This window comes from Pseudomonas sp. R19M (assembly GCF_050312585.1).
GTDB classification, from domain to species: domain Bacteria; phylum Pseudomonadota; class Gammaproteobacteria; order Pseudomonadales; family Pseudomonadaceae; genus Aquipseudomonas; species Aquipseudomonas palleroniana.
In genome coordinates this window covers 1-56,112 of record NZ_JBNPJV010000093.1, presented here as the reverse complement: position 1 = coordinate 56,112, position 56,112 = coordinate 1, and the positions used below count along the sequence as shown (strand labels likewise).

The 56,112-nt window shown below is 61.9% G+C and carries 52 protein-coding genes (1 of these 52 only partly in view); 20 read left to right on the top strand and 32 right to left on the bottom strand.

Annotated features, from left to right (window positions below):
• The 6 genes from ACQRBT_RS23830 to ACQRBT_RS23805 form a co-directional block, all read right to left on the bottom strand.
• A protein-coding gene (locus ACQRBT_RS23830; RefSeq protein WP_412046843.1) for a GAF domain-containing protein crosses the window boundary here: on the bottom strand, positions 1–469 show its start. Its footprint begins 1,718 nt before the window's first position; only the first 469 of its 2,187 coding nucleotides appear in the window; its start codon is at positions 467–469; its stop codon lies off the left edge, out of view.
• A gap of 167 nt (positions 470–636) precedes the next feature.
• Entirely contained in the window at positions 637–1,491 is an 855-nt protein-coding gene (locus ACQRBT_RS23825; protein ID WP_060757033.1) for a CAP domain-containing protein, read from the bottom strand.
• A gap of 81 nt (positions 1,492–1,572) precedes the next feature.
• Complete coding sequence (locus ACQRBT_RS23820; RefSeq protein ID WP_060757032.1) at positions 1,573–2,898, bottom strand: MFS transporter; 1,326 nt, start codon at positions 2,896–2,898, stop codon at positions 1,573–1,575.
• A gap of 58 nt (positions 2,899–2,956) precedes the next feature.
• Positions 2,957–4,150, bottom strand: a complete 1,194-nt coding sequence (gene lhgO, locus ACQRBT_RS23815; RefSeq protein ID WP_060757031.1) for an L-2-hydroxyglutarate oxidase — start codon at positions 4,148–4,150, stop codon at positions 2,957–2,959.
• A 103-nt stretch (positions 4,151–4,253) separates the two neighbouring features.
• Entirely contained in the window at positions 4,254–4,964 is a 711-nt protein-coding gene (locus ACQRBT_RS23810; protein WP_060757030.1) for a FadR/GntR family transcriptional regulator, read from the bottom strand.
• Between the two features lie 54 nt (positions 4,965–5,018).
• Entirely contained in the window at positions 5,019–6,200 is a 1,182-nt protein-coding gene (locus ACQRBT_RS23805; RefSeq protein ID WP_412046844.1) for an MFS transporter, read from the bottom strand.
• Positions 6,201–6,313: 113 nt separating this feature from the next.
• Here ACQRBT_RS23805 and ACQRBT_RS23800 point away from each other — a divergent pair, with 113 nt between their 5' ends.
• Together ACQRBT_RS23800 and ACQRBT_RS23795 are read left to right on the top strand one after the other, a co-directional pair.
• A complete protein-coding gene (locus ACQRBT_RS23800) occupies positions 6,314–7,219 on the top strand; it encodes a LysR family transcriptional regulator (protein WP_412046845.1) in 906 nt (301 codons plus the stop codon).
• Positions 7,220–7,240: 21 nt separating this feature from the next.
• Entirely contained in the window at positions 7,241–7,909 is a 669-nt protein-coding gene (locus ACQRBT_RS23795; RefSeq protein WP_198761677.1) for a GNAT family N-acetyltransferase, read from the top strand.
• A 28-nt stretch (positions 7,910–7,937) separates the two neighbouring features.
• Here ACQRBT_RS23795 and ACQRBT_RS23790 read toward each other — a convergent pair whose 3' ends face one another.
• The gene (locus ACQRBT_RS23790; RefSeq protein ID WP_104993515.1) at positions 7,938–8,534 is read right to left on the bottom strand and encodes a TetR/AcrR family transcriptional regulator; all 597 of its coding nucleotides are present in this window, start codon (positions 8,532–8,534) and stop codon (positions 7,938–7,940) included.
• A gap of 83 nt (positions 8,535–8,617) precedes the next feature.
• On the opposite strand from ACQRBT_RS23790, the gene ACQRBT_RS23785 reads away from it, so the two are divergent.
• A complete protein-coding gene (locus ACQRBT_RS23785) occupies positions 8,618–9,217 on the top strand; it encodes an NAD(P)H-dependent oxidoreductase (protein ID WP_161550216.1) in 600 nt (199 codons plus the stop codon).
• A gap of 1 nt (position 9,218) precedes the next feature.
• Here the strand turns inward: ACQRBT_RS23785 and ACQRBT_RS23780 are convergent, their stop codons facing one another.
• Positions 9,219–9,608, bottom strand: a complete 390-nt coding sequence (locus tag ACQRBT_RS23780) for a hypothetical protein (protein ID WP_060757024.1) — start codon at positions 9,606–9,608, stop codon at positions 9,219–9,221.
• Positions 9,609–9,641: 33 nt separating this feature from the next.
• Positions 9,642–10,898: a 3-phosphoshikimate 1-carboxyvinyltransferase gene (aroA, locus tag ACQRBT_RS23775; RefSeq protein ID WP_412046846.1), complete on the bottom strand. Its 1,257-nt coding sequence runs from the start codon at positions 10,896–10,898 to the stop codon at positions 9,642–9,644.
• Positions 10,899–11,256: 358 nt separating this feature from the next.
• Here aroA and ACQRBT_RS23770 point away from each other — a divergent pair, with 358 nt between their 5' ends.
• The gene (locus ACQRBT_RS23770) at positions 11,257–11,886 is read left to right on the top strand and encodes a lytic polysaccharide monooxygenase auxiliary activity family 9 protein (protein WP_060757022.1); all 630 of its coding nucleotides are present in this window, start codon (positions 11,257–11,259) and stop codon (positions 11,884–11,886) included.
• A gap of 6 nt (positions 11,887–11,892) precedes the next feature.
• Here ACQRBT_RS23770 and ACQRBT_RS23765 read toward each other — a convergent pair whose 3' ends face one another.
• Entirely contained in the window at positions 11,893–12,447 is a 555-nt protein-coding gene (locus ACQRBT_RS23765) for a UPF0149 family protein (RefSeq protein WP_104993518.1), read from the bottom strand.
• Between the two features lie 61 nt (positions 12,448–12,508).
• Positions 12,509–13,777, bottom strand: a complete 1,269-nt coding sequence (locus tag ACQRBT_RS23760; RefSeq protein WP_412046847.1) for a chloride channel protein — start codon at positions 13,775–13,777, stop codon at positions 12,509–12,511.
• A gap of 192 nt (positions 13,778–13,969) precedes the next feature.
• Between ACQRBT_RS23760 and ACQRBT_RS23755 the strand changes: the two genes are divergently transcribed.
• Positions 13,970–14,782 carry a crotonase/enoyl-CoA hydratase family protein gene (locus tag ACQRBT_RS23755; protein WP_060757019.1) on the top strand — a complete coding sequence of 271 codons (813 nt, stop codon included), beginning with the start codon at positions 13,970–13,972 and terminating at the stop codon, positions 14,780–14,782.
• Between the two features lie 5 nt (positions 14,783–14,787).
• A complete protein-coding gene (gene nudC, locus ACQRBT_RS23750) occupies positions 14,788–15,621 on the top strand; it encodes an NAD(+) diphosphatase (protein ID WP_411983929.1) in 834 nt (277 codons plus the stop codon).
• Here nudC and ACQRBT_RS23745 read toward each other — a convergent pair.
• From ACQRBT_RS23745 to ACQRBT_RS23735, 3 genes are all read right to left on the bottom strand, one after another.
• The gene (locus ACQRBT_RS23745) at positions 15,589–16,368 is read right to left on the bottom strand and encodes a TSUP family transporter (RefSeq protein ID WP_060757017.1); all 780 of its coding nucleotides are present in this window, start codon (positions 16,366–16,368) and stop codon (positions 15,589–15,591) included. The two genes, nudC and ACQRBT_RS23745, sit on opposite strands and share 33 nt — an antisense overlap.
• Positions 16,369–16,482: 114 nt before the next feature.
• A complete protein-coding gene (gene pcsA, locus ACQRBT_RS23740) occupies positions 16,483–17,202 on the bottom strand; it encodes a phosphatidylcholine synthase (protein WP_060757016.1) in 720 nt (239 codons plus the stop codon).
• A gap of 149 nt (positions 17,203–17,351) precedes the next feature.
• Positions 17,352–18,266, bottom strand: a complete 915-nt coding sequence (locus ACQRBT_RS23735; protein ID WP_411984401.1) for a class I SAM-dependent methyltransferase — start codon at positions 18,264–18,266, stop codon at positions 17,352–17,354.
• A gap of 191 nt (positions 18,267–18,457) precedes the next feature.
• On the opposite strand from ACQRBT_RS23735, the gene mdeB reads away from it, so the two are divergent.
• Positions 18,458–21,136, top strand: coding sequence for an alpha-ketoglutarate dehydrogenase (mdeB, locus tag ACQRBT_RS23730; RefSeq protein WP_412046848.1), 2,679 nt, complete (start codon positions 18,458–18,460; stop codon positions 21,134–21,136).
• 76 nt (positions 21,137–21,212) lie between these two features.
• Here the strand turns inward: mdeB and ACQRBT_RS23725 are convergent, their stop codons facing one another.
• Both ACQRBT_RS23725 and ACQRBT_RS23720 read right to left on the bottom strand, forming a co-directional pair.
• Positions 21,213–21,701, bottom strand: a complete 489-nt coding sequence (locus ACQRBT_RS23725; protein ID WP_090371333.1) for a DUF1289 domain-containing protein — start codon at positions 21,699–21,701, stop codon at positions 21,213–21,215.
• Positions 21,702–21,710: 9 nt separating this feature from the next.
• Positions 21,711–22,961 carry a ribonucleotide-diphosphate reductase subunit beta gene (locus tag ACQRBT_RS23720; RefSeq protein ID WP_205343706.1) on the bottom strand — a complete coding sequence of 417 codons (1,251 nt, stop codon included), beginning with the start codon at positions 22,959–22,961 and terminating at the stop codon, positions 21,711–21,713.
• A 301-nt stretch (positions 22,962–23,262) separates the two neighbouring features.
• On the opposite strand from ACQRBT_RS23720, the gene fae reads away from it, so the two are divergent.
• From fae to ACQRBT_RS23700, 4 genes are all read left to right on the top strand, one after another.
• Positions 23,263–23,775 (top strand): formaldehyde-activating enzyme, encoded by a 513-nt coding sequence (gene fae / locus ACQRBT_RS23715; protein ID WP_060752763.1) that lies wholly within the window; start codon positions 23,263–23,265, stop codon positions 23,773–23,775.
• A gap of 10 nt (positions 23,776–23,785) precedes the next feature.
• The gene (locus ACQRBT_RS23710; protein WP_060752764.1) at positions 23,786–24,820 is read left to right on the top strand and encodes an aldo/keto reductase; all 1,035 of its coding nucleotides are present in this window, start codon (positions 23,786–23,788) and stop codon (positions 24,818–24,820) included.
• Positions 24,817–26,250 carry an NAD-dependent succinate-semialdehyde dehydrogenase gene (locus ACQRBT_RS23705; RefSeq protein WP_244383672.1) on the top strand — a complete coding sequence of 478 codons (1,434 nt, stop codon included), beginning with the start codon at positions 24,817–24,819 and terminating at the stop codon, positions 26,248–26,250. Before ACQRBT_RS23710 ends, ACQRBT_RS23705 begins: the two co-directional genes overlap by 4 nt.
• 72 nt (positions 26,251–26,322) lie before the next feature.
• Positions 26,323–27,693: an MFS transporter gene (locus ACQRBT_RS23700; protein WP_244383671.1), complete on the top strand. Its 1,371-nt coding sequence runs from the start codon at positions 26,323–26,325 to the stop codon at positions 27,691–27,693.
• A gap of 26 nt (positions 27,694–27,719) precedes the next feature.
• Here the strand turns inward: ACQRBT_RS23700 and ACQRBT_RS23695 are convergent, their stop codons facing one another.
• The 8 genes from ACQRBT_RS23695 to ACQRBT_RS23660 all read right to left on the bottom strand — a co-directional run bounded on the left by ACQRBT_RS23695 (position 27,720) and on the right by ACQRBT_RS23660 (position 37,563).
• On the bottom strand, positions 27,720–28,595 hold the full coding sequence (locus ACQRBT_RS23695; protein ID WP_412046849.1) for a LysR substrate-binding domain-containing protein: 876 nt from the start codon (positions 28,593–28,595) through the stop codon (positions 27,720–27,722).
• 140 nt (positions 28,596–28,735) lie between these two features.
• A complete protein-coding gene (locus tag ACQRBT_RS23690) occupies positions 28,736–29,905 on the bottom strand; it encodes a hypothetical protein (RefSeq protein WP_412046850.1) in 1,170 nt (389 codons plus the stop codon).
• Between the two features lie 86 nt (positions 29,906–29,991).
• Positions 29,992–31,629, bottom strand: a complete 1,638-nt coding sequence (locus ACQRBT_RS23685) for a dipeptide ABC transporter ATP-binding protein (RefSeq protein WP_412046851.1) — start codon at positions 31,627–31,629, stop codon at positions 29,992–29,994.
• A 2-nt stretch (positions 31,630–31,631) separates the two neighbouring features.
• On the bottom strand, positions 31,632–32,468 hold the full coding sequence (locus ACQRBT_RS23680; protein WP_060752770.1) for an ABC transporter permease: 837 nt from the start codon (positions 32,466–32,468) through the stop codon (positions 31,632–31,634).
• Positions 32,465–33,418, bottom strand: a complete 954-nt coding sequence (locus ACQRBT_RS23675) for an ABC transporter permease (RefSeq protein ID WP_060752771.1) — start codon at positions 33,416–33,418, stop codon at positions 32,465–32,467. Before ACQRBT_RS23675 ends, ACQRBT_RS23680 begins: the two co-directional genes overlap by 4 nt.
• A 57-nt stretch (positions 33,419–33,475) precedes the next feature.
• Entirely contained in the window at positions 33,476–35,110 is a 1,635-nt protein-coding gene (locus ACQRBT_RS23670) for an ABC transporter substrate-binding protein (protein WP_411983935.1), read from the bottom strand.
• A gap of 293 nt (positions 35,111–35,403) precedes the next feature.
• Positions 35,404–36,630, bottom strand: a complete 1,227-nt coding sequence (locus ACQRBT_RS23665; protein ID WP_412046852.1) for a M24 family metallopeptidase — start codon at positions 36,628–36,630, stop codon at positions 35,404–35,406.
• 51 nt (positions 36,631–36,681) lie between these two features.
• Positions 36,682–37,563, bottom strand: a complete 882-nt coding sequence (locus tag ACQRBT_RS23660; protein ID WP_060752774.1) for a HalD/BesD family halogenase — start codon at positions 37,561–37,563, stop codon at positions 36,682–36,684.
• Positions 37,564–37,668: 105 nt separating this feature from the next.
• Here ACQRBT_RS23660 and ACQRBT_RS23655 point away from each other — a divergent pair, with 105 nt between their 5' ends.
• The gene (locus ACQRBT_RS23655; protein WP_412046853.1) at positions 37,669–38,583 is read left to right on the top strand and encodes a LysR family transcriptional regulator; all 915 of its coding nucleotides are present in this window, start codon (positions 37,669–37,671) and stop codon (positions 38,581–38,583) included.
• On the opposite strand, the gene ACQRBT_RS23650 is transcribed toward ACQRBT_RS23655, so the two are convergent.
• A complete protein-coding gene (locus ACQRBT_RS23650; RefSeq protein ID WP_412046854.1) occupies positions 38,521–39,753 on the bottom strand; it encodes an MFS transporter in 1,233 nt (410 codons plus the stop codon). The genes ACQRBT_RS23655 and ACQRBT_RS23650 overlap by 63 nt on opposite strands.
• A gap of 284 nt (positions 39,754–40,037) precedes the next feature.
• Here ACQRBT_RS23650 and ACQRBT_RS23645 point away from each other — a divergent pair, with 284 nt between their 5' ends.
• From ACQRBT_RS23645 to ACQRBT_RS23625, 5 genes are all read left to right on the top strand, one after another.
• A complete protein-coding gene (locus tag ACQRBT_RS23645; protein WP_412046855.1) occupies positions 40,038–40,967 on the top strand; it encodes a LysR substrate-binding domain-containing protein in 930 nt (309 codons plus the stop codon).
• Positions 40,968–41,082: 115 nt separating this feature from the next.
• Positions 41,083–42,507: an aldehyde dehydrogenase gene (aldA, locus tag ACQRBT_RS23640; protein WP_412046862.1), complete on the top strand. Its 1,425-nt coding sequence runs from the start codon at positions 41,083–41,085 to the stop codon at positions 42,505–42,507.
• Positions 42,508–42,582: 75 nt separating this feature from the next.
• A complete protein-coding gene (locus tag ACQRBT_RS23635; RefSeq protein WP_411983938.1) occupies positions 42,583–43,893 on the top strand; it encodes an MFS transporter in 1,311 nt (436 codons plus the stop codon).
• Position 43,894: 1 nt separating this feature from the next.
• Entirely contained in the window at positions 43,895–45,112 is a 1,218-nt protein-coding gene (locus ACQRBT_RS23630) for a mandelate racemase/muconate lactonizing enzyme family protein (RefSeq protein WP_060752780.1), read from the top strand.
• A gap of 24 nt (positions 45,113–45,136) precedes the next feature.
• Positions 45,137–46,747 (top strand): GMC family oxidoreductase, encoded by a 1,611-nt coding sequence (locus tag ACQRBT_RS23625; protein ID WP_412046856.1) that lies wholly within the window; start codon positions 45,137–45,139, stop codon positions 46,745–46,747.
• 98 nt (positions 46,748–46,845) lie between these two features.
• Here the strand turns inward: ACQRBT_RS23625 and ACQRBT_RS23620 are convergent, their stop codons facing one another.
• Genes ACQRBT_RS23620 through ACQRBT_RS23610 form a run of 3 tightly spaced genes read right to left on the bottom strand, consistent with a single transcriptional unit; the run spans position 46,846 to position 49,353 of the window.
• A complete protein-coding gene (locus ACQRBT_RS23620; protein WP_412046863.1) occupies positions 46,846–47,538 on the bottom strand; it encodes an ABC transporter ATP-binding protein in 693 nt (230 codons plus the stop codon).
• Between the two features lie 20 nt (positions 47,539–47,558).
• A complete protein-coding gene (locus tag ACQRBT_RS23615; protein WP_205343718.1) occupies positions 47,559–48,386 on the bottom strand; it encodes an ABC transporter permease in 828 nt (275 codons plus the stop codon).
• A 10-nt stretch (positions 48,387–48,396) separates the two neighbouring features.
• Positions 48,397–49,353, bottom strand: a complete 957-nt coding sequence (locus tag ACQRBT_RS23610; protein ID WP_412046857.1) for an aliphatic sulfonate ABC transporter substrate-binding protein — start codon at positions 49,351–49,353, stop codon at positions 48,397–48,399.
• 316 nt (positions 49,354–49,669) lie between these two features.
• Here ACQRBT_RS23610 and ACQRBT_RS23605 point away from each other — a divergent pair, with 316 nt between their 5' ends.
• Positions 49,670–49,885, top strand: coding sequence for a TOBE domain-containing protein (locus ACQRBT_RS23605; protein ID WP_060752785.1), 216 nt, complete (start codon positions 49,670–49,672; stop codon positions 49,883–49,885).
• Between the two features lie 50 nt (positions 49,886–49,935).
• Here the strand turns inward: ACQRBT_RS23605 and ACQRBT_RS23600 are convergent, their stop codons facing one another.
• Genes ACQRBT_RS23600 through ACQRBT_RS23585 form a run of 4 tightly spaced genes read right to left on the bottom strand, consistent with a single transcriptional unit; the run spans position 49,936 to position 52,639 of the window.
• Positions 49,936–51,081, bottom strand: coding sequence for a MalY/PatB family protein (locus ACQRBT_RS23600; RefSeq protein WP_060752786.1), 1,146 nt, complete (start codon positions 51,079–51,081; stop codon positions 49,936–49,938).
• Between the two features lie 58 nt (positions 51,082–51,139).
• Positions 51,140–51,733, bottom strand: a complete 594-nt coding sequence (locus tag ACQRBT_RS23595; RefSeq protein ID WP_412046858.1) for an FMN-dependent NADH-azoreductase — start codon at positions 51,731–51,733, stop codon at positions 51,140–51,142.
• Positions 51,730–52,170, bottom strand: coding sequence for a GNAT family N-acetyltransferase (locus ACQRBT_RS23590; RefSeq protein WP_198762966.1), 441 nt, complete (start codon positions 52,168–52,170; stop codon positions 51,730–51,732). Before ACQRBT_RS23590 ends, ACQRBT_RS23595 begins: the two co-directional genes overlap by 4 nt.
• Positions 52,163–52,639 carry a carboxymuconolactone decarboxylase family protein gene (locus tag ACQRBT_RS23585; protein WP_060752789.1) on the bottom strand — a complete coding sequence of 159 codons (477 nt, stop codon included), beginning with the start codon at positions 52,637–52,639 and terminating at the stop codon, positions 52,163–52,165. Before ACQRBT_RS23585 ends, ACQRBT_RS23590 begins: the two co-directional genes overlap by 8 nt.
• Positions 52,640–52,770: 131 nt before the next feature.
• Between ACQRBT_RS23585 and ACQRBT_RS23580 the strand changes: the two genes are divergently transcribed.
• Both ACQRBT_RS23580 and ggt read left to right on the top strand, forming a co-directional pair.
• Complete coding sequence (locus tag ACQRBT_RS23580; protein WP_412046864.1) at positions 52,771–54,156, top strand: PLP-dependent aminotransferase family protein; 1,386 nt, start codon at positions 52,771–52,773, stop codon at positions 54,154–54,156.
• Between the two features lie 76 nt (positions 54,157–54,232).
• Positions 54,233–55,957: a gamma-glutamyltransferase gene (gene ggt / locus ACQRBT_RS23575; protein WP_412046859.1), complete on the top strand. Its 1,725-nt coding sequence runs from the start codon at positions 54,233–54,235 to the stop codon at positions 55,955–55,957.
• Positions 55,958–56,112 lie beyond the last annotated feature (155 nt).

Here is a 56,112-nt window from a genome sequence, read left to right as displayed (position 1 = left end):
GGCGGGCGAGGAAGACGGTGGTGGTGGTTTCGGTGACGGTGTCGAGCAGGCCCACGACCTTGCCTTGGGAGTCGCGGATCGGGCTGTAGCAAAAGGTGAAATACGCCTGCTCAGGGCCGGCGCCACGCTCGATCACCAGGGGATAGTTTTCGATGTAGGTGGCATGGCCTTGATAGGCCGCGTCGGCGATCGGGCTGATTTCGTGCCAGGCCTCTTGCCATATCTCACTGAACGAGCGTCCGAGGGCAAACGGCTTGTCGCCCAGAATCGGCACAAAGGCGTCATTGTACAGCGTCGTCAGGGACGGCCCCCAGACGATGGCCTGCGGGAAGCTTGAAGCAAAGCACAGCGCGACCGTGGTCTTGAGCACGTCCGGCCATTGCTCCAGTGGCCCCAGCGGAGTACTGGCCCAATCATGGCGGCGCACCTGCTCGGCCATGTCGCTGCTGCTTTGCAGCCAATTCATCATTGCACTAACACCTTGTTTGCCACGTACTGTCGATGCCTGAAAGGCAGCCTGACAAGCAACAGACCGGAATCAACGCGGCCAGTTCAGCGCGATTATCCAGGAGATGGCAATTTGATGTCGTCTTTATTTGAGTCGACACCCGCCCAGCATGCCGGGCGGGTGTGCCGCTACTGTTGTGCGCCGAAATCCGCCGTCCAGTAGATCCCCGCATCACTCTTCGGGTCCATGGCGTAGGCCGCACCCAGCTCGCGGAATTGCGGGTTCATCAGGTTCGCGCAATGCCCTGGGCTGGCGAGCCAACCGTCTACCACCTTGCGTGGCGTATCGAGGCCGGCGGCGATGTTTTCGCCGATGTTCTTCGCGCTGTACCCGGCCAGCTCGGCCCGATCGCCCGGAGTGCGGCCGTCGTGGTCCAGGTGGTCGAAGAAGTTGCCGTTGGCCATGTTGCGGGTATGGCTGTTGGCGGCCCCCGCGAGGTCGTCATTCCACGTCAGTGGCGTGGTCGCGTTGAAGGCCTGGGTGCCGCACTGGCGCGCCTGGGCGCGGGCGGCATTGATCAGGTTGAGCAGTTGCTTGCCTTCGGTCGACCAGTCACCCAGGCCGCTGGTCAGCAGCGGTCGGGCCAGCACGATGCGCCAGTCCTGGCCGCTGTTGCTCACGCCGATGTCGACGAATTGCGGGTCCAGCACTACGCGGCAGAAGCTCTCGCGCACGGCTTTCATCGCCGCTTGCGCATCCTTGGGCCCGGACAGGCTGATGGCTTGCACGTTGACCATCGGATACGCCGCCCGCGCCAGCGATTGCTGCAAATCGCCGACATTGGTCGCCGGCAGTACCAGCCGTGTGTCGCTGGTCAGCGGCGGCAGTTCCTGGGAACCCTGGTCACCACAGCGTTGCACCTGGCTGCGGTACTGGTTGATCTGTTGTACCAACTGACTTTCTTCATTCGCCATCGCGCTGGCGCAGAACACCGTAGTGGCGGCCAGCGTCGTCAGGCCCATCATCAATGACAGAACGCGCATGGACGTTACCCTTGAGCTTGAAAGTGCCCATGATGCGCGATCCGGGTGCATCCATGCACCCATTGATCTGAACTTTTTGCCTCAGTTCTTGAATGTCGAGTGTTTGCGACCCTGGTCGCACAAGGCGAACACCACTACCAGCAACGCCGAAACAGCGAGGATGATCACCACGCCATCGGTGGAGTGGGTGGCCGACGCCGCCACCATTGACAGCGCACCCAAGGGTGCCAGGCCGCCGGCGATGGCGGTGCCGATTTCACGTCCGGTGCCGAAGCCCGAGGAGCGCGTCTGGGTCGGGAACTGGCGGCTCAGGAACGAGCCCTGTGGGGCAAACATCATCGGTGCGAGAATGCCGGTGCCAACGCCGATGGCGAGGTAGATCATCAGGCTTTCGCCACTGTTGAGCAGGGCCAGGAACGGGTAGGCGAACAGCAGCGAAAACACCCCGCCGAGCATCAGTACGGTCTTGCTGCTCCACTGGTCGCACAGCCAGCCGAAGCAGGGCACCGCGACGATGGCGATCAGGCTGGCGATCGTCACCGACAATGAGGTGACATGCACATCGACACCTTTGAACTGGGTCAGGTAGGCCAGGGAGAAGGTCTTGAAGATGTAGCTCAGGGCGTTATAGCCAACGGCCACAAAGAACACCACCGCCAGCCCCTTCAGGTCGTTCTTGAACAAGGCCTTGAGCGGCGAAGCCTTGACCTTGGCGGCCTCTTGGCTCAGTTCCTTGAACTGCGGGGTTTCCGGAATGCTGTTACGCACCCACAGGCCGATCCCCACCAGCACGATGCTGCACACGAACGGAATGCGCCAGCCTCCGGCCAGCAGGAACTCATTGCCGTTCATGGTGAGCAAGTACACGGTGAGTGACGACAGCAACAGGCCCAGGTTCAGGCCCAGCGCCGGCCACGCCCCCTGGCTGCCGCGTTTGCCTTGGGAGGCGTGTTCATAGGACGTCACTGCGGCACCCGACAGCTCGGCACCGGCGCCCAGGCCTTGAATGATGCGGATAAACACCAGCACGATCGGCGCCCAGATACCGATGGAGGCGTAACTGGGGATCAGGCCGATCAGTGTGGTACACACGCCCATCAGGCAGAAGGTCAGCACCAGCACTTGCTTGCGGCCGAACTTGTCGCCCAGGTAACCAAACAGGATGCCGCCGAACGGGCGGGCGATAAAACCGATGGCAAAGGTGGAGAACGCCATCAGCGAAGCGGTCTTCGGGTCGCTGTTATCGAAGAAAATCTTCGAGAACACAATAGCCGCCATGGTGGCGTACAGGTAGAAGTCATACCACTCCAGCATGGAGCCGAAGATGGTCGCGGCGGCGACTTTGCGCAGGCGTTTGCGGGTTTGCTCGGGCGTTTCGTGGGTGGCGATAGAGACGGGGGCCGTCATGCTGTACTTCCTTCTGAGTCTTTATAGTTATTGTCAAATGGACGCGTATTGCCGGGTGTTACTGGGGAGTGAACAGGCGGTCGGCGATCATTGCGCCGATGGGCATGGCTGACGTGGCGGCCGGCGAGGGCGCGTTGCAGACGTGCAGCATTCGTGGGGTTTGGGCGAACAGGAAGTCGTGCACCAGGCTACCGTCGCGCATCACCGCCTGGGCGCGAATACCGGCTTCGCAGGGCAACAGGTCGTCGAGGGTCAGCGATGGGCAGTATTTGCGGCACTGCTCCAGATAGCCGGACTTGAACAGTGAGTTCTTCATCTCGGTGGTGCCCGAGCCGAGGTTTTGCCAGAGGGTTTTCCAGAAACCGGGGAAACTGGCGTACTGCGCCACGTCGCGCCAGTTCACCGAGAACTTGCGGTAGTTCTCGCGGCCCAGGCCCAGCACCGCGTTCGGGCCGACGGTCACGCTGCCGTCGATCATGCGGGTCAGGTGCACGCCGAGAAACGGCAACTCCGGGTCAGGAATCGGGTAGATCAGATGGTTGACGAGGGTGTTTTTCGACGCGGGCAGGCGGAAGTACTCGCCACGGAACGGGATGATCTGGTGATTGATCGCTACCCCGGCCAGGGTGGCCAGACGGTCCGACTGCAAGCCGGCGCAGACCACCAGGTGCCGAGCCTGCCAGGTTTCGCCGAGGGTGCTGACGCTGACTTTGTCGGTGTCCTCGTGGATCGCGGTGACGGTGCGTTCCAGGCAGATCTCGCCGCCGCCGCGACGGATCACTTGGGCCATGGTTTCGCAAACCTGGCGGTAGTCGACGATGCCCGTGGCGTCGAGAAACAGCGCGCCCAGGCCGACGATGTTCGGTTCACGCTGACGCAACTGGTCGGCGTCCAGGCGTTCGACATGCATGCCGTTGAGCTGGGCGCGGGCGTACAGCGCTTCCATCCGCTGCATTTCCAGGGGGCTTGAGGCCACCAGCATCTTGCCGCACACCTCGAACTTGATGCCGTGCTCGGTGCAGAACTGTTTGGTAGCTGCGGCGCCGCGCTTGCACAGGTCTGCCTTGAGGCTGCCCGGTGCGTAGTAGATGCCGGCGTGGATGACACCACTGTTGTGACCGGTCTGGTGCCTGGCCAGCACCGGTTCTTTTTCCAGGATCACCACCGAAGCGCCCGGTTGGCGCTTGAGCAGCTCCATCGCGGTGGCCAGGCCGACGATGCCGCCACCGATAATGCAAAAGTCGTGAATCATTGCGTGAAATACCTACCGTTATACATTTTGGTCTGCTTATCAGGTTGTCAGACTAATGTTTTTGTTAAAAAAAGGGCTTGTCCAGGACACGCTATTCATAGGATCAGGCGGTAGTCGGCAGTTCCAGGCTCAGGCGCCGGGCTGCGGCTCGCAAATGCGCCTCGGCACTGGCGGCGGCGCGTTGCGCATCACCGTCGACAATCGCCTGGTAGAGCCGTTGGTGTTCCTGCGTCGCATCAGCGGAGCCGGTGGCAAAACGCGACGCCGAGTTTTCCCAGGCGGTTTTGCGGGCGCTGGCCAACTGGCTACGCAGGAAATCGTGAAAGGCCACGAAGTAGTCATTTTTACTGGCGTCGGCAATGGCGCGATGGAACTCCACATCGGCGATGGCGGCGGCTTCGAAGTTATCGCGGTTGTCCTGCATGGCCTGCAAGGCGCCTTTCATGCGCTGCAGGTCAGCCTCATCGCGGCGCCGGGCAGCGATTGAAGCGGCTTGGGTTTCGATCCACAGACGCACCTCGAACATTTGCGCCAGGTCTGGACGGCGGCCATCTTGCTGCGGAAAACGGAACACTGTACCGGCCGGCGTCTGTGAAATGAACGAACCCAGGCCCCTTCGTGCGGTGATGACGCCATCGGCCTTGAGCTGTGCGATGGCTTCGCGCACCACGGAACGGCTGACGTTGAGCTGCTCGGCCAGTTGCTGCTCTGTGGGCATGCGGGACTCCGGCGGCAGTCGGCCGGAATCGATTTCTGCGCGAATGGCGCTGACAACCCGTACGACCAGCGAGTCGGGGCGTTGGAGCTCAAGCATGGGACAGCCTTGTTGATCAGGTTGTCAGACAATAGTCGTTACGATTTTATCTTGTCAATATTTGTGTCGTATTACGACCGCCAACAGGATCAGCCCCAGCGCGACGCTGAAGGTCGCATGCAGGCCGTTGGCGACCGATTGTGCGGGGGCATTCGTAACATCCGGCGTGGCCCAGGCAAACACTGCGCCGAGGGCCGAAGTGCCGATAATCAGGCCCAGGTTGCGCGACAGGTTCAGCAGGCCCGAGACCGTGCCTCGGTGGGTCGCGTGCACGTCGCTCATCACCGCGGTGTTGTTGGCCGCCTGGAACAGGCTGTAGCCGCAGGTCAAAACCACCAGTGCCGTCAGGTACGCCGGCAGGCCGCTGGCGCATGACAACAGCAGGGCGCCACAGAACAACAAGCCCAGGCCGGCAAGGGTCATGCGGCGGCTGCCGAAGTGGTCGGTGAGACGGCCCGCCGGTACGCCGGCGCAGGCCGCCACGCAGGGGCCAACGGCCATGGCCAGGCCCATCCAGGTCGCATTGAGCCCCAGGCCACGGGACAGATAAAACGGGCCGACGACAAAGGTCGCCATGATCACGGCGGCAATCAGTGCACTCATCGCCAGGCCGGCGCGCAACGGCCCGTCTGCCAGCGCGACACGCCAGCCCAGGCCGGTGGCATTCGATCTGCGTAGCCGATCAGTCGGCAGGTAGCGATAGGCGAGGGTGGTGGCCAGCAAGCCCAATGGCAGGCCGACCAGAAACAGCGCCCGCCAACCCCACAGGCTGAGCAGTACTCCGCCGATGCTCGGACCCAGGGCGGTACCCAGCGCCGACATTGTGCCGAGCAACCCCATGACACGGCCCGTGTGCGCTTTGGTGACGGTGTCGCCGACCAGCGCCAAGGTCATTGCCATCATGCTCGCCGCCCCCAGCCCCTGCAGTCCCCGTGCGACCACCAGCCATGGCAGCGACGGCGCGGCCGCACACAACCCGCAGGCCAGTGCAAACAGCAGCAGCCCGATCAGCAATAAGCGCCGGCGCCCCACGCGATCACCCAGGCTGCCGGCCGCCACAATCACCGCCGTGATTGCCAGCAGATACACCAGTACCACCCACTGCACGGCATGAAATGACGTCTCGAACACCTGCGCCAACGAGGGTAAGCCGACATTGGCAATGCTGGTGCCGAGCGAGGCCAGCAACATGGACAAACACAGGCTCCAAAGAGCGCCTCGGGAGGAGGTCTGCATGGACGATTCCTTGAATGAATGCGGATGTCACCAATCTACGACCTCGTTTAACATGGCGGAAGACGCATGGTTTGCAGTTAATACGTGCGTTTAACGCCTTGTCAGGAGTGCCGATGCCCGATCTCAATCTGCTGATTACCCTGGACGTCTTGTTGAGCGAAGGCAGCGTCGCCGGTGCCGCCAAGCGCCTGGGCTTGAGCCCGTCGGCCATGAGCCGGGCACTGGCGCGTCTGCGCGAAACCACCGGCGACCCGTTGCTGGTCCGCGCCGGTCGCCGACTGGTGCCCACGCCACGTGCCCAGGCATTGCGCGAACAGGTCGGACTCCTGGTGCAGCAGGCCCAAGGCGTGCTGCGCCCCGCACAATCCCTGGATATGCGACGCGTGACGCGCAGCTTTACCCTGCGCACCAGCGAGGAGTTCGTCGAAAGCTTCGGCCCTGCGCTGCTCGCGCGCATCGGCCGGGACGCGCCGGGCGTGCGGCTGCGCTTCATCAATAAAACCGACAAACACACGGACTGGCTCCGCGACGGCAGTGTCGACCTGGAAACCGGCGTGGTCGACGCCGGCGCCGGCCCCGAGGTGCTGACCCAGGCGCTGTTTCGCGACCGGTTGATCGGGGTGGTGCGCAGCGGCCATGCGCTGAGCCAGGGTGAAATCAGCGCTGCGCGTTTTGCCGAAGGCGGCCACGTGTATGTCTCGCGGCGCGGCCAGGACCGTGGCCAGATTGACGATGCCCTTGAAGCGCAGGGCTTGAGCCGGCAGATCTGCACGGTTGTGGCGGGGTTCTCCACCGCTGTCGCCCTGGCCCGCGCCAGCGATCTGATCGCCAGCGTGCCCGAACGCTACACGGCCAATCAGCCCGAGGGGCTGTTCCGGTTTACCTTGCCGGTTGCGCTACCGCCTTTCACCGTGGCGATGCTCTGGCACCCACGTCAGGACGCCGACCTGGCCCATCGCTGGCTGCGCGGCTGTTTGCGTGAGGTGTGCCTGCAACAGGTACAATCGCCGTTGCCTTGACGCGAAACCCCAGGAATTTGCATGTTCAGCCTTACCCGTTACACCACGCCGTGCCCCGAAGCCATCAATGGCCAGATCCTGCAGATGGTGGTGGACAACCTCACCGACATCAGCAGTGTCGCGTTGCCGCCGAGCAACTTGCTCTACAACATCTACCAATACGCCATCGGTTTTGAGGTGCACCTGTACCTGGAGGCCTTGGATGGGGCAAAGGGCATCGCCGTCGAACTGGTCGTGGCGATGGAGGAGGAACAGGTGGTGGGCTTTTGCCTCTATCTGCCGGTGAAGGATGATCCGCACGCCTGCGGTATTGCCTTCATGGCCGTGCAAGCCGGGTATCGGCGCCAGGGAATCGCGCGGGCGATGCTGCAGGACGTACTCGCACGCTATCCCCATGCCGAGCTGGCGTGCGCCGTGGAAAAGGTCGCGACCTTCGAGGCCATGGGGTTTCAAGTGCGTGGTGCGCGTGGCACGCAGGTGCTGATGAACACTCGCGACTATGGCACCGACGGCCTGATGGGCGTGCTGGATGTCGCGGCCATCTACCGCTCGTTGGAAGTGCGGCAGATTCACACCTACCTGCTGCAAAAACACGGCAAGCGCGCCATGGTCGATGCCGAGAAGCAGCGCGATCGCCATCTGGATCAATTGGCGCGCAAGGTGCAGTTGTTTCTACAGGCTCGCGGCTGAAACACGCGCCCTTGCGGCAGATGTACGTTTAACTGCGATTGACCATCGCGAGGATCGTCGCCAGCAGTTCCTGTTGCGCCTCTTCACGGCTGAGTTCGCCGCTGGCGGCGGCCTGGGACAGGGCTTCCGCTGCCCCCAGCATGGCCCGCAGCCCGGCTTGGGAAACCTGCCTGCCAGGGGCAAATGGCGACAGCGCCTCACGGCATTTATCGAGGAAGATCGCCTCGTATCGTCGCTTGAGCGCCTCCAGTTCCGGCGAGCTGCTGAGTGCGGCGATCACCCCGGGAATCTCCCGGCCCTGCAGTAACACGCAATCGACGTAACACGCGGCGATCACCCCGGCCCGATCTTCCAGGGTGGCCGCGCTGGCTTCGATGGCCTCGGCAAAGAGCTGATTCTGCCGCCCGTCAAAATCTTCATACAGCGCAGCCAACAACCCCGCCCGCGTGACGAAATGGTCATACACCACCGGCTTGGTGACACCTGCCAGTTCCGCCAGGCGGCCCAGCGTGAGCGCGTCGGTGCCTTCTTCACGCACCAGTTGCCAGGCCACTTCGAGCAATTGGCGAAAACGATCTTCGCGAGACAAGCGTCGACGTGGGGCAGGGGATTCATGACTTGACATGCTTATATACCAAACGTAACTTACTGGAGGTAACTTACTAAAAGTAATTTATGTGCAGCCTAAACCGAAAGGGAGTCATTGTCATGCACGCTTTGATCGTTGTTGCTCACCACGACCCGGCATCGCTCACCCACAGCCTGGCGGCGCAGGTCGCTGCTGGCCTCACTGCGTCCGGGCACAGCTATGAAATCGCTGACCTTGCGGGCGAAGGCTTCGATCCGCGCTATACCCTGGCCGATCACCGGGTGCATCGCGCCCGTGCCACCCCACCGGCTGACGTGCTTGCCGAACAGGCGCGTATCGACCGCGCGGATGCGTTGGTGCTGGTGTTTCCGATTTATTGGTGGTCGTTGCCGGCTTTGCTCAAGGGCTGGGTGGACCGCGTGTTCGTCAACGGTTGGGCGATCGATTACGGCCCGGATTTGCCGGTGGTGAAAAAGCTGCGCCATGTGCAGGTGCACTTGCTCGCAGTCGGTGCGGCGGATGAGGGGGCGTTTGAGCGGCACGGTTACGCCCAGGCCATGCGCACGCAAATCGACTACGGCATCTTTGATTACTGCGGGGCGCAGGTGGTGACATCGCAGCTGTTGCTGGAATCGGAAAGTGGCACTGCGCAGGCGCATTTGCAGACGGCGAAGGCCATCGGGCAGAGGGTGTTTGAGGACGAGCCGGTCGCCAGCTGATTCAGCCTTCGCGAAACAGGTCGTGGGCATCCAGCAAGCGGTAGGCAATTTCCGGGCGTTTCTCCATGCCGCGACGAATCGCCGCCGGGATCGCCTGCCGGGTCTTGCGACACATACCCGGCAGTTCATCGATGACGATCTGGATCCCGCGCATGCTCTTGACCTCGGTATGCCCCGGCGCGATATGCAGGCGGATGCCCAATAACTCGTACATCCGCTGTTGCATGTGTTCCAGGTCTTGCAGGCTCTTGAGGTCTTCGAGGCGTTCGATCAGGCGTTTCTCTTCCTGGCGCGTCAGATGCAGGATACGTAAGTCGGCACCGGGCACGTCCAGCAATTGTTCGCGATCGCAAACGCAGGCGCCGGGTGGGCAGGGTTGGCGAATTGTCATGTGCACGACCTCCCCATTCCGACGCCGCCGGCTTCAGTAGCTCAGCGTAACCCCAAGGCTACCCAGGGCCTTCCAGTATTCAGGATAGGTCTTGGCCACGCAGTCGGGGTCTTGGATGCGGATACCCGAGACTTTCAGCCCGGCCAGGGCAAAGCACATGGCGATGCGGTGGTCGGCGTGGGTGTCGATCAGCGCCGCGCATGCGGTGCCGGCGAGTGCCGGGTCGCTTGCCACCAACAGATCGTCGCCTTCGATGGTCGCCAGGCCCGGGCGGATTTCGTTGAGGCCGTCGTGCAGGGCCTGTACGCGGTCGCATTCTTTCACGCGCAGGTTGGCCAGTTCCGTGAAGCGGACCGGCGTGTTATTGAAGGCGGCGAGCACCGCCAGGGTCGGGATCGCGTCCTGCATCTGCGAGCCGACCACCTCGGCCTGCATGTTCGGGAATTGCGCGATCACGGCCTGGGCCTTGGCGTCCGGCTGGGTGAAGTCCTGCGCCGCCACGCCGATATCGATGCGACCACCGGTCAACACTTCAGCCGCCCACAGATAGGTGGCGGCGGAGGCGTCGGGTTCGATCAGGTAGTCATGCGCGGTATAGCCGGTCGGAGCCACGCGCCAGGTGCTGTCGTCGACTACCTCGACCTGCGCGCCGAAGGCCCGCATGCAGTCCAGGGTCAGGTCCACGTAGCCGCGGGCGCCGATGTCCTTGCCGGTCAACGCCACGTCAATCGGTGCTTCGCCGCAGGCCGCGAGCATCAGCAGGGCCGACACGTACTGGCTGGACAAACCGCCATCGATCTCGAAACGCTTGGCTTGCACCTTGCCCACGCCGTGCACCGTCACCGGCGGGCAGCCGGTGGGGCTGTCGACGCGGATACCGTTCTGGCCAAGGGTCGCCAGCAGCGGGCCGATCGGGCGTTTTTGCATATAGTCGTCGCCGGTCAGTACCACGGTGCCTTGCACGGTGGCCACGGCGGCGGTGAGAAAACGCATGGCGGTGCCGGCATTGCCGAGGAACAACGGTTGTGCAGGCAGTTGCAGTTTGCCCGTGCTGGTGACGACAAAGGTGGTGTCGTCCGGCTCATCGATGGTCACGCCCATCTGGCGCAGCGCCACCGACATATGGCGGGTGTCATCGCTCTTCAGCGCACCACTCAGGCGGCTGGTGCCCTTGGCCAGGGCCGCCAGCAACAGGGCGCGGTTGGTAATGGACTTGGAGCCGGGGGGCGCGACCTTGCCGTTCAGGGGGAAGTTGGGCGGTGTCACGGTCACGGTTTTCTGCGAACTCAAGGTACAAGGCTCCTGGTCAAGGCAAGGTGGCTGGCGCGGCCAACGGGCGGACCCGAATAATCGGGTATAGGCGCGGTGCTTGTCGAGCGGGGATCACCGCCGAGCGGCATTTTCCGCAGTGCGGTCGATGCTCGGGTGGTTCAGGCCGCTACCGGTCCCAGGACAAGAGCTGTAGGTGGATGACCCCTTGCAAGGTAGGCGTATACCCAAATCCGACGCAGGACAAATGCGTCTGCTCAATGGGACGTGCGTGCCATGTAACTTTTCCTACGCTGTGGCTCGGTGGACAAGCGCGGGTGGTGGGGTAAGTTCAGGTCGCTCCCCATCCCGGGGAGTTTTCAATCAAGGAGTGACTGAAATGAACAAACCCCAGACTCAACTCAAGCATGGTCGTGTCGTGACCCCGGCCAGCCGTGGCTCGGTCGCGGTGGAACGCGGGCTGCTGGGCAACTGGCAAGTCAACGAAATGGAAGGCGGCAAGAACTTCCCGGCACTCAACGCAGGGCCGTTTCCTGCGCCTTATCAAACCGATGACCAGAGTGTCACGCCACCTGCCGATGGGCATATCCTGAGCGGTGGCAAGACTGACGATCGCGACTGCCTCAACTTCACCGATGAAGAGATGAGCAAGAAGCTCAATACGCCGTTTACCTGGCCGTTGTTGAACGTCGAGGCCGGCCAGGTGTTCAAGGTGCAGTGGGAATACACCGCGCCCCACGTCACCCGGGGCTACCGCTGGCTTATCACGAAGGATGGCTGGGACCCGAAACAGCGCATCAGCCGCGCTCAGTTGGAAGCCAAGCCGTTTTTCGAGGATTTCTACACCCAAGTGCCGTACTACCAACATGCCGACGCGCTCAAAGCCAAGGTCGAGCATCAGGTGACGCTGCCCAAGGGCAAGAAGGGCCGGCACGTGGTGGTGCTGATGTGGATCGTGGCCAACACCGGCAATGCGTTCTACCAGGCGTTTGATCTGGACTTCAAATAAGCCGGCTTAACGCTTGGCCAACCAGTAATCATGTAGCGCCCGCGCAGCCGGTTCGATTTCGCTGACCCGCTGTTGATGGGCGCCTACATCCAGGTCTGCCGGCAACTCGAAGTTATCCTGCTCGGCGCACCAGGAGATCTTTTCCAGCGCCGCGGCTTCGGCAGCCGGCAACTCTGGCCAGTTGCCGATGGCCGCACCACGGATGTAACCAAAGCACCACTCTTCGGCGAGCGTGACGGCTTGGCCCTGATGGTCGGTGTCATCAAAACGTGCCTTGAACGCCTGGGCGTCGGTCGCCAACTGCGCCGCCAGTGTATTCATATGCCGTACGCACAGTTCCAGGAAGCGCTGGGCCTCGTCCACGCTTTCCCAGTCGGGATTTTGCCCACCCCAGATCGCCGGAAACCATTCGCCGACTTCCACCTGCGCGGGGCTGGAGACCAACGCCGTGAAATAGCCGTCGAGTTCGGCCAGGTTCAGCACCGAATGATCGTCGCCGTACTTGAGCAGGGTGTCTTCGAGAAATTCGAAATCGGCGGGGGCGAGGGGTTGGGCGTGCATGGGCATATCCTTTAAGCGTCGAGCGCTGCGGGTGGTCAGCTTAGAGCGCGAAGGATGGCGCTTAGGCCGGCTTTTTTCCAGTGTTTTCCCAGCGTTGGCACAGCTTGCTCACGCACACCGAGCCGATGACGGCCAGGATGATCGGCACCAGAAAGTCATGCTCGATACGGGTGAATTCCGCCACCAGCACAATGGCGGTCAACGGCATGCTCATGCTGGCCGCCAGGAAGGCCGCCGCGCCGATGATTGCAAAGGCACCCAGCGGTACGCCGGGGAGCACCAGGCTCCAGGCACCGCCCAGGATGATCGCCAGTAATGCGCCATTGGCCAGGCCGGGTGTCAGCAGGCCGCCCTCGGCGCCGGCGCGCAAGCTGGCAGCGGTGACCAGCACCTTGGCGACCAGCAACACGGCGGCCAGGCCAATGCCCAGTTCATTATCAAAGCCCAGTTGCGCCGGGCCTTTGCCGTTGCCGAGGATCTGCGGCAGCAGCATGGCCAACCCGCCAATCAGGCTGAAGTTGAGCAGCGCCAGCATCGGCAGGCGCCACCCGCGTGCCGCATGGGCCCTGGCGGCGCCGGTCAGTCGGGTAAAGCCGTAGGCGGCCACGCCGAACACCGGTCCGCACACCACGGCCCAGGCGATCAGCGCCGGGCTCAGCACAAAGTGCGGCACGACGTATTGCGCTTCCGCCCCCAGCCCGAGCCATGCCACCGCTGCGCCGATAGCCGACGTGGCCAACGCCATCAGTGCGGCCGGCCAGCTGAATGCGCCCACCAGCACTTCCAGCACAAACACCGCGCCGCCCAACGGTACGTTATACACCGCCGCCAGCCCGGCGCCCGCACCACAGGCGACGAGCAGCCGGTGCATCTCCGGCGTTAGTCGTGCGCGTTGGGACAGCCAGGTGGCGGCCAGCGCGCCAACCTCACGGGGCGCCACTTCACGGCCCAGGGGCGAGCCGAGCGCCACCGTGATGATCTGCAAGACGGCGTGGGCGAGGGTGGTCTTGGCCGGCATGATCGGCAGGCTTGCCGACACGGCCTGCTTGACGCTCACCAGCGGGCGGCCATAGCGATAGAGCGTCCACCAGCCCAGCCCGGCCACCAGCCCGCACACCATCAGCACGTGCAGGCGGCGTTCGGGTGTCGCGGCGGTCACGCCCCACAAAAAGGTTTGATGGCTGACCAGGCTGTCGAGGCTGTAGCCGTACGCCAGGTGTTGAATGCCGTGCAGCAACAGCGCCAGGCACATCCCGCCCAAACCCGCGCCGATACCGGTCAACACGACCACCAGGGCCAGCGTCAGCGACGAACGAAACGTGGGCGGCATAAGGTTGCTCCAGGCTAGGGCCCTGATGGTATAACCGATCAGTCGCGTCTGCTGGAGGAAATGTATCGGTACTGCATGCAGGGCGCGCCTGCAACATTGCATTACTTTGCCAGTCCCGTTTTTGGCCGATGCGCCGTCGCGCACCCTTGTTATAGTTCGAGCCTTATCACTCGCCAGTCAGGGATCACTGCCATGTCCGAATACCAAGCTTTCGTCGTCGAACTCACCGGCAACGTTGCCCATGTGCAGATCAACCGCCCGGAAAAGATCAACGCGATGAACGCGGCGTTCTGGACCGAAATCATCGACATCTTCCAATGGATCGAAGACACCGATGCCGTACGTGCGGTGGTGCTCAGCGGCGCAGGCAAGCATTTCTCGTCGGGCATCGACTTGATGATGCTCGCCTCGGTGGCCAACGAGTTCGGCAAGGATGTCGGGCGCAACGCACGCCTGCTGCGGCGCAAGATCCTCGAACTGCAAGCCTCGTTCAATGCCGTCGACAATTGCCGTAAACCGGTATTGGCGGCGATCCAGGGTTATTGCATCGGCGGTGCCATCGACCTGATCAGCGCCTGTGACATGCGCTATGCCGCCGAAGGGGCGCAGTTCTCGATCAAGGAAATCGACATCGGCATGGCCGCCGACGTCGGCACCTTGCAGCGCCTGCCGCGCATTATCGGTGACGGCATGCTGCGCGAGTTGGCCTACACCGGCCGCCAGTTCGGTGCCGAAGAAGCGCGTGACATCGGCCTGGTCAATCGTGTGTATGCCGACCCGGAAAGCCTGCTGGCCGGGGTGATGGAAATCGCCCATGAGATCGCCGCCAAGTCGCCGATTGCCGTGACCGGCACCAAGGCCATGATCAGCTACATGCGTGATCACACCATCAATGACGGTCTGGAATACGTTGCCACCTGGAACGCGGCTATGTTGCAATCCAACGACCTGCGCGTGGCCATTGCGGCCCACATGAGTAAGCAGAAACCCGAATTCGTGGATTGACTGACATGACCCCAGGCTGGATAACCACAACCCTGCTCGACAACGACACGCCAGGCGGCTGGGCCGTCGCCCGCAGCCGTGACGGCTTTTTGCATGACAGCAATGGCCCGCTGTTTCCCAGGGAGTGGCTCAAGCGCCAGGACCTGTCGGTGTTTGCCGAGCATGGCATCGGCCACCTCGACGGTGAACCGGTGTACTTGCTGGAGCTCAACTCGGCCGACCAGGTGCCGGGTTGCAGTTGGCAGGGGTTGCGCGGCTTTATGCTGCAAGGTGATCACACGCTGTACAAAGTGTTGGGCTACGCCGCGCAGATCGGCACCTGGGCGCGGGAGCACCGTTTTTGCGGCAGCTGCGGCCAGGCGATGGTTCAGGTTCCACGCGAGCGTGCGATGTATTGCCAGGCCTGCGACCTGCGCAGCTACCCACGGATCTCGCCGAGCATGATCGTGCTGGTGACCCGTGGCGACGAGATTCTACTGGCGCGTTCGCCGCGCTTTGTCACGGGCGTCTACAGCACCCTGGCCGGGTTTGCCGAGCCGGGCGAGTCGGCCGAAGACTGCCTGATCCGCGAGGTGCGCGAAGAGGTGCAGGTGGAGGTCAAGAACATCCAGTACATGGGCAGCCAATGCTGGCCGTTCCCGCATTCGATGATGCTGGGGTTCCATGCCGAATACGCCGGGGGCGATATCGTGCCCCAGGCCGACGAAATCGAAGATGCGCAGTGGTTCAACATCCACGAGCTACCGCCGTTGCCGGCCTCACGCTCGATTGCGCGTTACCTGATTGACCTCTACCTGGCGCGTCGTCTAGGCCACGCTGAACCAGTGCTGCCAGGCTAGGCGTACCGTCAGGCCGAGCACCACAGTGATAAACACCGGCCGAATGAATTTGGCGCCGCCGCTGATCGCGCTGCGCGCGCCAAAGAACGCGCCGCACATCACCGAAAGGCCCATGGCCAGGCCGACGATCCAGTCCACCGAGCCATTGATGATAAACACCGTCAGCGCCGCCGCGTTGCTCACGAAGTTCATGCTGCGCGCCACGCCGCTGGCCTTCACCAGGTCGATCGGGTGCAGCAGCATGGTGCTCACCGTCCAGAACGCACCGGTGCCGGGGCCGGCCACGCCGTCGTAGAAGCCCAGGCCAAAACCTTGGGTGGCTTGCCATTTCTTCTTGATCGGTGCATCGGCATCCAGCGGTGCCTTGGGTGTGCCGCCGAACAGCAGGTACACGCCACAGGCGAACACGATCACCGGGAGCATTTTGTTCAGGGTTTCGGCAGGCAGGTAGTGGGCGACCACGGCACCGGTCAGCGCGCCGACCAGCGTACCGATGATGGCGTGCACCCACTGGCGCGGGTTGAACAGCTTGCGTCGATAGAAGGTGAAGCTTGCCGTGGCGGAGCCGAACGTCGAGCTGAGTTTGTTGGTGCCCAACACCAGGTGCGGCGGCATGCCGGCGGTAAGCAGGGCCGGCGTGGTGAGCAACCCGCCGCCGCCGGCGATGGCGTCGATGAAACCGGCAATGAAGGCTACGACGGCGAGAATGGCTAGGGTGGTGAGGTCAACGCTGAGTTCGAAGGGCATGGGCAGGGCTTATTATTGGCAGGGCGCTAAGCGAGAGGCGGTCATCTTACCCGTGTGATGCACCCAGATCCAAATGTGGGAGGGAGCAAGCCCCTCCCACTTTTTCCAGCGTGATCAGCTGTGGCGTTTGTCGAGCCATTCCAGCGCGGTGCGCCACACGCAGATCCCGAGGAAATAAGCCGACATCAGCGACCACAACCCGAACGTCCACGGGTTGGTATTCGGGTAATCCACCACCATCAGAAAGCTGCACAACAGCCAGATCGTGGTCACCGCGATATTCAGCGGCATGAAACGCTTCACTCGAAACGGATGCAGAAACTTCATCGGCGTCACGGTCAGCAGCGCCAGGCCAATCACCGTCAACAAGGTGACCCAGGCTTCGGGCTGGATGATATATACGCACAACGCCACCACGTTCCACGCGGCCGGGAAGCCGACGAAGTAGTTGTCCTTGCTCTTCATGTTCACATTGCAGAAGCAGAACAGCGACGACACCAGGATCACCGACACCGTAAACAGATGGGTAAAGTCCGGCAGGTCGATATAGCGGTAGATAAACAAGGCCGGAATGAACACATAGGTCAGGTAATCAATCACCAGGTCCAGCACCGAGCCATCAAAGCTGGGCAACACCGTGCTCACATTGACCCGTCGCGCCAGCGAGCCGTCGACGCCATCGACCACCAGCGCCAGGCCCAGCCACAACAGGCAAGCCTTGGGCGAGTTTTCCAGCAGTGCCAGGGTCGCCAGGAACGCCAGCACCACACCGGTGGCGGTAAAGCCGTGGGCGCCCCAGGCTTTGAGTCTGGCTACATGCAGGGTCGATATCACGGGCGGATCTCCAAAAGGTGAAACAGGGCAGCCGACGACGTAACGCCGTCGAGTCTGGCCAGGGAATGCAGTTATCGACCGGGAAGGGGGGGATAAGGTTCACCACCCCGGCGTATCCCTTAGCGTAGCAAGCGTAAGACGTTTCGGCATCAGCCCTGACGGAACACCAGGGCCTTTAAACCGCTTTGAGGGTCGACGTCGGGGAATTCCGGCGGGTTTGCCAGGCGTTCCACAAAGCGCAGGCCCGGCGCTTCGCGAGTTACGCCATCAATCAAGAAGTCTTCGCCGAAGGCCGGGTCGTTCATGCAGGCCAGCACCGTGCCCTGTGCTGTAAGCAGATCCGGCAGGCGGCGCAACACGCGCTGATAGTCCTTGGTCAATAAAAAGCTGCCTTTCTGGAACGACGGTGGGTCAATGATCACCAGGTCGTAGGGACCGCCGTTGATGACCTTGGCCCAGGATTTGAACAGGTCGTGGCCCAGAAACGTGACTTTGCTCAGGTCATGTCCATTCAGGCGATGGTTGTCGCGGCCACGGCTGAGGGCGCCACGGGCCATGTCCAGGTTCACCACATGTTCGGCGCCGCCTTCGATCGCCGCCACCGAGAACCCGCAGGTATAGGCAAACAGATTGAGTACCCGCTGGCCTGTGGCCTGTTCGCGTACCCAATTGCGGCCGTAGCGCATATCGAGGAACAGCCCGCTGTTCTGTTTTTTACCCAGGTCGATCAGGTAGCGCAGGCCACCTTCGGTAATCGTCAGCTCATCTACCGCGTCGCCCACCAGCCATTCGGTGGTGCTTTGCGGCAGATAACGGTGTTGCAGGGCGACGGTGTAAGCACCCAAGTGCGTCTGCAGCAACTGTTTCAAGGCTTCCAGCTGGGCAGGCTCCGGCTCCTTGAACAACGCGACCAGCACCACGCCTTGCAACCAGTCCACGGTCAGTTGCTCCAGGCCCGGCCAGCAGCGGCCACGGCCGTGAAACAGGCGGCGGGTCTCCGCCGGTGGGCTGGCCAGGGCGGTGAGCAGGTGAGCGTGCAGGGTGGCGAGTGCGTCTGGGGTCATCGTCGAGCGTCGGTCATTGAGCGGGCGGCATTTTAAACACAGTTGGGTGGTTTCGGGGGGCTTGAGCACGATGTGCTGGTAAAAAGCCGATTGGCAGTGATTCATGCTCAAACCGCTGCAAACCGCGCCTGATAACAGGCAAAAAATCCTCAAGCACCCACATAAACTGGAAAAAAAGCCCGGAGGTGCTCATGAACGGTTTCGCAAGTGCAGTCAATCACACGGCGTTGGATCAGCAAGAGCTGGACGAATGGCGTGACGCCCTGGCTTCACTGGCCTCCCACGCCGGGCCTGCGCGGGCGCGGCAGATCCTCGACCTGCTCGCCCGCGAGGGCAGTGCGCCGCACATCGACTGGAAGCCGCGCCACGGCACGCCGTATATCAACAGCATCAGCGTCGAGCAGCAGCCGGCCTTTCCCGGCGACCTGGCCACCGAAGAGCGCCTGGCCTCGTGGGTGCGCTGGAATGCATTGGCCATGGTGGTGCGGGCCAACCAGGCCTACGGTGAACTGGGTGGCCATATCGCCAGCTACGCCAGTGCCGCGGATTTGTTCGAAGTGGGCTTCAATCACTTTTTTCGGGCCCGCAACGAGCATTTTGGCGGTGACCTGGTGTTCTACCAGCCGCACTCGGCGCCAGGCATCTATGCCCGGGCCTTCCTTGAGGGGCGCTTGAGCGAGAACGACCTGGCGCACTATCGCCAGGAGCTGGGCGGCGCAAAATCCGGCGCACGCGGCCTTTGCAGCTATCCGCACCCTTGGTTGATGCCGGACTTCTGGCAGTTCCCCACCGGCTCCATGGGCATCGGCCCCATCAGTTCGATTTTCCAGGCGTGTTTCATGCGCTACCTGCAGCACCGCGGCCTGCAGGACACCACCGACCGCCACGTGTGGGGCGTGTTCGGTGACGGCGAAATGGACGAGCCGGAAAGCATGTCGGCGCTGACCCTGGCCGCCCGTGAAGGGCTGGACAACCTGACCTGGGTCGTCAACTGCAACCTGCAGCGCCTCGACGGCCCGGTGCGGGGCAACGGGCGGATCATCGACGAACTGGAGGCGTTGTTCGCCGGCGCCGGCTGGAACGTGATCAAGCTGGTGTGGGGCTCGGACTGGGACGCTTTGCTCGCCCAAGACACCGACGGCTCGCTGGTCGACACCTTGTCGAATACCGTCGACGGCCAATTTCAGACGTTCGCCGCCAAGGACGGTGCCTACAACCGCGAACACTTCTTCGGCCAAAGCGCGGCCATGGCCAAGCGGGTCGAAGGCATGAGCGATGAGCAGATCGACGGCCTCAAGCGGGGTGGCCACGATATGCTCAAGATCCACGCGGCCTACCACGCCGCGCGCCGGGTCAAAGGCAAGCCCACGGTGATCCTGGCCCAGACCAAAAAGGGCTTTGGCATGGGTGAGGCCGGGCAGGGCAAGATGACCACTCACCAGCAGAAAAAGCTTGATCGTGAGGCATTGATCGCCTTTCGTGACCGCTTTCGCTTGCCGTTGACGGATGAGCAGACCGAATCCCTGAGCTTCTATAAACCTGGCGACGACAGCCTGGAAATGCGCTACCTGCACCAGCGCCGCGCAGCCTTGGGCGGTTATGTGCCGAGCCGTGCCCAGCAGGCAGCGCCGGTCAGCGTGCCGCCGCTGACGGGTTACGCCGGCTTCGCCACCGGCGCCGACGGTAAGGAAATGTCCACGACCATGGCCTTTGTGCGCATGCTCACCAACCTGCTCAAGGACAAGGCGCTCGGCCCGCGCATCGTGCCCATCGTGGCGGACGAGGCGCGTACCTTCGGCATGGCCAATCTGTTCAAGCAGATCGGTATTTATTCCAGCGTCGGCCAGCGTTACGAGCCCGAAGACATCGGGTCGATCCTCAGCTACCGCGAAGCCACCGACGGGCAAATCCTTGAAGAAGGCATCAGCGAAGCCAGCGCCATCAGCTCCTGGGTCGCGGCGGCCACCAGCTATTCGGTGCACGGTCTGCGCATGCTGCCGTTCTACATCTATTACTCGATGTTCGGCTTCCAGCGCGTCGGCGACCTGATCTGGGCCGCCGCCGATCAACGCGCCCGGGGCTTCCTGCTGGGGGCTACCGCCGGGCGCACCACCCTGGGGGGCGAAGGCTTGCAGCATCAGGACGGCAGCAGCCACCTCACGGCGGCCACCGTGCCCAATTGTCGCGCCTACGATCCGGCGTTTGCCGGCGAGTTCGCAGTGATCCTCGACCACGGCATGCGGCAAATGCTCGAGCAGGATGTGGATGAGTTCTACTACGTGACCCTGATGAACGAAAGCTACCCTCAGCCCAGCCTGCCGGTGGGCGTGCAAGCGGCGATCATCAAGGGTATGTATCGCCTGGAAGGCGCTGCCGAGGCACAAGTGCGCCTGCTCGGGGCCGGTACGCTGGTGCGCGAGGTCCAGGCTGCGGCACAACTGCTGGCGGACGATTGGCAGGTGGCGAGCGAAGTGTTCAGCGTGACCAGTTTCAGCGAGCTGGCCCGGGATGCACGGGAGGTGGAACGGTGGAATCGCTTGCATCCGCAGGGCGTCAAGCGGGTCAGTCACCTGGCTGAATGCTTGCCCAAAGGCGTGCCGGTGATCGCGGTCTCCGACTATGTACGGGCCGTGCCGCAGATGGTGGGCTCGTATCTGGACTCCAGCTACACCGTGCTCGGCACCGACGGCTTTGGGCGCAGTGATACACGGGCGGCGCTACGGGATTTCTTTGAGGTGGACCGCCATCACCTCGTGCTGGCGGCGCTGACGGCGTTGGTGGAGCAGGGCAGTTTGGAGCGCGAAGTGTGCCGGCAGGCGATTGAGCGATATGGCTTGCAGGCGGAGCGTGACCCGTCCTGGATCGCCTGAACCACAGAGATCAAATGTGGGAGGGAGCAAGTCGAATCGTCGCACCGCCCCTCGCACATTTTATTTGTGTTGCGGGTCAGACTGTGGCGATCAACGCCGGCTCGAATGCGTCCTGCAGAAATCGTGGCGCGATATACCGCTCGTAATGCGCTTCGGACAGCAGGAAAAACTCCCGATCAATCGCATCCCGCAGATCGGCCAGGCTGCGCTCACGAAACTCCGGCAGCAACGCCAGGCCATAGGCCTCCAACTTGGAAATCACCCGCGCACCCCGGGCAATCAGCTGGTACGCCCAGCAATAGGGGGACTGGTGCGGCACGAAGCGGATCTTGCGGGTTTCCAGTTGCTGACGCAGAACAGACGCGTCAAATACCTCCAGCTTGCTGGCCATTACCTGCACCAACAGTTGCTCCAGGCGCAGCCAGACTGCCTGCTTCTCCTCGGCGTTGTAGCCGTTCCACTGGATCACTTCATGGTGATAACGCTTGCAGCCCCGGCAGACCAGGTCCCCGTAAACGGTGGAGCAGAGGCCGACGCAGGGCGTCTTGATGGTTTGATTGGGCATCCGTCTTGATCAATCCCAGCTCAGCGCGCCGCCGGTCTGGTACTCGATCACCCGAGTCTCGAAGAAATTCTTCTCTTTCTTCAAGTCCATGATCTCGCTCATCCACGGGAACGGGTTGGTGGTGCCTGGGTACTCTTCCTTAAGACCAATCTGCGACAAACGACGGTTAGCGATGAACTTCAAATAGTCTTCCATCATCGCCGCGTTCATGCCCAGCACGCCGCGAGGCATGGTGTCGCGAGCGTATTCGATCTCCAGTTGCGTCCCTTGCAGGATCATCTGGGTCGCTTCTTCCTTCATCTCGGCATCCCACAGGTGCGGGTTTTCGATTTTGATCTGGTTGATCACGTCGATACCGAAGTTCAGGTGCATCGACTCATCGCGCAGGATGTACTGGAACTGCTCGGCGACGCCGGTCATTTTGTTGCGGCGGCCCATGGACAGGATCTGGGTGAAGCCGCAGTAGAAGAAGATGCCTTCCAGCACGCAATAGTAGGCGACCAGGTTGCGCAGCAGTTCCTTGTCGGTCTCGACGGTGCCGGTTTCGAACTTCGGATCGGAGATCGAACGGGTGTATTTCAGGCCCCAGGCGGCTTTTTTGGCGACCGATGGGATCTCGTGGTACATGTTGAAGATCTCGCCTTCATCCATGGCCAGCGATTCGATGCAGTACTGGTAGGCGTGGGTGTGGATCGCTTCTTCGAAGGCCTGGCGCAGGATGTACTGGCGGCACTCCGGGTTGGTGATCAGGCGGTACACGGCCAGCACCAGGTTGTTGGCGACCAGCGAGTCGGCGGTGGAGAAGAAGCCGAGGTTGCGCATGACGATGCGGCGTTCGTCGTCGGTCAGGCCCTCGGGGTTTTTCCACAGGGCGATGTCGGCGGTCATGTTGACCTCTTGCGGCATCCAGTGGTTGGCGCAGCCGTCGAGGTATTTCTGCCAGGCCCAGTCGTACTTGAAAGGCACGAGCTGGTTGAGGTCGGCGCGGCAGTTGATCATGCGTTTTTCGTCAACGGCGACGCGGGCAGAGGCGCCTTCGAGTTCGGCGAGGCCTTCGGCGATGTCGAGTTTGTCGAGGGCGGCCTTGGCGCGCACGATGGCGGCGGAGTCACTGGCGGTGACGGCGCGGGCTTCAACCGCGGCGGCAGCGCCGGCGCCGTCGAGGCGGTCCATGTTGGCTTCGGTGGCGTGGCCGGCGTTGGCGCCCCTGATCACCGCTGCACCGGTGTCTTCGTTGTCGACTTCATCCCAACTCAGCATTGAAATTCTCCTTCCTGGTGCTCGAAAAAATAGGGGGTTGCAGGCTTCATGGCATTGAAATACTGCGCAGAGTGTGGTGGGGAAATTCCAATTCTGCACACTATATAGTGGTCTGTTCTGTTTGTGGGCACACTATATGGTGTGTGGCAGTCGGGGTCAACGCGCAGGAATGCGCGCAGGGGTCGCAGGGCTATGAGAAAAACTCACACCCCCATGACTTTTAATGGTTACGGCCGCTTCGAAGCTCAATGCTAAAAATTCGCCAACAAGCTCCCCATAACAACAATGAGCGTTTGCGAAAATGAAAGCACTTGATCTGTACATCGGCGAAGGCTTCGAAGGCCCAGGCGTCAATGCTGCCCATATCAACATTCTCATCGGCCCACGCAATGGCCCGGCCGGCCAGGCGTTCGCCAACAGCCTCGCGTCGCCAAGCCAGGGCCATTGCCCGTTCATGGTGATCGCCCAGCCGAACATCCCGGTCAAACCCATGACCCTCTACGTCAACAAAGCCGCCATCGGCAGCGACCTGCACGGCAATGCCACCTGGGGCGCGTCCCAGGCCGGGATCGCCAAAGCGGTGCTTGAAGCGTTGCTGGACGGCACCTTGCCGGCCGAGGCCGAAGACGAATGGGCGATTGTCACCGCCAACTGGGTCAACCCGGCCTGCGATGATCTGGACGCCGTCTACCTGAACAACTACAACGCCTGTCGCACCGCGATCCGCGCCGCCCTGAATGGCACGCCGTACACCGCGCAGTTGGCCGATGTGGTCAATCACATCAGCAATCCTTTCTACACGCCGAAAGCCTGAGGAGACTGCCATGCAATACATCCGTTTGGGCAACTCCGGCCTGCAAGTCTCACGCCTGTGCCTGGGCACCATGAACATGGGCACCCCGGACTGGAAACCGTGGATTTTCGACGAAAAGCAAAGCGAGCCGATCGTCGCCCATGCCCTGGCCAACGGCGTCAACTTCATTGACCTGGCCGACTTCTACTCCGCCGGTGTCGGCGAAGAAGTGGTGGGGCGCATCCTCAAGCGCGTGGCGCGACGTGACGAGATCGTGGTCACCACCAAGGTCGGCTACGGCACCCGCAGCGGTATCAACGCCAGTGGCCACTCGCGCAAGCACATCATGGACAGCATCGACGCGTCGCTGAGCCGTCTGGGCATGGATTACGTCGATGTGTTCATGCTGCATTACTTTGACGTGAACACCCCGGTGGAAGAGACGATGTGTGCGCTCAACGACATCGTGCGCTCCGGCAAGGCCCGCTACATTGGCGTGTCGACCATGCTCACGGGGCAGCTTGCCAAAATACTGATGGCCTGCGAGCGCAACGGTTGGGTCAAACCGATCAACATGCAGTTGCAACTGAACTGCGCCTACCGCGAAGAAGAGCGCGAGATGATCCCGTTCTGTCGAGACCAGGGCCTGGGCGTCTCGGTGTTCAGCCCGCTGGCGCGTGGTTTGCTCACGGGTGAGGTGCAATCGACGCGCAACCAGACCGATTTCTTTACCCAGCAGATGTACAGCGACCAGGCCTCGTTCGATATCGCCCATTCGGTACAGCGTGTGGCCCGTGCCCGTGGCGTGTCCAACGCGCAGATCGCCCAGGCGTGGGTCGCCAACCATCCTGGCGTCGACGTCATGCTGGTCGGCGCCGATACCACCGCGCAATTCGACAGTGCGCTGGCGGCCCTCGACACCCGCCTGGATGCCGAAGAGCTGCACGAACTGGAGCGCAACTACACCCCGTGCGATGTGATCAACGACTACACCGCCGGCAAGCGCATCCTGCGTGAGGCCCGCCCGGGCCTGGACCGTTTCAACCTGACCGAGGCCGTGGCATGAACCCGCTGATCCGTACTGGCAACTACATCGATGGCCAATGGTCCAGCGGTGGCCCCACCTATCCGGTACTCAACCCGGCCAATGGCGCGCTGATCGTTGATGTGCAGCGCGCCGCCGCTGAAGAAACCCAGCTGGCCATCGATGCTGCCCACCGTGCCTTGCCGGCCTGGCGCAAGCTCACCGCCAAGGAGCGCAGCCAGCGCCTCAAGCGCTGGAGCGAGCTGATGCTGGGCAACCAGAAAGACCTGGCTCAGCTGCTCAGCCTGGAACAGGGCAAACCCCTGGCCGAAGCCATGGGCGAAGTGGTCTATGCGGCAAGCTTTCTGGAGTGGTTCGCCGAAGAAGCCAAGCGCGCCTATGGCGATGTGATCCCGACCCACAAGGCTGATGCACGCATCATCGTGACCAAGGAAGCGATTGGTGTCGTGGCTGCGATCACGCCGTGGAATTTTCCCCTGGCGATGGTCACCCGCAAAGTCGGCCCGGCACTGGCGGCCGGTTGCACGATGATCCTCAAACCGTCGGAAGAAACGCCGTTGTCGGCTTTTGCCTTGGCGGTGCTGGCCGAGCAGGCGGGTATTCCAGCCGGTGTATTCAACATCGTTTCGGGTGACGCCGTCGCCATTGGTGGTGCGCTGCAAGCGTCTGGCGTTGTGCGCAAGCTGTCGTTCACCGGGTCCACTCGCACCGGCAAACTGCTGATGCGCCAGGCCGCCGACACGCTGAAAAAAGTCTCGCTGGAACTGGGCGGCAATGCGCCGTTTATCGTGTTCGACGATGCTGACCTGGACGCCGCCGTCAAAGGTGCCATGGCCTCCAAGTTCCGTAACACCGGGCAGACCTGCGTGTGCGTCAACCGCTTCTATATCCAGGACGGCGTGTACGAGGCCTTTACCCGTAAATTGGCCGAAGCGGTCAGCGCCATGCGTGTGGGCAGTGCGTTGGACGGCGACACCGAGCAAGGCCCGCTGATCAACGCAGCCGCTTTGGCCAAGGTCGAAGCCCATGTGGGCGACGCGTTGGAGAAGGGCGCCAAACTGCTCTGCGGCGGCCGTCGCCATGCACTGGGCGGCACCTTCTTTGAGCCGACGATTCTCACTGAAGCCAACGGCGACATGTTGATCGCCCAGGAAGAAACCTTCGGCCCCGTGGCGGCGTGCTTTCGTTTCACGGACGAAACCGAGGTGCTGCAACGGGCCAATGACACGCCGTTCGGCTTGTCCGCCTACTTCTACAGCCGCGATATCGGCCGCGTCTGGCGCATGGCCGAGGGCTTGGAGGCGGGCATGGTCGGCATCAACGAAGGGATCATTTCCACTGAAGTCGCGCCGTTTGGCGGTATCAAGGAGTCGGGGCTCGGCCGTGAGGGTTCCAAGTACGGCCTGGAGGATTATCTGGAGATCAAATACCTGTTGATGGGAGGCCTGTAGCCTCTGATTTGAACCGGTGCCCGCAGGGGCACCGGCTGTTACTCCGTCAAAAACAACAATATGGAGAACACCATGACTGTACAACCCGTCAAAATCGACGATCTGCCGATCGGTCGGTTTCACCTCAAGATTGCCGGCCTGACCTTCGGCGCGCATTTCACCGACGGCTATATTCTTGGCCTGATCGGTATCGCTTTCACCTTGCTCAGCCCACAAATGCAACTCGACGCCTTCTGGCAAGGCTTGATCGGTGCTTCGGCCCTGATCGGTCTGTTTTTGGGCAGCCTGTTTTTCGGCTGGATCTCCGACACCCTCGGCCGGCAGAAAATCTTCCTGGTCAGCTTCGTACTGATCACCGTAGCGTCGGTGATGCAGTTCTTTGTTGAAACGGCCATGAGCCTGTTGCTGTGTCGTATCTTGATCGGCATCGGCCTGGGCGGCGATTTCAGCGTGGGCCACGCCATGCTTGCCGAGTTCTCACCGAAGAAACACCGCGGTGTGCTGCTCGGCTCGTTCAGTGTGATCTGGACCTTCGGCTATGTGGCCGCGACCTTTGTCGGCACCGCCATGCTCAGCCTCGGCGACGACGCCTGGCGCTGGATGCTGGCGTCTTCGGCGATCCCCGCCGGGTTGATCCTGCTTGCCCGCATCGGCACCCCGGAATCGCCGCGCTGGCTGGTCAATCGTGGGCGCATCGCCGAAGCCCGCGCCATTGTCAAAAAACACCTGGGCGAGCACGTGCTGCTGGATGAAGAACCGTCCGCGCAGACCCGCTCCGGCTATGGCGTGCTGTTCAGCCCTGAGTACCGCAAGCGCACGGCCTTCAACTGCCTGTTCTTCGTGTGCATCGTGATGCCGTACTTTGCGATCTACACGTTCTTGCCATCGATCCTGCAGAAGATGGGGTTGTCCCAAGGGTTCGGCACTGAGTTGCTGCTCAACTTGTTGCTGATTGTCGGCGCGCTGCTCGGTATCTGGTGCACGGTGAAGTTCTCGCGCCGTGGCTTTTTGATCAACTCGTTCATCATCCTCGCGGCGGCACTATTCCTGCTGGCGGTATTGCCGGGTAGCCTGGCGTGGTTGATGGTGCTGACGTTTGGCGTGTTTACGCTGGTGTTGTCGGCGGTCAGCAATCTGGTGGGTGTGTTTCCGGCGGAAAGCTTTCCCACCGAGGTACGTGCCAGCGGCATCGGTCTGGCGACTGCGGTCAGCCGTTTGGGCTCGGCGATCAGTACGTTCCTGTTGCCGGTCAGCGTGGCCGGGATCGGCTTGAGCCCGACCATGGGCATTCTGGCGGCGATCCTGGTGTTCGGCGCAATCATTTCCTGGGCCTGGGCCCCGGAAACCAAAGCGCTGACGCTGAGCCAGGCGTGCAAGGCGCAGAGCCCGGTCGATCAGCACGCGGTGGTCGGCGTGAAAAGGGCGAATGCTGTCAGGGTGTAGGTGTATCCGGGGTGGGTGAGTGCCTGTCAGGGATTGCTCACACGCCCCAACCACTCAGTAAACAGACCAACCTTGGATAACCCCTGCTTGTCCGCTGCCACATCCAGCCAATAGCCATACGGCCCGATCACCTCCACCGGGGTGATCGGCAGCAAACTGCCGTTGGCCAGTTCGCGCTCGATCATTTGCCGGTCGATCACCGCCAGCCCACCGCCGGCCAGGGCGGTGTGGATCACTTGGTCCAGGGTGCTGAATTCCAGGCCCCGGCCCGCATCGATATCGTCTCGGCCCACCGCCGCCAGCCAGTTTTCCCAGACTTTCAAACGCTTGCCGTCGTGCAGGATATGCAGCAGCGGGAAGCGTCGCAGGTCGGGCGGTTGGCCGTCGATAAACAGCTCCGGGCTGGCTACGGCGATATGGCGCTCCATCACCAATAACTCACTGTGCCAATGCGGGTCTGCGTCCAGACCAAAGCGAATGCGGCAGTCGATCTCGGCCAGGCTCTCCTGATGGCTCTGGTGGGTGACGCTGAGGTTGATATCCGGATAGTGCTCACAGATCCCGCGCAAGCGCGCCGACAGCCAGCGTGTGGCCCAGGTCGGTGGTGCAACGACACGCAGGCGCTGGCGCAGGTTGGGTACGCGCACGGCCTGCAGGGCGCGTTCGATATGGTCGAAGGCGTCGCTCAAATGCGGTGAGAGGGCGAAGCCGGCCTCGGTCAGGGACAGGCCCTGGGGCGTGCGGACGAACAGGGCTACGCCCAGGTAGTCTTCCAGCTGCTTGATCTGGCGGCTGACTGCGCCTTGGGTGACATTGAGGCCCACGGCGGCCTGGCTGAAGCTGCGGTGGCGAGCGACTTCTTCGAAGACGCGGAGCATGTTGAGGGCAGGGAGGTGGCGCATGGTTCGGGTTCCACACATAGTTTTTATAGTGTTTTCACTGGCCTCATCGCAGGCAAGCCAGCTCCCACATTTTTGACCGCGCCGCCGATCAAATGTGGGAGGGGGCTTGCCCCCGATGGCGTCAGTGCTGACGCCGCCTATTAGAAGTAGTAACCGATGTTCATGTACAGCTGATTTTCCCACTGGTTACTGCCCCCGGCACCCAGGCTCTGGGTGTAGCTGCTGCCGCCGATGTAGGGGTCGTTCTTGCCGATCAACCACTCCGTGGCGATCCACAACTTGCTGAACGAGAATGAGGTACCGAGGATCACTCGTTGCGAGGTCTTGAAGGCATCGTCGGACTTGTCGAAAGCGCTGTAGTTGGAGTACAGCTTCACGCCGCTGATCTGGTCGAACAGGTATTTACCGGCCACGTCATAACTCAGGTCCGCCACATACAGATTGCCGCGGCTGGCGACGTTGAAGGTGCCGTCATAACCGCCCAGTGTGACCACGCCATTGGTGCCCTCGTTGCGCGGTGACATCTGTTGGCGCGCCGCCTGCAATTGCAGGCCCCATGGACCGTTTTTGCCCAGGTAGTGGATGGCTACGGCGTTGCGTCGGCCGTCACTGTCGGTGTCCTTGTTTTCCAGGGTCGAGGTCAGGCCCGACAGGCCGACTTCGGATTTCCAGCCGCCCAGGTCCATGGCTTTGGCGACGCGCACCACCACGGTGTTGCGCTCCTGGTTATTGCTGCCGTCGGCGACATAGCTGTCGGCTTCGGAGATCACACTGGAATAGGTCACGCCCTTGCTGGTGCCTTTGCCTTGCCACGCCGGGCGCAGGTAATAACCGGCCTGGACGTTCCAGTCGCCACTTTGCTGGATGTACTTGGTGCCGACCTGTTGCACATCTTCCAGGCCGATCACGTTGCCCAGGGTTTCATAGAAGGTACTGCCGAAATACGGCTGCAGGCCGAACGGCACGGTGTTCAAGCCCACTTGCACTTGCTGGTCCGGGTTGAACTTGTAGCCTACCCAGGCGAATTTGGCGAACTGGATGTCGCCGTAATTCTTGGTGTACTGGTAAGGGTAAGAGCGCCCATAAAATCGGTACTGTGCCTCACCAATCCAGGTGTCGGAGTTGTACTTGGCGCTGAGAAACACGGTGTCGAGCCCGAACTTTTGAATATCGCGGTCCGGATCATAGTCCCAGCGCGCACGCACGGCGCCGCCAAGGTCGAGGTTGTCGGTGACCTGATAGGCCATGGCCGGTGCCGCCAGGGCGCCGAGTACCGGGATGAGGGTGAAGTAGCGTGTCGTTGGTCGCATGGTTTTACTCTCGTTTTTAGTTTTTTTTGGGGCAACAGCAGCCCGTTGCCGCAGCGCATGCTGCGACGCAGGGAAAAGGCTTGGACTCAGTGCGCGTTGGGGTGGATCAGCCTCAAGGGCGGCCCGGCGGCGGGTAACTCGCAGGCGCCGGGTGCCGCCGCGAGAAGGGCCTGGGTGTAGCTGTTCCGTGGCCTGAGCAAGACCTGTTCGGCGCTGCCGTATTCCACCACTTCGCCTTGCCGCATCACCGCAATGTGGTCGCTGATCTGCGCCGCCACGCGCAGGTCGTGGGTGATAAACAGGATGCTCAGGTTCAATTGCTTCTGCAGTTCGGCCAGCAACTCCAGCACTTGCTTTTGCACCGACACATCCAGTGCCGACACACTTTCGTCGGCGATCAGCACTTCCGGGCGCATGGCCAGGGCCCGGGCGATGCCGATGCGTTGGCGCTGGCCCCCGGAAAACTGCCGGGGCTTGCGCTTGAGGGCGTCACGCTTGAGGCCGACCTGTTCGAGCAAGTCACCGGCTTCGGCCCAGGCATCTTTGGCGGACAACCCTCGCAGTTGCGCGGCGCGGGCAATAATGTCGCCCACCCGGTGGCGCGGGTTGAGCGAGCCGTACGGGTCCTGGAAAATCATCTGGATGCGGCGCCGATTGGCCGCCAGGGCCGAGCCGCGCAAGGCCAGGAAGTCGCTATCGCCGACCCACACATGCCCACTGTCGCTGTCTACCAGGCGGATTGCCGCCTTGACCAGGGTGCTTTTGCCTGAGCCGGACTCACCGACGATCGCCAGTGTCTTGCCCCGTGGCAGGTTCAGCGACACATTGCGCAGCGCCGCCACTGAGCTGCCGCCGACGTTATAGGTTTTGGTCAGGCGCTCGATACGCAGCGCCATTTCGCCGTCGGCACAAGGTGTGCGCAGTTCGGGATGCAGCGCCGGTACCGCGGCAATCAGCTTGCGTGTATAGGCGTGGGCGGGGGCATTCAACACCTGGTCCCGTTCGCCGATTTCCACCAGACGGCCACCTTCCATGACGGCGATGCGATCGGCAATCTGCGCGACGACCCCGAAGTCGTGGGTAATAAACAGAATGCCGTGTTGGCCGCGCCCTCGCAGGTCGCGCACCAATTTCAACACCTGGGCCTGGGTGGTCACGTCGAGGGCCGTGGTCGGTTCGTCAGCGATCAACAAGTCCGGGTTCATTGCCAGGGCCATGGCGATCACGACCCGTTGGCATTGGCCGCCGGACAGCTGGTGGGGGAAACTGTTGGCGATGCGCGGCGGGTCGGGCAGTTGGGTGGATTCGAGCAGCGCGAGCATGCGTTCCTGGCGTTCGCGCTGAGGCATCTGTGGCGCATGGATATCAAAGATTTCCTCGACTTGTTTGCCGATGCGAATCGCGGGGTTCAACGCAGCCATGGGTTCCTGGAAAATCATCGCGATGCGGTTACCGCGCAGTGCGCGCAAACGGCTTTCATCCAGGCTGCAGATGTCGTCACCGAGAAAGTCGATCACCCCACCGGCATGCCGCAGACCCTTGGCGTAGTCGCCCATGATCGCCGCCGACAGGACCGACTTGCCTGAACCGGACTCGCCTATTACGCAGAGAATTTCGCCCTTGCGCACCTCCAGGCTGATGCCGTGCACGGCGTGGCGGCGGTCGGCGCCGGTGGGCAGTTCAATCGTGAGGTCCTGCACACGCAATACGGGTTCTGGGTTCATGTTCAACTCCTTGCGCCTTGCTGGGCGTGTTCATCCAGGCCGTCCGCGAGCAGGCTCAGGCCCAGCATCAGCGTGGAGATGGCGATGCACGGAAAGATCACCAGATGCGGAAAGGCGATGGCCATGGCGCGGCCGTCGTTGATCATGCCGCCCCAGTCCGGGGTCGGCGGCGGCAGGCCGAGGCCGAGAAAACCCAAGGCGCCGATCATGATCGCGGTGTAGCCGATGCGCAGGCAGAAATCGACTATCAAGGGCCCGCCGCAATTGGGCAGGATCTCCACCAACATGATGCGCAATGAACCTTCGCCTTGGGTGATGGCGCTGAGTACGTAGTCGCGCGAACGAATGTCGATGGTCAATGCGCGCATGATCCGGAAGATTGCCGGGGCACTGGTGAAGGTCACCGCAATCAGGATGTTCACGGCCGAGGCGCCGAGTGCGATGATGATTACGATGTACAACACCAGCACCGGGAACGACAGCACGGTGTCGGCCACATACGACAGCACCGCGTCGACCCAGCCATTGAAATAACCGGCACACAGGCCCATGGCAATGCCGACGGCGAACGCGGTGAGGGTGGCGAGGATCGACCAGAACAGCACCGTGCGCGTGCCCCAGATCAACCGCGAGAGAATGTCTCGGCCGATCATGTCGGTGCCCAGCAGAAAGCTCTGGCCGTTGTCGCCGGCTGTCATTGGCGTGAGCAGTGGCGTGAAGCTTTCCAGCGGATCATGCGGCGCGAGCCACGGCGCCAGCAACGCGGTCACCACCCAACTGCCGACCAGCAGCAGGCCGAGCAACGCCAAGGGGTGCTTGAAGGCTTGAAGACGGTTCATCGGGTACCTCCCCCGAGACTGCGCAGGGTGATGCGCGGGTTGAGCCAGGTGTAGGCCAGGTCCGAGAAGATCTTGGTGATGCCCACGACCACCGCACTGACCATCGCGCAGGCTTCGATCAGGTACACGTCATGGTTCAGCGATGCGGTGTAGAGCAGCGAGCCGAAGCCCTTGTAGGCGAAGAACACCTCGACCACGATGACGTTGGACAGCAGCCACGGGATGTACAACATGATCACGGTGATGGGGGCGATCAGCACATTACGCAGGGCATGGCGCATCACGATGCGTGCGGTCGAGGCGCCTTTGAGGCGCGCCGTGCGGATGTACGGTGACTGCATCACTTCGACCATCGACGCCCGGGTAATGCGCGCCAGGTAGCCGATGCCGAACAGGCACAGCACCATCAACGGCAGGACCAGTTGCACCGCGCTGAAGCCCTCGCTCATGCTGCTGACGCCGGGCAGCCAGTTGAGCCAGAACACAAAGAGTGCCGAGACGAACACCGCGCTGGCGAAGTCGGGAATCGACGTGGTGACGATCGACAGGAACGACACCAACCGGTCAAGCAGCGAGCCCTGGCGAATGCCGGCCAGCACGCCCAGGGTCAGCGCCACGGGCACCATCACCAGCAGGGCCAGCCCGGCGAGGGTCAGGGTCTGCGCCAGGTTGGGCAGCAACAGTTTGATCACCGACTCACGAAAGTACACCGAGGTGCCCCAGTCGCCGCTGACAAAATCCTTGAGCCACAGCAGGTAGCGCCACACAAAGGGTTGGTTGTAGCCGTGTTCCACCAGCCACGCCGTGCGTTGGTCGGCGGCGGAGTAGGGGCCGAGGACGTTGATTGCGACGTCTTCGATGTTCAGTTCCAGGGCCAGGAACACGATCAGTGACACCGATAGCAGGGTTGCCACCAACGCCAATAATTTACGCAACAGAAAATGAGCCATGGGCGCATGCTCCGACGGATGATGGGAGGTCTGCCCGCCTGTGCGGGCAGTGTTGACTCAAGCGCTCAGCCAGACGTTACCCATGGGATAGAAGTCAGAGGGGTGTACCTGGAAACCCTGGACCTTTTTGCTCACCGCCGTGAACTTGTCGCCCCAGAACGGCTGCACGATCACGCAGGCGTCTTGCAGGATCTGCTCGACGCTTTGCATGGCCACCGCGCGTTGCTGCGGGTCGATGATGCCCATGGCCTTATCCAGCGCGGCATCGAAAGCCGGGTCGCTGTAGTGGCTTTCGTTCCAGGCGCCGCCGCCGCGATAAGCCAGTTCCAATGACATCACTCCGAGCGGGCGATGGGCCCAGTAGGTGAGGCTGAACGCGGCCTTGTCCCAGATCGGCCAGTACTGAGCGGCGGGCACCACTTTGAGGTTGATGCGTATCCCGGCTTCCAGGCAATTCTGCTGCAGGATCTGTGCGCAGTCCTGCTCATAGCGCCCCTGGGTATTGCCGACGATCAGGTCGATGTCCAGGCCATTGGGAAAGCCGGCTTCGGCGAGCAATTTCCTGGCTTGCGCCACGTCGCGGTTGCGCTTGGGCAGCGGGAAATATTCAGGATGGGAGGGCGCTACATGGTGGTCCTCGCCCAGGGTGCCCATGCCACGGTAGGCGATCTTCAGCATCTGCGCGTTGTCGGCGCACAGCACCACGGCTTTGCGGATGCGCAGGTCGGTGAACGGTTTCTGGTCGCAGGCCATGCGCATCACGACGGTTTGCGCGGATTTGCAACTGAGCAACTGTGCGCCGGGCAGGCGCTTGGCCAGGTCCAGTTCGGCCACGGTCACCCGGTACAACACGTCAACCTGGCCGGCCTGCAAGGCCGCAAGGTGAGTGGACACGTCGGTGCCCATGTCGATGTAGCGCAGTTCGTCGAGGTTGGCGGGCTTGCCCCAGTAATCGGCACGCTTGGCGAAGGTGGCCTGCTTGTTCACCGCGAATGAGACCAGCTTGAACGGCCCGGTGGCCAGCGGATTTTTCGCCCAGTCATCACCCGCCTTGAAGCTGCGGTGCACAATGGCGCAGGTGAAGGCGTTGAGCATCTCCGGGATCGCCAGAATGGGCCGCTTGAGGTGCAGGCGGAACTGGTAGTCCCCGATTTTTTCGAAGGCTTTGATGTCCTGGAACGCAGTGCGGTTGACCGACTTGGAGTCGGCGGCAATCCAGCGTTCGATGTTGTGTTGCACGTCGTCGACGTTGAAACGCTCGCCGTTGCTCCACGTCACGTCCTGGCGCAGGTTGAAGGTCCAGGTGGTGAGGTCCTCGGACGGGCTCCAGCTTTCGGCGAGGTAAGGGTGGGTGATGTTGTCGGCGTCGACCCAGGTCAGGTATTCCAGGGAATTGCGCAGCAGGTTCGAAGCTTCGATCCAGGTGATCAGCATCGGGTCCTGGATTTCCTGGATCGCACAGGCAAAGCGCAGGCTGCCGCCTTGGCGCGCGGGCGTGGCATCAGCGGCCTGAGCCTCGTTGCCCAGCAGGGCCGAGCCCAGGAAGGTGCTGGCGCTGGCGACGGTAACGCCCAGCAGTGCGGCGGTACGCAAAAACTGGCGGCGGTTTATCTCACCGCTTTTGACTTGGGCACACAGGTTGTCAACGGCTGGATGCGGCAGGGTGCCGCCCAGGGTAGTCAGGTCTTTCATAAGCCTCTCCGGTACTTGCGAATATGCGTTTTTGTTGAACCGCAAGGGTCAGTGGCAGGCGCAGCAACGGCGCAGCACGGACCTCTGTGAAGCCGGCAGAAGAACAAGGCAAAACGAAGTCAGGAGGCGGGCAATGGGGTAGGACATAGGGCAGCTCTCATGTTGTTTTTATTAGAGATGCCCGCAGTTTTGTCATTTGCGCAACGATGGACAAACGACAAATTCTGCGCAGTAACCTTCTATAAATGCATGTTACAGATCCGTCCCAGGGCCGCCTGTATTGCTGGACCGGTTCAGCGCGGCAACAGGCGCGCATCGAATGGGTAATCGGAGAGCAGCTCGATGCCGTGCTCGTGAATGTAGATCTGTTCTTCGAGCTTCACGCCTTCGCCGCCGTCGTCATGGCCAATGTAGCTCTCCACGCAGATGGTCATGCCGGCTTCGAACACACCGTCGTAACCCAGCGCATCAATGTCCTCACGGTGCACCACATAAGGGTATTCACCGGTCATGCCAACCCCGTGCACCAGCGCGAAATAACGGTTGTTCTTGTAGTGCTCGGGAATCTTCCAGGCCATCTCCGCATATTCCTTGAAGCTGCGTCCGGCCTTGAGCATTTCAACGTTGGTTTGCACTTGTTCATAGGCGAGTTTGTACAGCTCCTGCTGTTTGGCGGTGGCCGCCTGGTCGCCGCACAGGAAGGTGCGGGAAAAGTCCGCGTAATAACCGAAGCGCCCAACCACATCGGTGTCCAGCGCCACCAGGTCACCGGCTTCGATCGGCCGCGTGCTGCATTCCTGGAACCATGGGTTGGTTCGTGGGCCGGATGACAGCAGGCGTGTTTCCACATAGTCGCCGTCGGTGGCGATGACATGCTGGTGCAGGTGCGACCACAGCTGGTTTTCGGTGATGCCGGGCACCAATCGGCTTTCCATCAGGCGCACTCCGGCTTCGGTGGCGCGCAGGCTGGCGCGGATCATCTTCAGCTCATTGGGCACCTTGATGCAGCGTGCTCGCTCCAGCGGCTCCTGGGCGTCGAACACTTGATAGCCGAGGCGTTGCAGCTCGAATGCGGCGGCCGAAGTGGCACTTTCAATCGCAATGCGTTTACCGCCACCGCACTGTCGCACCAGCTCATCAATCTCGGCGGCCCAGTCGGCGGTGACGTTGCTCAGGAAGCTGTCGCAAAAATAGTAGGAAATCGCTTTGGCCGGGCGGACTTCATCGACGGTGTTCAGGCTTTCGGCCAAGTGCAGGCAGCCGCCGAACTCGAAGACCACCACCGGGCCTTCCGCCGGGATAAACGCATAGCGTGCCGGGTTGCGGGCCGAGTACACCTGCATGTTGCGCGAGCCGGTGGCGTAGCGCATGTGGGTCGGGTCGAACAGCACACAGGCGGCGTAGTCGCGTTTTTTCAGTTCGTTGCGTACCCGTTGCAGGCGGTCCAGCTGGATCTGCTGGATCTCGTCATAGGTGGGTTCACAGTCGGCGGGGTTGCGGTTCGGGCCGGACAGACTCATGGGGATTCCTCGCAGGGCAAATACGGTTTTTTGAGTTTTTGGAGAGGTCAATCAGTCGAGCAACTGGTCGCTGCGTACCAGGTTGCGTTCGGCTTGCAGATGCGCTTCGGACAGGCGTCCGTAAAGCTGTTTGGTACGTTGGGCGCGGCCGATGATCCCGGGCTTTTCCGAGTAGGCGAAAATCGCCGTGTTGCGTTCGATGGTGCCTTCCACGCGGGTCACGCGGTGCACCGAGAAGCGGCCCTTGAAGATCTGCAAGTCGCCGGGGTTGAGCTCCAGTTCCTGCACGCGCGCGCGGTCTTCACCGCGCACCACTTTGCCGACGGCACCGAGGTTTTCCTGGCTGCGCGAGCGGATCATCGGCGCGTACTCGAACCGGCCGCCGGCCTCGGGCTTCTGGGTCATCATGCTGACGATGAATTCGTTGGTGTCGAAGTGCCAAGGCTGTTCGGTGCCCTCGGGCATGACGTTGATCACCAGCCCGGCGAAAGGGTCGGCGTATTCGAAAATCTCCGGTTCATCCAGGCAGGCGCCGATAAAGCGTTTCATCATGGGGGAGACGTACAGCCGGTGAATGATCGCGTCAGGAGCGATCATGTCGCGGGTCACAAAGCCGCTGGTGCGCTCCATGAATGTGCGACGCGGATCATCCTGGGGCAGGCTGGGGTCATCCTCGGTGAAGTACGCGTTGACTTTGCGCACCGAATAAAAGGTCTTGCCCGACAGCGCCTGGCCTTCCTGGCGCGCCTGCTCCAGCACTTGCGGGCGCAGGAAGTTCTTCAGCAGGCAGCAACCGTCCTCAGCCAGTTCGGCGCGGGCGTGTTCAATGAGTGCGCGTAATTGAACATGGCCCGAATCATGTATGGGATAGAGTTCGGTATTAACGATGTCGCTGATATCGCCGGTTTCGGCATCGGCAAGTTTAAGACTCATACACGGCTCCTGAAGTCGGTGGTGGTGTTGAGTCGATAGTTGCGTAAAGCGGTTTGAAGTGGAAATTACAAGTTGTGATCGAATCCATCGGCAGGGGCGATAGTTATGTCAGGCGAACTGGATGGCAGCTTACTTAAAGTGTTTGTGGCAATTATCGAGTGCCAGGGTTTTTCGGCCGCCGCCGAGCGTCTGCATAAAACCCAGTCCACCGTCAGCCAGAGCTTGCAACGACTCGAAGAGATTGTCGGCGCGCCACTGATCCATCGCACCAGCCGCTCCATTGGCCTCACGCCAAGCGGGGAAACCTTTCTGATCTATGCCCGGCAAATCCTCAAGCTGCACGTCGAGGCGATCAGTGCCGCGCAATTGCCCAACGAGCAGGTGTGTATCCACTTGGGCATGCCCGAGGACTACGCCGAATACTGCCTGGGCGGGATGCTCAAGGATTTCCAGGCACAGTTTGCCCAGGTGCGTCCGGATGTCTGCTGCGAAATGTCGACTGCGCTGGTCGGCCGCTTGCTGCGCGGCGAGCTGGACCTGGTGCTGGGGGTTGAGCATGCCGGCTTGCAGCCCGGGGAATACCTGTGCGATGAGCCGCTGGCGTGGGTCGCAGCACCGAGCTGGAGTGCGGTGGGGCGCCAGTCGGTGCCGCTTGCGGTGTACGCCGAGGGCTGCGCATTCAGGGCCAATGCCGTGCAGGCGCTGGCCCACGCGGGGCGTTCTTGGCAAGTGGTCTACACCAGCCAGAGCCCGCGCGGGATTGCGATTGCCATCGAGCAAGGATTGTCCGTGGGCGTCATGGCTCGGCGATTAGTGCCGCAGGGCTGGCAGATTCTGGACGAGCGCCAGGGCTTTCCGCCGATTGCCCCGGCGCGCCTGATGTTCTGGCGCTCAACCGGTTGCCAGGTACCGGAGGTGGACGCACTGGTGCAGATTCTACAACGTCAGTTAGGCGATTCAGGGAGCCGGCAACACCGGCACTTCGACAGCCTTCGCACGAGCCATGCGCTTGAGCAATAGCAGGCTGGCCAGCACCCAGCCGGTGATCCAGGCATGCACCACGGCAAACTCGCCGCTGACCTGCAACAACCCGCCGCACAGTGCATTGGCCGCGGCGCTGGCCAGGCCATAGCTGACCATGCTCAGGCTCACCACCTGCAGGCTGTGCACCGGGCTCAGGCGGGCACTGAGGTAGGCCGCCATCAAGCCCCAGGACGGGAAATAAAACAGAGCGAACAAGGCGGCTGCCCACACACTGAGCAACAGGCTGGGATGGCCCAGCAGGCCGAGCATGGCCAGGCCGAAGGCACCGATACTCAGCGCCATGACCCTCAGCGCGCCCCAGCGATCGGCCAGCGCCCCGAGCAGCAGCCCGCCGACGGCGCCTCCGATGCCGATCAGCGTCCACAGCGTACCGGTCACGGTGGCGCTGGCCTGCAATTGATCGCTGGCAAACGCCGATAGAAAATTGAGAAACGGCCCACTGATCGCGCCGATAAACCCGCTGAGCAGCACAATCTGCAGGGCCACCGGTTGCTCAAGGCACAGGCGCAGCCACTGCCTGGCGACCTCGCTGAAGGTGGGCGGCGTCGCGGAGCGGGGCGCCTGCTCTGCGTGGGGCGCCAAGGCCCAGAGCGTCAGCAGGGTGACCAGCAGCGTCAAACCGGCGCAAATCAACCAGAATTGGCGCAAGGTCAAGCCCTGCAAGCCTGCAATCAGCAGCCCGTTCAAGCAGATTGCAAAGGCCGCTCCCGACGATGCCAACCCTAATACACGGCTACGGTGGCTGGCGGGGATCACCTCACGGGCCAAGGCTGCAATCGCGTTCCAGTTCGACACCGCGCACGCCGACACCAGTGCCAGGCACAGTGCAAACGGCAGCACCCACGGCGTGGCGACGGCCAGCGCCAGCAGGACCGGGCTCAATACGATCGTCAGGCGCACCATGGTGCGCGGGTTTACCCACGCGGCGGCAATGCCGCTGGCTATCGAAGCGCCCATGTAGAACAGTTGCAGCAGCGCGGCAATCAGCGCGGCCTGGCTGTAGCTCAACTCAAATAACTCACGGATCTGCGGCAATAACGCCGAATACAGGAAAATACTGAAACCGTGGGTGGTTGCATTGCAGGCGGTGAACACAAGTGCCAGCAGCCCGATACTTCGTCGCGATGAGAAAGTTGTTGTCGACATGCTGCGGCCCGAAGTTAATAAGTGAATAAGTTTTCAGCCAGACTAACTTTTGTGGCAGGTCAGTCACCAATGCTTAATTGTCTTAGTGTGCATGCGTAATACGCGTGCTATTTATTCGATAACGACGCTAACCGTCGAAAAACGACGCGGGAGATTAAAGCCGAGTGTTTTTCAGCGATGCTGGGTGCTACCGCTGAACTGATACAAAAAGGTATGTTGTGTGAAAATTTTCCTGCGGTGCCGTGGGAATTCGCTCCCTTGTCAGTTGCTGTCGAGTGCCCTCCATGAAACGTAAAATGCCCGGTCTCAATGCCCTCAAAGCCTTCGAAGTCGCCGGCAGCACCGGCAGCTTTACCCGGGCGGCGGAACTGTTGAACGTGACCCAGAGCGCAGTCAGCCGCCAGGTGCGCCAGCTTGAAGAACAATTGGGCGAGAGTCTGCTGGAGCGTCGCCATCATCACCTCGAACTCACCAGCGCCGGGCGCGTGCTGCTGCGCGCGCTGCACCAGTCCTTCGACAAGATCGAGCTGACGGTGCGTAGCATCCAGCAGAAAACCCACTCCAACCGCCTGCACATCAACGCACCGCCGACGTTCACCAGTCGCTGGTTGATGCCGCGCCTGGGGCGCTTGCATGAGGCGCACCCGGAGTTGGAACTGAGCATTACCACGTGCTTGCAAGACAGCCTGGCGCAGACCAGTACGCTCGATTGCGCGATTCGGTTTGGCAATGGTGAGTGGGACGGGCTGGACAGTTCCTTGTTGATCCAGGAGCGGCATATCGCGGTGTGCGCGCCCTCGCTGTATGCCCGCGAATGCAGCGATGGCGTGGATCTGAATCGCATGACCTTGCTGCATGTGCTGGCCAATGAGGACCAGCGTTACCTGACCTGGAAGCACTGGCTGGATGCGGCGCGGATTCATGGGGTGGATACGCAGGGCGGGTATGAATTCGACCTGCTGGACCTGGCGATCCGGGCGGCGACGGATCGGTTGGGGATTACCATCGCGGATTGGCATATGGTCGCGGCGGAACTGGCCAGTGGGCAGTTGACGCAGGTGTTGAATGTGCATGTGGAGGGGCATCAGTCGTATTGGCTGGTGACCCGACCCGAGCAGACGGATATGCCGCAGTTGCAGGTGTTCGAGCGATGGTTGCAGGAGGAGATCTGGTTGGCGCAGCGGCAGTTGGAGCCGTCTACGGCGGCGGGTTGATTACCCCTAACCTGCATTTTTCGAATGTTACCCCACCCAATAAGTCGTTTGCCCGCCCTCCATACAACGACAAAACTGCATGTCACTCGCAAAACAACAACGTTGGGCAAACCACATGCAATTCGAGCGCAATTTCTACAACGGCCAGTTCGTCGAACCGGCCAGCGATGCCCTGATCGCCGTCTACAACCCTGCCGATGAAACCCTCGCCGGTCACGTCAGTGCCGCCAGCGCCGACGAAGCCATCGCTGCCGTCGACGCCGCTGCCGTCGCCCAGAAAACCTGGGGCAAGCTCACCAGCATCGAGCGCGCCGAGCACCTTCGCGCCTTGGCCGATGCCCTGGACAGCCACGCCGTAGCCATCGGCACGGCCCTGGCCAGGGAGTCCGGTAAAAGCGTCAGTGACGCGAGCAACGAAGCACGCTACGCCGCGCAGATCACCCGTTACCATGCCGAATGGGCGCGCCGTATCGAAGGCGAGATCATCCCCAGCGACACGCCGGACGAAAACCTGTTCCTGCAACGCGAACCGATTGGCGTGGTGGCTTGCCTGATTCCGTTCAACTATCCGGTGTATACCTTGCTGCGCAAGATCGCCCCGGCGTTGATCGCCGGTAACACGGTGGTGGTGCGCCCGAGCAACAACACGCCGCTGTCGGCGTTTGAAATCGCCAGAGCGGTGGTCAATGCCGGGATTCCAGCCGGTGTGATCAACATCCTGACCATGGACCACGCCACCGCAGCTAGCGTCTGCACGCACAAGGCGGTCGGCCTGATTACCCTCACCGGCAGCGTGAATGCCGGGCGTATCGTGCTCGATTACTGCAAGGCCAACATCGCCAAGCCGTCCCTGGAACTGGGCGGCAAGACGCCGGCGATCATCGAAGCCGATGCCGACCTGGAAAAGGCCGCCAGCGCCATCGTCGCGTCCAAGACCACGCACTGCGGCCAGCTGTGTACGGCGGTGGAGCGGGTGTATGTGCACGAGGCGGTCCATGACGCATTCCTCGCACTGATGAAAACCAAAATCAGCGCAGTGAAGTTCGGCGACCGTGCCAACGACGAAAGCCTGATGGGCCCGCTGGCCAACGCCAGTTCCCGCAAGAATATTCATGCCATGGTCGAGCGCGCCGTTGCCGCCGGTGCTGTACTGGAAACAGGCGGCGTGCTGCCCGACGGCCCTGGGCATTTCTATCCGCCGACCTTGCTCAGCCATTGCCGCCAGGACATGGAAATCATCCAGGAAGAAATCTTCGGCCCGGTGCTGCCGGTGCTCAAGTACCGCGACATCGATGAGGCGCTGGCGATGGCCAACGACCACCAGTTCGGTCTGTCGTCGGTGCTTTACACCGAGAACTACCGCACGGCAATGAAAGTGGCGAATGCGATCGAGGCCGGCGAGTTGTATGTCAATCGGACCCCGGCGGACCCCTACCAGGGTTTCCACGCCGGATGGAAACGCTCAGGGCTGGGCGGCGACGACGGCAAGCACGGGATGCTGGAGTTCACCCAGACCCGCTTGGTGGTCATGAAGTACTGAGCCAAGCACACCGCTGCACCTTTAATAAAAACAATTATCAGGGCACCCGTGCATCGGGCGCCCGAGGTCTACACGATGTCCAAGCCTGCACCTGTTGCCCAGGGTTCCGTTGCCGTGTCCGTGGCAAGCAGCGACAAAGCCAGTCGCTATTTCCAACTGCTATTACTGGTACTGGCGGCGGGGGCGATCTACCCGATCCTCTACCTGCGCCAGGTCTACCAGACCACCATGCTCGATGTGTTCCAGATCAACCACAGCGAGCTGGGTTACCTGTACTCCATGCTCGGCACGGTTTTTTTGCTCAGCTACTTGCCCAGCGGTTGGCTGGCCGACCGTTTGCCGCCGCGCTTTTTGATCTTCTTCTCGCTGGTCGCGACCGGTGCATTGGGCTTGTGGTACGCCAGCGTGCCGTCGATGACCGGCTTGATGATCATCTTCGCTTGCTGGGGGCTGACCACCGGCCTGACTTTTTGGGCCTCGGTGCTCAAGCGCGTGAAGATGATTGCGCACCCCTCTGAGCAGGGCCGTTTCTTCGGCATTCTCGACGGCGGGCGCGGCCTGGTGGAAGCCTTGTTGGCGACCGTGGCCCTGGGTCTGTTTGCCTATGCCACCGAAACGCAAAGCCGGTCGGCGGCTGAAGGTTTCAAGCAGGTGGTGTACCTGTACTCGTTTATCTGCATCGCCATCGGCTGCGGATTGGTGTTGCTCAAAGACCCCAAGTCCCTGGCCGAAACGGCAGCGGTGGAGAAGGGCAAGTTCAACCTGATCACCGACCTGACGACATTGGTGAAGATCCCTGAACTGTGGCTGGTGACCGCCATCGTGTTCTGCGGTTACCACATGTTCTGGGCCACCTACAGTTTTTCCGACTACCTGCAAGGCAGCGGCATGACCGCCGTGATGGCCGGCACCATCACGACCATCAAGCTGTGGATGCGCCCCATCGGCGGCATCGGTGGCGGTTGGCTGGGGGACAAGTTCTCGAACATTTCGGTGCTGATTGTCGCGCTGGTGCTGGTGACCCTGGCCATGCTCGGGCTGATCGTCTTCCCTGCGTTCAACAGCCTGGCCCTGCTGATCGGCACGGTGATCTTTATCGGACTGATGACCTACGCGATTCGCGGCCTGTACTGGGCGATCCTCGACAGCTGCGACATCCCGCTACGCATCACCGGCTTGGCCATCGGCATTGTGTCGGTGGTGGGTTACTTGCCCGACACCTTTATCCCCTTGATCAACGGCTACTTGACCGAGACCTACCCGGGCAAGGCCGGCTACACCCTGTATTTCGGCTACATCGCCTTTATCGGCGTGCTCGGGACCCTGGCGGCCCTGACCTTGCGCGCCCGGATCAACCGTAAAAAATTCAACCGGACAGGTGCCTGAGATGAAAATCGTCGCCCTTGAAACCCATATCGTTGCCGTACCACCGCCGCACATTGGCGGGATGTACTGGCTGTTCGTCAAGCTCAAGACCGACTGTGGCATTGAAGGCGTCGGCGAGATTTACGCCGCCACCTTCGGCCCCAAGGCCATGCTGCCGATCATTGAGGATGTGTTCGAGCGCTACCTGCTCAACCATGACCCGCACCACATCGAGCGGTTTTTCCGTCAGGCCTATTCCAGCGGTTTCACCCAGCGCCCGGACCTGACCATGATGGGCGTGGTCAGCGGCCTGGAAATGGCCTGCTGGGACATCATCGGCAAGGCCGCCAACAAGCCGGTCTACGAGTTGCTGGGCGGCAAGGTCAACGAGCGCTTGCGTTCCTACACCTACCTGTACCCGGTCAACAGCAAGGGCGAGTATGACTATGACGACCCGGACCTGGCGGCCGAATGCGCCATCGAGAACATGAACAAAGGCTTTACCGCGCTGAAGTTCGACCCGGCCGGGCCGTACACCGCTTATTCCGGTCACCAGGTCTCCCTGCAAGTGCTGGAGCGTTGCGAGACTTTCTGCCGCAAGATCCGTGAAGCGGTGGGTGACCGGTGCGACCTGCTGTTCGGCACCCACGGGCAGATGGTGCCGTCGTCGGCCATCCGCCTGGCCAAGCGTCTGGAGAAATACGACCCGCTGTGGTTCGAAGAACCGGTGCCGCCAGGCCAGGAAGACGCGATGGCCCAGGTTGCGGCCAAGACCAGCATCCCCATTGCCACGGGGGAGCGCCTGACCACCAAGTACGAATTTTTCAAGCTGCTGCAAGCGGGCGGCGCTTCGATTCTGCAAATGAACGTGGCGCGCTGTGGCGGGCTGCTGGAAGCCAAGAAGATCGCGAGCATGGCCGAGGCTTATTACGCGCAGATCGCGCCTCACCTTTACAACGGGCCGATTGGCGCGGCGGCGAGTTTCCAACTGGCGACCTGTACGCCGAATTTCCTGATCCAGGAAAGCATCATGACCTGGGGTGGTTTCCACGCCGAGGTGCTGACCAGGCCGCTGCACTGGGAAGACGGCTACATCATCCCGTCCACCGAACCCGGGCTTGGCGTGGAGCTGAATATGGACGTGGTGCGCAAGCACACGCCGTATACCGGCGAACGCCTGCACCTGCAAATGGCGCCAACCCCGGCTGACGTCAAAGACACTTCGCCCGCCAAGGGCTAAAAACGACTTACGCGGTAACCGTGAATGACATATGACTACATCATCGCCGGTGCTGGCGCCGCAGGCTGTGTCCTGGCCAACCGGCTGTCCGCTTCGGGCAAATACTCCGTGTTGCTGCTCGAAGCCGGCGGCAAGGACAGTTCCTGGTGGTTCAAGATCCCGGTCGGTTTCGCCAAGATGTATTACAACCCGACCTTCAACTGGATGTACTACAGCCAGCCGCAAAAGCAGTTGGCCGATCGGGCGATCTATGCGCCTCGCGGCAAGGTACAGGGTGGCTCGGGCTCGATCAACGCAATGATCTACGTGCGCGGCCAGGCCCATGACTTCAATGACTGGGCGGCGAATGGCAACGACGGCTGGAGTTTTGCGGACGTGCTGCCGTACTTTCGCAAGCTGGAAAACCACCCCTTGGGTGACACCGAGTATCACGGTGGCAGTGGCCCCATCAGCATCACACCGATGAAGGGCCATACCCACCCGATTTGCGACGTGTTTCTCAAAGGCTGCGAGCAACTCGGTTATGGCTTGAGCGATGACTTCAACGGCCCGAACTTTGAAGGCGCGGGCCTGTATGACGTCAACACGCGCAATGGCGAGCGCTGCTCCAGCAGTTTTGCGCACCTGCATCCGGCGCTCGGCCGTACCAATTTGACGGTGGAACTGCACGCATTGGTCGACCGCGTGCTGTTCGACGACCAGCAGCGCGCCACGGGCATCAGCGTGACCCAGCACGGCGTGGCCCGCACCTTTACCGCACGCAAGGAGGTCATCCTGTGTGCCGGTGCGGTGGACACGCCGAAAATCCTGCAATTGTCCGGTGTGGCGGATCAACAACTGCTCGCTGAACACAATATCCCACTGGTCAAGCACCTGCCGGCCGTGGGCGAAAACCTGCAGGACCACCTGTGCGTCAGCTATTACTACAAGGCCAATATCCCGACCCTCAACGACCAGCTTGGCTCGCTGTTCGGCCAACTGAAGCTGGGCCTCAAGTACCTGTTCACGCGAAAGGGCGCGCTGGCGATGAGCGTCAACCAGGCCGGCGGGTTCTTCCGTGGAAACGCCGAGCAGACTGACCCGAACCTGCAGCTGTACTTCAACCCGCTGTCCTACCAGATTCCGAAAAACAACAAGGCCAGCCTCAAGCCCGAGCCGTACTCCGGATTCCTGCTGTGCTTCAATCCGTGTCGGCCCACCAGTCGCGGCACCATCCGCATAGCCTCGAAAAACCCGCGTGATGCAGCGCTGATCGACCCCAACTACCTGAGCACCCAGAAGGACATCGACGAGGTGATCCAGGGCAGTCGATTGATGCGCAAGATCATGCAGGCGCCTGCGCTCAAGGGCATCACGGTGGCCGAGGTTCTACCCGGCGCGGCGGTGCAGAGCGATGAGCAGATGCTGCAATACTTTCGCGAAAACAGCGGCTCGATCTACCACCTCTGCGGCTCCTGCGCCATGGGCTCGGACCCGCGTACATCGGTGGTGGACAAGCGCTTGAAGGTGCATGGACTGGACGGATTGCGCATTGTCGATGCGTCGATCTTCCCGAATGTGACTTCGGGCAATACCCATGCGGCGGTGTTGATGGTGGCGGAGAAGGGCGCGGATCTGATTTTGCAGGATGCTTGAGGCATTCCCGACACCGATGCACCAGGGGCAATGCCAGCCACAGTGACAGCGTTGCGCCTCGCCTGGCTGGCATTAGGGCCCGACCGCCCACTACTGGATCAGATCACGTGCGCTCGCTGCAATTGCGTCAGGGACAACGCTTTGAGCTGCGCCAGCATTGGGTCACGGCGGTCTCTGGGGTGCGGTAGGTCCACCGCCAATGCCTGGCGAATGCTGCTTGGCCGGTTGCCCATCACCAGCACCCGATCACTCAAGTACAGCGCCTCGTCCACATCGTGGGTGACCAACAGCAGCGCGATGGCATGGTGCTCGGCCAGTTGCAGCAGCAAGTCCTGCAGCTTCATGCGGGTAAACGCATCCACCGCGCTGAACGGCTCATCCAGCAGCAAGACCTGCGGTCGCGAATACAGGCCACGGGCGATGGCCACTCGTTGCGCCATGCCCCCGGACAATGCCTTGGGCAGCGCCTGGGCAAAGCCCTTGAGGCCGACTTCCTCGATCAATTGCGTGACCCAGGCTTTATCGTAGTGGTTGTCGTCGCTGAAACCGATGTTCTGCTCCACCGTCAGCCAGGGCATCAGGCGCGGTTCCTGGAACACAAATGCGACTTCTCCATCCGGGCTGCGCAGTTCTCCCTGATAGTCCTTGTCCAGCCCGGCGACGATACGCAACAGCGTACTTTTGCCACAGCCGCTTGGCCCCAGCAGGCTCACGGTTTCGCGAGGTTGCAAGGCCAGACTCACGTCGCTCAACACCACGGTGTCGCTGAAGCTCTTTCGCTCCACGCGCATATCCAATAACGGCGATGCAGTCACTGCTCCGCTCCTTGACCGTTGAAGGTATCGCGCCACGCCAGGCAGCGCTTTTCCAGCGCCGCGAGCAGGCCATCGCTGACCTTCCCCAACAGCGCCAATACGATGATCGCCGCCAGCACGATGTCCGGCCGTGAGGTTTCGCGCCCATCGCTGAGCAGGTAGCCCAAGCCCTTGGTGGCTGCGATCAGTTCAGCCGCCACCAGGAACATCCACGCCAGGCTCAAACCGCTGCGCAAACCGGTAAACAAGCCGGGCAGGGCGGCGGGCAGGAGGATGCGGCGTACCAATCGGCGTCGACTGAAGCCATACATTTGGCCCACTTCCACCAGCTTGCGATCGATATCGCGAATGGCCGCGACGCCATTGAGGTACACCGGGAAGAACGCGCCAATCGCGATCAGCACAATCTTCGAGGTTTCATCGATACCTAGCCACAACAGCAACAGCGGTACCCAGGCCAAGCTCGGGATCGAACGCAACCCGGCGAACGTCGGCTCCAGGTAAGCTTCGGCCTCACGGCTCAACCCTACCCAGGCGGCAAATACCAGGGCCAGCCCGGCGCCGATGGCAAAGCCCAGCAGCACGCGGCCCAGGCTGGCGCTGATGTGCTTCCACAGCGCGCCCTCGGCCAGCTGCGTCAGGGTCACGGCAATTTCGCTGGGCGCCGGCATCTGGTACGACGGCAACCAACCCACCCGGACTACCCCTTCCAGGATCAGCAGGATCAGCACCGGCAACACCAGGCCCTTGAGCCTGCGTGGCCAGGCGCTGCGGTTGATCACCTGCGGTGGCGTCAGCGGCAAAATCTGGGTCTTGCTGGTCATCCCGCGCCCCTTATTGACTGAACGAGGTGTCGATCAACTGGTCGATCACCTGGTCCACGTTCACCCCGCGCCGCACCAGTTCTTCAGACACCAGGATCGGCGCCGCGGCCTTGGATGACACGACATCCTTGCTGCTCAGGAACGGTGTGCTCAAGTCGGTGCGCGACAGTTGCAACTTGGCCACTTCCAACGGCAAGCCCGACTCGTCGGCCAGCAGCTTGGCGAATTCATCCGGGTGCCTCACCGCCCAGTCACGGGCTTTCTCGTAGGCGCCGAGCACTTTGGTGATGGTCTGCGGATGCTCCTTGGCGAACGTCTCGGTAACGCTGACCACGCCATAACTGTTGAAGTCCTTGTTGCGATAGAGCAGGCGCGAACCGGCCTGGATTTCACTGGCGGCCATATGCGGATCGAGACCGGCCCAGGCGTCGACGTCGCCTTTCTCCAGGGCGGTGCGGCCATCCGGATGTTGCAGGTGCACCAATTCCACATCGTCCTTGTTCAGCCCGGCCTTTTGCAGGCTGCGCAGGGTGAACAGGTACGGGTCGGTACCTTTGGTGGCGGCGATTTTCTTGCCCTTGAGGTCGGTGAGATTTTTAAGCGACGAGTCCTTGCGCACCACCAGGGCCGTCCATTCGGCGCGACTGTATACGTACACCGATTTGATCGGGCTGCCATTAGCGCGGCTCAAAACCGCAGACAGGCTGGCGGAAGACGCGAAGTCGACGCCGCCGCTGTTGAGGTACTCCAGGGACCGGTTGCTACCCTGGCTCAATACCCAGCCGACCTTGGAGTTCGGCAAGGCCTGCTCCAGCCAGCCGAAATGCTTGAGCACCAGGCTGACGGGCGAATAGTAGGCGTAGTCGAGGTTGACTTGGGCCGGATCTGTCTCGGCGGCAAAGGCCTGTGGTTGCAGGCACAGCGCGAGGGCGAAGACGCCCAATAAGCGTTGGGTAATGGGTTTCATGGAACCGCTCCGAAAGGCATGGGAAGGAGATTTTTCTTATGCTTAGAAAATTAGTCGGCATGTTCCATCATGCTTTTCGGGAATATGCAGTCTCTGTGCCAGCGGGTTCGGCAGCGTATTGGCGGGGGGGGGCCGGGATGAATGCTGTGGTGAGAGGGGCAGATTGTTGAATCACTGTTTGCTGGGCAACACTTCTCAATATATCCATAAGGAATAAATAAATAGTTATATATTCCTTTTGTGTTTTTCTCCGTTGCTGCATCTTGAGGGCCTGCGCATTCGTGCGGATTGACCCAACAGCTAAAGGAAAGCCGACATGACCATTAAAGCGATCAACGTGCGCAACCAGTTCAAGGGCGTGATCAAGGAAATACTGCAGGGCGAAGTGGTGTCCGAAATCGACGTGCAGACCGCATCCGGCATCGTCACTTCGGTGATCACCACCCGTTCGGTGCGTGATCTGGAATTGAAGGTGGGCAGTGAGGTCATCGCTTTTGTGAAGTCGACGGAAGTGTCGATCGCCAAGCTCTGACCGCGCGTTCCCACGCCTTGCGTGGGAACACCGCCCAGGCGCTCTGCGTGTCAGCGATGACGCAGGGCGCGCTCCATGCGTTGCACGCCTTCTTCCAGCATCGACCGTGGGCAACCGAAGTTAAGGCGCACGAATTGTTGGCTCTCATCGCCGAATTCGATCCCCGCACTCAAGCCGACCTTGGCCTGTTCCAGGAAGAATTGCTGCGGGTCGTCCAGGCCCAGGGCGCTGCAATCCAGCCAGGCCAGGAAGGTGCCTTGCGGAGCATGCATCACCACGCCAGGCAGGCGGGTTTGCACGGCGTCGAGCAGGTAGTCACGGTTGGCTTGCAGGTACTTGACCAAGGCCTCCAGCCATTCTGTGCATTCGCTGTAGGCGGCGCGGGTGGCTTCCAGGCCCAGGGGGCTGACGCTGTCGACCATGCCGCAACGCGCGTTGTTGAAGCGTTCGCGGATCTCGGCGTTCTGCACCACGGCAAAACAGGTCTTCAGGCCGGCCACGTTGTAGGCTTTGCTCGCCGACATCAACGTGATGGTGCGCTGGGCAATCTCAGGGCTGAGGCTGGCGGTGGGGATGTGGCGGCGACCGTCGAAGCACAACTCGGCGTGGATTTCATCGCTGATGATCAACGCGCCGTTTTCCAGGCAGGCGTTAGCCACGGCCAGCAGTTCTTCGCGGGGGAAGACTTTGCCGATCGGGTTATGCGGGTTGCTCAACAGCAGCGCGCCGGCACCGTCCAGTGACTTCTGCAGGGTCGCCAGCGGGGTGAGGTATTCAGCGCCGACCCGCTCAAACGGTACTTCGATGCGTGGCAGGTGCCAGTGGCCGGGTGCCAGGCGAATCGGGCGGTAGTTCGGGGTCTGCAGCACCACCGGCTGGCCCGGTTGCACAAAGGCGTGCAGCGCCATATTGAAGCCGGGTTCGACGCCGGGCAGGAACAGCAACTCCTCCGGCTGCACCCGCCAGGCGTACTTGGCCCACAGGTCGGCCACGATGGCTTCGCGCACATCCGGGCCGGCCACGCTGTAGCCCAGAACCTGCTGGTCCAGGCGCTGGTGCAAGGCGTGCAGCACGGCCGGGGGGGCGGCGATATCCATGTCGGCGATCCACATCGGCAACACGTCAGGCGGGTAACGGTTCCACTTGGTGCTGCCGGTGCCGAGGCGTGGGTGGATCGTGTCGAAATCAAAGCTCATGGGCGGCTCGTATCAGGAAGGCGGGCAAACAATGGCGCCGATTCTAGCGCCATTAATTTTATAGGCCAGTGCTGATTGCCGCAGATAGTTGTTGGTGGGCCTGTTCCACGGCGTGATTGACCGCTGCTTCACCGCGCACCATGGCCGGCAGGTAGGCAAAGTCCACCGAGCGAATGCCGATCGTCGCCAGGACGGTGGTCAGGTACGGCGTGAGAAAGTCCGGCTCGTGGCCTTTGCGCGCATTGCCGGAGCTGACCAGCACAAAGGTGCGCCGGTCGTGCAACAGGCCGACCTTTTCAAACTGCGGGTTGACCGTGAAACTGCGATGGATGCGCACCACATGGTCGATCCAGGCCTTGAGCGCTGCCGGCACGGTGAAGTTGTGTACCGGGGTGCACAGGATCAGCAGGTCGCAGGCTTCCAGTTCAACAATCAGCTGTTCCGACACTGCCGTCGCGTCGCCATTCAGGCCGCCAGGCGTGGTCAGGGCATCTGCGTATTCGCGGGTCAGCGGCGGCAACGCCTGGCCGCCGTAGTCGCGTTCAGTGACCTGGGCCTGCGGCAGCAGGTCGCGCAGCAGGGCGCGGCCCAGTTTGAAGCCATGTGCGGCTTTGCCGTGGGGGCTGAAGCTGAGTAACAAGGCACGGGTCATGGGTTCAGATCCTGAGAGAAGTGCATGCCAAGCGGTAACAGGCCCTGGCGGAAGTAGAAGCGCTGGGCCAGGGCCATGTGCATGCCGGTGTCCAATACCAGGTAACGATAACCGCGTGCGCGGGTTTCTTCGCGCACGCGGTCCAGCAATTGTTCGCCGAGGCGACGACGTTGCAAGGCGGCATCGACGACCAGATCGTCGACATAGATGAAGCGGCCATACAAGGTGTTTTCCGTCAGCCGGTAACCAATCAGGCCGATCACCTTACCTTGTTCTCGGGCGGCCAGCAGGTGGTAGCCGTTCTGCTGTTGGCGTTGGACCTGCTCGGCAAAGGTGACGGCATCCGTCAGGTGCGGGCGCAGTTGCTGCATTACCGCAAAGCTTGCGATGCAGTCGGCTTCAGTCTGCATCGGCACGAATTCGACCTGTTCATTCATGATCTTGATTCACCAGATGGGCTTTGACGGCGGCCGGCACCTTGCGAAAGCTGATGGCGACGCGGTTCAAGGCGTTCATCAGGGCGATCGCCAGGGTCAGGTCGGCCACTTCCTTGTCATTGAACAGCGCCGAGACCCTGGTGTAATCGGCGTCCGGCACCTGGGTCTGCGCCACCTGGGTGACCACCTCGGCCCAGGCCAGGGCCGCACATTCACGCGGTGTGAACAGCGGCGAGGCCTCATGCCAGGCGGCGACCAGCATCAGCTTCTCCAGATCGATGCCCTGTTTGAGCAGGTCGCGGGAGTGGGAGTCCAGGCAATAGGCACAGCCGTTGAGTTGGGAAACCCGCAGGTACACCAGGTCAATCAACTCTTTCTCCAGGCCGCAGCCGTGGATGTAGCGGTGCACTGAACCGAGGGCACTGTAGCCCGCAGGAGCGGCTTGGGCGTAATCGAGTCGGTGTTTCATGGGCGATCCTGTGTGGAGTAAGTGATGCGTCATTTTCAGTGGCTGACGGATCGCTCGACAGGGGCATGATTGGACAAGTGGGTTGGGACATGATCAGACTTCGCCGTGTATCCCTGTCGAGCCCGCCCGTGATGTCAGCTTTGCCCAAGTACCAGGAAATCTACCGGCGTTTTCGCTTGGCCATTGACCAGGGCCAGTTCGGCCCCGGTGACCGCGTGCCGTCCGTGCGCAGCTTGGCGCTGGAGCTCAAGGTGGCGCGGGGCACGGTGGAGACGGCCTATCAACTGCTGGTCAGCGAAGGTTTTTTTGAGGCCCGCGGTCAGGCGGGCACGGTGATCGCTGCGTCGCTGCCGACGGTGTCGGTCAAGCCGTTGCCGGTGGTTGAGCCTGTGGTACGCAGCCCCCTGGCCTTGCAGATGGGCCTGCCGGCCCTCGATGCCTTCCCGCGTAAGCTGTGGGCGCGGCTGGTGACCCAACAAGTGCGCCGCACCGATTCCGACAGCCTGGCGATGGGTGACGTGCGCGGCGCCCAGGCGCTGCGTGTGGCCATTGCCAACTACCTGGCGTTGTACCGCGGCGTGCAGTGCGCACCACAGCAGGTATTTGTCTGCGCCGGTTATGCCGGATGCCTGACGCTGCTGTGCGATGCGCTGCAGATGGCAGGGCAACGCTGCTGGTTCGAAGACCCTGGCTACTTGCATGGGCGTCAACTGTTGACCCATTGCGGCGTGGATTTGGTGCCGGTGCCGGTCGACCGTGATGGCCTGGACGTAGCGCAGGGCATTCGACGCGACATGCAGGCGCGGCTGGCAGTGGTCACCCCGGCGCATCAAAGCCCGTTGGGTGTGGCCTTGAGCCGGGAGCGGCGGCAGGCCTTGCTGGCATGGGCCGGGGAGCAGGGCAGTTGGGTGGTCGAGGATGATTACGACAGTGAATTTCGCTACCGGGGCCAACCGCTGGCGGCGCTCAAGAGCCAGGATCACGATGACCGGGTCATCCATGCCGGGAGTTTCAGCAAGATGCTGTTTCCCGGGCTGCGCCTCGGCTATCTGGTGGTGCCCACCGCCTTGGTGGCGGCATTTGAGCGCAGCGCCCAGGCGTTGCAGCAGCGCAGCGCGCAGTTATTGCAACTGACCACGGCAGACTTCCTGGAGCAGGGACATTTCACCCGGCATCTGAAGAAGATGCGCCAGTTATATGCGCAGCGGCATGGGTTGCTGGTCAATGCGATGGCAACGCATTGCGCGGGTCTTTTGCGGGTGGATGAGCAAGCAGGGGGGATTAATCTGCTGGTGCGCCTGGAGGTGGCGGTATCGGACCAGGCCGTGGCTGAGGCAGCGAACGCGGCGGGCCTGGCGGTACAGGCGCTGTCGGTGTGGAGCCTGGGGGCACATCGCGAGCAGGGCTTGTTGATGGGGTTCACGAATGTCGCCACGGCGCAACAAGCGTCGGAGCTGGCCTTGTTGCTGCGCGGCGTGATCGAGTCGTCATCGTTCTGTGACCGACAAGTTCTGTAATAAAAACGCCATTGCGCTGGGGATTAAAACCGGGAAGGGCTATTTTGGTGCACCTCAACAACTAGAGTAGCCATGGATGAAATACCAACCCTTCAGCCGTACTTTGATTGCTACTGCACTGGTGTTGACCGTCAGCGGTGTGCAAGCTGCGTCCCAGGCTCCGGTGGCCGGTGAAAATGGCATGGTGGTCACCGCCCAGCATTTGGCCACTCATGTGGGCGTGGATGTGCTCAAGGCCGGCGGCAACGCGGTGGATGCGGCCGTTGCGGTCGGCTATGCGCTGGCGGTGGTGTACCCGGCGGCGGGCAATCTCGGCGGCGGCGGTTTCATGACCGTGCAACTGGCCGACGGGCGCAAGACCTTCCTCGACTTCCGCGAAAAAGCCCCCCTGGCGGCCACCGCCAACATGTACCTGGACAAAGATGGCATGGTCATCGACGGCCTCAGTGCCAAGGGCCATTTGGCGGTCGGGGTCCCCGGCACCGTGTCCGGCATGGAGCTGGCGCTGAGCAAATACGGGACCCTCAAGCGCGCCCAGGTGATTGCCCCGGCGATCAAACTGGCCGAAAACGGCTTCGAACTGGAGCAGGGGGATATCGACCTGCTGCACACGGCCACCGGTGAATTCGAAAAAGACCCGGACCTGCGCGGGATCTTCCTGCACAACGGCCAGCCGATGCAGGTCGGCCAGAAGCTGGTGCAGAAAGACCTGGCCAAGACCCTCAAGGAAATTTCCGCCAAGGGCAGCGACGGTTTCTATAAAGGCTGGGTCGCCAAGGCGCTGGTGGATTCCAGCCAGGCCGGCAAAGGCATCATCACCCAGGCCGACCTGGACAAATACAAGACCCGTGAACTGGCGCCCATCGAGTGCGATTACCGGGGTTACCACGTCGTCTCGGCGCCGCCGCCAAGCTCGGGGGGCGTGGTGATCTGCCAGATCATGAACATCCTCGAAGGCTACCCGATGGCCGACCTCGGCTATCACTCGGCCCAGGGCCTGCACTACCAGATTGAAGCCATGCGCCATGCCTACGTGGACCGTAACAGCTACCTGGGCGACCCGGACTTCGTGAAGAACCCGATCGCCCACCTGCTGGACAAGGACTATGCCGCCAAGCTGCGTGCCGCCATCGACCCGCAGAAAGCCGGCGACTCCCAGGCGATCAAACCGGGCGTATCGCCCCATGAAGGCAACAACACCACGCACTATTCGATTGTCGACAAGTGGGGCAACGCGGTCTCGGTGACCTATACCCTCAACGACTGGTTCGGTGCCGGCGTGATGGCGAGCAAAACCGGGGTGATCCTCAACGATGAAATGGACGACTTCACCGTCAAGGTCGGCGTGCCGAACATGTACGGCCTGGTCCAGGGCGAAGCCAACGCCATCGCACCGGGCAAGGCGCCGCTGTCGTCGATGAGCCCGACCATCGTGACCAAGGATGGCAAGGCGGTGATGGTGGTGGGCACGCCGGGTGGCAGCCGTATCATCACGGCCACCTTGCTGACCATTCTCAATGTCATCGACTACAAGATGAACATTCAGGAGGCGGTGGATGCGCCACGTTTCCACCAGCAGTGGATGCCGCCAGCCACCAACCTGGAACGGTTTGCCGTAAGCCCCGATACCCAGAAGATCCTGGAAAGCTGGGGCCATCAGTTTGCGGGCCCTCAGGATGCCAACCACTTGGCGGCGATTCTGGTCGGCGCGCCTTCACTGGAGGGTAAGCCGGTGGGTAATAACCGCTTCTATGGGGCGAATGATCCGCGTCGCAATACCGGCTTGTCATTGGGCTACTGATCACGTCGCAACACCTGCCTGTCACTGGGCTGCTAATGACGTCGCAACACCTGCCCGTCACTGGGCTGTAGTGAGCGGGCTTGCCCCGCGCTGGGTGGCGCAGCCGCCCCAACAGGACGCCTCGGTTTTTCAGGAAGACTGCGGTGCCTGGATTG

Excerpts from the sequence above, each read along its gene's own strand:
- ACQRBT_RS23650 (WP_412046854.1), bottom strand. The coding sequence starts at position 39,753 with ATGTCGACAACAACTTTCTCATCGCGACGAAGTATCGGGCTGCTGGCA.
- ACQRBT_RS23620 (WP_412046863.1), bottom strand. The coding sequence starts at position 47,538 with ATGCGCGTGGAGCGAAAGAGCTTCAGCGACACCGTGGTGTTGAGCGAC.
- ACQRBT_RS23795 (WP_198761677.1), top strand. The coding sequence starts at position 7,241 with ATGTTCAGCCTTACCCGTTACACCACGCCGTGCCCCGAAGCCATCAAT.
- ACQRBT_RS23625 (WP_412046856.1), top strand. The coding sequence starts at position 45,137 with ATGACATATGACTACATCATCGCCGGTGCTGGCGCCGCAGGCTGTGTC.
- ACQRBT_RS23635 (WP_411983938.1), top strand. The coding sequence starts at position 42,583 with ATGTCCAAGCCTGCACCTGTTGCCCAGGGTTCCGTTGCCGTGTCCGTG.
- ACQRBT_RS23665 (WP_412046852.1), bottom strand. The coding sequence starts at position 36,630 with ATGAGTCTGTCCGGCCCGAACCGCAACCCCGCCGACTGTGAACCCACC.
- aldA (WP_412046862.1), top strand. The coding sequence starts at position 41,083 with ATGCAATTCGAGCGCAATTTCTACAACGGCCAGTTCGTCGAACCGGCC.
- ACQRBT_RS23710 (WP_060752764.1), top strand. The coding sequence starts at position 23,786 with ATGCAATACATCCGTTTGGGCAACTCCGGCCTGCAAGTCTCACGCCTG.
- ACQRBT_RS23605 (WP_060752785.1), top strand. The coding sequence starts at position 49,670 with ATGACCATTAAAGCGATCAACGTGCGCAACCAGTTCAAGGGCGTGATC.
- fae (WP_060752763.1), top strand. The coding sequence starts at position 23,263 with ATGAAAGCACTTGATCTGTACATCGGCGAAGGCTTCGAAGGCCCAGGC.
- ACQRBT_RS23810 (WP_060757030.1), bottom strand. The coding sequence starts at position 4,964 with ATGCTTGAGCTCCAACGCCCCGACTCGCTGGTCGTACGGGTTGTCAGC.
- ACQRBT_RS23615 (WP_205343718.1), bottom strand. The coding sequence starts at position 48,386 with ATGACCAGCAAGACCCAGATTTTGCCGCTGACGCCACCGCAGGTGATC.
- ACQRBT_RS23805 (WP_412046844.1), bottom strand. The coding sequence starts at position 6,200 with ATGCAGACCTCCTCCCGAGGCGCTCTTTGGAGCCTGTGTTTGTCCATG.
- ACQRBT_RS23780 (WP_060757024.1), bottom strand. The coding sequence starts at position 9,608 with ATGACAATTCGCCAACCCTGCCCACCCGGCGCCTGCGTTTGCGATCGC.
- ACQRBT_RS23785 (WP_161550216.1), top strand. The coding sequence starts at position 8,618 with ATGCACGCTTTGATCGTTGTTGCTCACCACGACCCGGCATCGCTCACC.
- ACQRBT_RS23645 (WP_412046855.1), top strand. The coding sequence starts at position 40,038 with ATGAAACGTAAAATGCCCGGTCTCAATGCCCTCAAAGCCTTCGAAGTC.
- ACQRBT_RS23825 (WP_060757033.1), bottom strand. The coding sequence starts at position 1,491 with ATGCGCGTTCTGTCATTGATGATGGGCCTGACGACGCTGGCCGCCACT.
- ACQRBT_RS23595 (WP_412046858.1), bottom strand. The coding sequence starts at position 51,733 with ATGACCCGTGCCTTGTTACTCAGCTTCAGCCCCCACGGCAAAGCCGCA.
- ACQRBT_RS23705 (WP_244383672.1), top strand. The coding sequence starts at position 24,817 with ATGAACCCGCTGATCCGTACTGGCAACTACATCGATGGCCAATGGTCC.
- ACQRBT_RS23755 (WP_060757019.1), top strand. The coding sequence starts at position 13,970 with ATGTCCGAATACCAAGCTTTCGTCGTCGAACTCACCGGCAACGTTGCC.
- ACQRBT_RS23760 (WP_412046847.1), bottom strand. The coding sequence starts at position 13,777 with ATGCCGCCCACGTTTCGTTCGTCGCTGACGCTGGCCCTGGTGGTCGTG.
- ACQRBT_RS23580 (WP_412046864.1), top strand. The coding sequence starts at position 52,771 with ATGTCAGCTTTGCCCAAGTACCAGGAAATCTACCGGCGTTTTCGCTTG.
- ACQRBT_RS23725 (WP_090371333.1), bottom strand. The coding sequence starts at position 21,701 with ATGCCCAATCAAACCATCAAGACGCCCTGCGTCGGCCTCTGCTCCACC.
- ACQRBT_RS23765 (WP_104993518.1), bottom strand. The coding sequence starts at position 12,447 with ATGCACGCCCAACCCCTCGCCCCCGCCGATTTCGAATTTCTCGAAGAC.
- ACQRBT_RS23590 (WP_198762966.1), bottom strand. The coding sequence starts at position 52,170 with ATGAATGAACAGGTCGAATTCGTGCCGATGCAGACTGAAGCCGACTGC.
- ACQRBT_RS23700 (WP_244383671.1), top strand. The coding sequence starts at position 26,323 with ATGACTGTACAACCCGTCAAAATCGACGATCTGCCGATCGGTCGGTTT.
- ACQRBT_RS23720 (WP_205343706.1), bottom strand. The coding sequence starts at position 22,961 with ATGCTGAGTTGGGATGAAGTCGACAACGAAGACACCGGTGCAGCGGTG.
- ACQRBT_RS23735 (WP_411984401.1), bottom strand. The coding sequence starts at position 18,266 with ATGACCCCAGACGCACTCGCCACCCTGCACGCTCACCTGCTCACCGCC.
- ACQRBT_RS23600 (WP_060752786.1), bottom strand. The coding sequence starts at position 51,081 with ATGAGCTTTGATTTCGACACGATCCACCCACGCCTCGGCACCGGCAGC.
- ACQRBT_RS23660 (WP_060752774.1), bottom strand. The coding sequence starts at position 37,563 with ATGAGTCTTAAACTTGCCGATGCCGAAACCGGCGATATCAGCGACATC.
- nudC (WP_411983929.1), top strand. The coding sequence starts at position 14,788 with ATGACCCCAGGCTGGATAACCACAACCCTGCTCGACAACGACACGCCA.
- ACQRBT_RS23630 (WP_060752780.1), top strand. The coding sequence starts at position 43,895 with ATGAAAATCGTCGCCCTTGAAACCCATATCGTTGCCGTACCACCGCCG.
- ACQRBT_RS23610 (WP_412046857.1), bottom strand. The coding sequence starts at position 49,353 with ATGAAACCCATTACCCAACGCTTATTGGGCGTCTTCGCCCTCGCGCTG.
- ACQRBT_RS23790 (WP_104993515.1), bottom strand. The coding sequence starts at position 8,534 with ATGTCAAGTCATGAATCCCCTGCCCCACGTCGACGCTTGTCTCGCGAA.
- ACQRBT_RS23690 (WP_412046850.1), bottom strand. The coding sequence starts at position 29,905 with ATGCGACCAACGACACGCTACTTCACCCTCATCCCGGTACTCGGCGCC.
- ACQRBT_RS23820 (WP_060757032.1), bottom strand. The coding sequence starts at position 2,898 with ATGACGGCCCCCGTCTCTATCGCCACCCACGAAACGCCCGAGCAAACC.
- lhgO (WP_060757031.1), bottom strand. The coding sequence starts at position 4,150 with ATGATTCACGACTTTTGCATTATCGGTGGCGGCATCGTCGGCCTGGCC.
- ACQRBT_RS23585 (WP_060752789.1), bottom strand. The coding sequence starts at position 52,639 with ATGAAACACCGACTCGATTACGCCCAAGCCGCTCCTGCGGGCTACAGT.
- ACQRBT_RS23685 (WP_412046851.1), bottom strand. The coding sequence starts at position 31,629 with ATGAACCCAGAACCCGTATTGCGTGTGCAGGACCTCACGATTGAACTG.
- ACQRBT_RS23745 (WP_060757017.1), bottom strand. The coding sequence starts at position 16,368 with ATGCCCTTCGAACTCAGCGTTGACCTCACCACCCTAGCCATTCTCGCC.
- ACQRBT_RS23695 (WP_412046849.1), bottom strand. The coding sequence starts at position 28,595 with ATGCGCCACCTCCCTGCCCTCAACATGCTCCGCGTCTTCGAAGAAGTC.
- ACQRBT_RS23655 (WP_412046853.1), top strand. The coding sequence starts at position 37,669 with ATGTCAGGCGAACTGGATGGCAGCTTACTTAAAGTGTTTGTGGCAATT.
- ACQRBT_RS23770 (WP_060757022.1), top strand. The coding sequence starts at position 11,257 with ATGAACAAACCCCAGACTCAACTCAAGCATGGTCGTGTCGTGACCCCG.
- ACQRBT_RS23800 (WP_412046845.1), top strand. The coding sequence starts at position 6,314 with ATGCCCGATCTCAATCTGCTGATTACCCTGGACGTCTTGTTGAGCGAA.
- ACQRBT_RS23680 (WP_060752770.1), bottom strand. The coding sequence starts at position 32,468 with ATGAACCGTCTTCAAGCCTTCAAGCACCCCTTGGCGTTGCTCGGCCTG.
- ggt (WP_412046859.1), top strand. The coding sequence starts at position 54,233 with ATGAAATACCAACCCTTCAGCCGTACTTTGATTGCTACTGCACTGGTG.
- ACQRBT_RS23675 (WP_060752771.1), bottom strand. The coding sequence starts at position 33,418 with ATGGCTCATTTTCTGTTGCGTAAATTATTGGCGTTGGTGGCAACCCTG.
- ACQRBT_RS23670 (WP_411983935.1), bottom strand. The coding sequence starts at position 35,110 with ATGAAAGACCTGACTACCCTGGGCGGCACCCTGCCGCATCCAGCCGTT.
- mdeB (WP_412046848.1), top strand. The coding sequence starts at position 18,458 with ATGAACGGTTTCGCAAGTGCAGTCAATCACACGGCGTTGGATCAGCAA.